The organism is Azohydromonas sp. (assembly GCF_035325925.1).
Lineage (GTDB): Bacteria > Pseudomonadota > Gammaproteobacteria > Burkholderiales > Burkholderiaceae_C > Calidifontimicrobium.
Map to the genome: position 1 here is coordinate 1 of NZ_DAOKZA010000028.1, position 51,947 is coordinate 51,947.

Annotated in this window: 48 protein-coding genes and 1 tRNA gene; 27 read left to right on the plus strand and 22 right to left on the minus strand. The window is 70.9% G+C overall.

Features of this window, described 5'->3' with window-relative positions:
- Nucleotides 1-74 precede the first annotated feature (74 nt).
- Both PKC53_RS11620 and PKC53_RS11625 read right to left on the minus strand, forming a co-directional pair.
- Nucleotides 75-518 (minus strand): ribulose bisphosphate carboxylase small subunit, encoded by a 444-nt coding sequence (locus PKC53_RS11620; protein WP_324428702.1) that lies wholly within the window; start codon nt 516-518, stop codon nt 75-77.
- Between the two features lie 104 nt (nt 519-622).
- Nucleotides 623-2,092 carry a form I ribulose bisphosphate carboxylase large subunit gene (locus PKC53_RS11625; RefSeq protein ID WP_324428704.1) on the minus strand — a complete coding sequence of 490 codons (1,470 nt, stop codon included), beginning with the start codon at nt 2,090-2,092 and terminating at the stop codon, nt 623-625.
- Between the two features lie 132 nt (nt 2,093-2,224).
- Between PKC53_RS11625 and PKC53_RS11630 the strand changes: the two genes are divergently transcribed.
- A complete protein-coding gene (locus tag PKC53_RS11630) occupies nt 2,225-3,187 on the plus strand; it encodes a LysR substrate-binding domain-containing protein (protein WP_324428706.1) in 963 nt (320 codons plus the stop codon).
- 260 nt (nt 3,188-3,447) lie between these two features.
- Here PKC53_RS11630 and PKC53_RS11635 read toward each other — a convergent pair whose 3' ends face one another.
- From PKC53_RS11635 to PKC53_RS11655, 5 genes are all read right to left on the minus strand, one after another.
- Nucleotides 3,448-4,734, minus strand: coding sequence for an FAD/NAD(P)-binding oxidoreductase (locus PKC53_RS11635; RefSeq protein WP_324428708.1), 1,287 nt, complete (start codon nt 4,732-4,734; stop codon nt 3,448-3,450).
- Entirely contained in the window at nt 4,731-5,087 is a 357-nt protein-coding gene (locus PKC53_RS11640) for a cytochrome C (RefSeq protein WP_324428711.1), read from the minus strand. The genes PKC53_RS11635 and PKC53_RS11640 overlap by 4 nt, the downstream gene beginning before the upstream one ends.
- 149 nt (nt 5,088-5,236) lie before the next feature.
- Nucleotides 5,237-6,139, minus strand: a complete 903-nt coding sequence (locus PKC53_RS11645; RefSeq protein ID WP_324428713.1) for a DMT family transporter — start codon at nt 6,137-6,139, stop codon at nt 5,237-5,239.
- Complete coding sequence (locus PKC53_RS11650) at nt 6,136-6,648, minus strand: methylated-DNA--[protein]-cysteine S-methyltransferase (protein ID WP_324428715.1); 513 nt, start codon at nt 6,646-6,648, stop codon at nt 6,136-6,138. Before PKC53_RS11650 ends, PKC53_RS11645 begins: the two co-directional genes overlap by 4 nt.
- A complete protein-coding gene (locus PKC53_RS11655) occupies nt 6,645-8,114 on the minus strand; it encodes an Ada metal-binding domain-containing protein (RefSeq protein WP_324428717.1) in 1,470 nt (489 codons plus the stop codon). Before PKC53_RS11655 ends, PKC53_RS11650 begins: the two co-directional genes overlap by 4 nt.
- Nucleotides 8,115-8,254: 140 nt before the next feature.
- On the opposite strand from PKC53_RS11655, the gene PKC53_RS11660 reads away from it, so the two are divergent.
- The 3 genes from PKC53_RS11660 to ispD all read left to right on the plus strand — a co-directional run bounded on the left by PKC53_RS11660 (nt 8,255) and on the right by ispD (nt 12,511).
- Entirely contained in the window at nt 8,255-9,643 is a 1,389-nt protein-coding gene (locus tag PKC53_RS11660; protein WP_324428720.1) for a phosphomannomutase/phosphoglucomutase, read from the plus strand.
- Nucleotides 9,644-9,989: 346 nt separating this feature from the next.
- Nucleotides 9,990-11,261 carry a 3-deoxy-D-manno-octulosonic acid transferase gene (locus PKC53_RS11665; RefSeq protein ID WP_324428722.1) on the plus strand — a complete coding sequence of 424 codons (1,272 nt, stop codon included), beginning with the start codon at nt 9,990-9,992 and terminating at the stop codon, nt 11,259-11,261.
- Nucleotides 11,262-11,302: 41 nt separating this feature from the next.
- On the plus strand, nt 11,303-12,511 hold the full coding sequence (gene ispD / locus PKC53_RS11670) for a 2-C-methyl-D-erythritol 4-phosphate cytidylyltransferase (protein ID WP_324428724.1): 1,209 nt from the start codon (nt 11,303-11,305) through the stop codon (nt 12,509-12,511).
- Between the two features lie 88 nt (nt 12,512-12,599).
- On the opposite strand, the gene PKC53_RS11675 is transcribed toward ispD, so the two are convergent.
- The 3 genes from PKC53_RS11675 to PKC53_RS11685 form a co-directional block, all read right to left on the minus strand.
- Complete coding sequence (locus tag PKC53_RS11675) at nt 12,600-13,106, minus strand: Hsp20/alpha crystallin family protein (protein ID WP_324428727.1); 507 nt, start codon at nt 13,104-13,106, stop codon at nt 12,600-12,602.
- 82 nt (nt 13,107-13,188) lie between these two features.
- Nucleotides 13,189-13,575, minus strand: a complete 387-nt coding sequence (locus tag PKC53_RS11680) for an Hsp20/alpha crystallin family protein (protein ID WP_324428729.1) — start codon at nt 13,573-13,575, stop codon at nt 13,189-13,191.
- Nucleotides 13,576-13,592: 17 nt separating this feature from the next.
- Entirely contained in the window at nt 13,593-14,030 is a 438-nt protein-coding gene (locus tag PKC53_RS11685; RefSeq protein ID WP_324428731.1) for an Hsp20/alpha crystallin family protein, read from the minus strand.
- 178 nt (nt 14,031-14,208) lie between these two features.
- Here PKC53_RS11685 and PKC53_RS11690 point away from each other — a divergent pair, with 178 nt between their 5' ends.
- From PKC53_RS11690 to ftsH, 4 genes are read left to right on the plus strand one after another with little or no spacing between them, the layout of a single operon-like run.
- The gene (locus tag PKC53_RS11690) at nt 14,209-15,189 is read left to right on the plus strand and encodes a DnaJ C-terminal domain-containing protein (protein WP_324428733.1); all 981 of its coding nucleotides are present in this window, start codon (nt 14,209-14,211) and stop codon (nt 15,187-15,189) included.
- Nucleotides 15,190-15,193: 4 nt separating this feature from the next.
- On the plus strand, nt 15,194-15,490 hold the full coding sequence (locus tag PKC53_RS11695) for a MerR family transcriptional regulator (protein WP_324428735.1): 297 nt from the start codon (nt 15,194-15,196) through the stop codon (nt 15,488-15,490).
- Nucleotides 15,487-16,623, plus strand: coding sequence for a trypsin-like peptidase domain-containing protein (locus PKC53_RS11700; RefSeq protein ID WP_324428737.1), 1,137 nt, complete (start codon nt 15,487-15,489; stop codon nt 16,621-16,623). The genes PKC53_RS11695 and PKC53_RS11700 overlap by 4 nt, the downstream gene beginning before the upstream one ends.
- Nucleotides 16,620-18,467: an ATP-dependent zinc metalloprotease FtsH gene (ftsH, locus tag PKC53_RS11705; protein ID WP_324428739.1), complete on the plus strand. Its 1,848-nt coding sequence runs from the start codon at nt 16,620-16,622 to the stop codon at nt 18,465-18,467. Before PKC53_RS11700 ends, ftsH begins: the two co-directional genes overlap by 4 nt.
- Here ftsH and PKC53_RS11710 read toward each other — a convergent pair.
- Entirely contained in the window at nt 18,451-19,779 is a 1,329-nt protein-coding gene (locus tag PKC53_RS11710; protein ID WP_324428741.1) for an ATP-binding protein, read from the minus strand. The two genes, ftsH and PKC53_RS11710, sit on opposite strands and share 17 nt — an antisense overlap.
- A gap of 10 nt (nt 19,780-19,789) precedes the next feature.
- Entirely contained in the window at nt 19,790-20,524 is a 735-nt protein-coding gene (gene ompR / locus PKC53_RS11715) for a two-component system response regulator OmpR (protein ID WP_324428743.1), read from the minus strand.
- A 194-nt stretch (nt 20,525-20,718) separates the two neighbouring features.
- On the opposite strand from ompR, the gene PKC53_RS11720 reads away from it, so the two are divergent.
- Entirely contained in the window at nt 20,719-21,438 is a 720-nt protein-coding gene (locus PKC53_RS11720) for an SIMPL domain-containing protein (protein ID WP_324428745.1), read from the plus strand.
- A gap of 24 nt (nt 21,439-21,462) precedes the next feature.
- Here PKC53_RS11720 and PKC53_RS11725 read toward each other — a convergent pair whose 3' ends face one another.
- A complete protein-coding gene (locus PKC53_RS11725) occupies nt 21,463-22,242 on the minus strand; it encodes a 3-hydroxybutyrate dehydrogenase (RefSeq protein ID WP_324428747.1) in 780 nt (259 codons plus the stop codon).
- A gap of 67 nt (nt 22,243-22,309) precedes the next feature.
- On the opposite strand from PKC53_RS11725, the gene PKC53_RS11730 reads away from it, so the two are divergent.
- From PKC53_RS11730 to PKC53_RS11740, 3 genes are all read left to right on the plus strand, one after another.
- Nucleotides 22,310-23,188 (plus strand): alpha/beta hydrolase, encoded by an 879-nt coding sequence (locus PKC53_RS11730; protein WP_324428749.1) that lies wholly within the window; start codon nt 22,310-22,312, stop codon nt 23,186-23,188.
- Complete coding sequence (locus PKC53_RS11735) at nt 23,185-25,455, plus strand: bifunctional (p)ppGpp synthetase/guanosine-3',5'-bis(diphosphate) 3'-pyrophosphohydrolase (RefSeq protein WP_324428751.1); 2,271 nt, start codon at nt 23,185-23,187, stop codon at nt 25,453-25,455. Before PKC53_RS11730 ends, PKC53_RS11735 begins: the two co-directional genes overlap by 4 nt.
- Before the next feature lie 45 nt (nt 25,456-25,500).
- A tRNA-Val gene (locus PKC53_RS11740) sits at nt 25,501-25,577 on the plus strand.
- 165 nt (nt 25,578-25,742) lie between these two features.
- On the opposite strand, the gene PKC53_RS11745 is transcribed toward PKC53_RS11740, so the two are convergent.
- The gene (locus PKC53_RS11745) at nt 25,743-27,065 is read right to left on the minus strand and encodes an Hsp70 family protein (RefSeq protein ID WP_324428753.1); all 1,323 of its coding nucleotides are present in this window, start codon (nt 27,063-27,065) and stop codon (nt 25,743-25,745) included.
- Nucleotides 27,066-27,127: 62 nt separating this feature from the next.
- Nucleotides 27,128-28,312 carry an MFS transporter gene (locus PKC53_RS11750; protein ID WP_324428755.1) on the minus strand — a complete coding sequence of 395 codons (1,185 nt, stop codon included), beginning with the start codon at nt 28,310-28,312 and terminating at the stop codon, nt 27,128-27,130.
- A gap of 118 nt (nt 28,313-28,430) precedes the next feature.
- On the opposite strand from PKC53_RS11750, the gene phaR reads away from it, so the two are divergent.
- From phaR to PKC53_RS11770, 4 genes are read left to right on the plus strand one after another with little or no spacing between them, the layout of a single operon-like run.
- Entirely contained in the window at nt 28,431-28,997 is a 567-nt protein-coding gene (gene phaR, locus PKC53_RS11755; protein WP_324428757.1) for a polyhydroxyalkanoate synthesis repressor PhaR, read from the plus strand.
- 25 nt (nt 28,998-29,022) lie between these two features.
- Nucleotides 29,023-30,426 (plus strand): 30S ribosomal protein S12 methylthiotransferase RimO, encoded by a 1,404-nt coding sequence (rimO, locus tag PKC53_RS11760; RefSeq protein WP_324428759.1) that lies wholly within the window; start codon nt 29,023-29,025, stop codon nt 30,424-30,426.
- 7 nt (nt 30,427-30,433) lie between these two features.
- Nucleotides 30,434-31,606 (plus strand): PLP-dependent transferase, encoded by a 1,173-nt coding sequence (locus PKC53_RS11765; protein WP_324428761.1) that lies wholly within the window; start codon nt 30,434-30,436, stop codon nt 31,604-31,606.
- Complete coding sequence (locus PKC53_RS11770) at nt 31,603-32,718, plus strand: acyltransferase family protein (protein ID WP_324428763.1); 1,116 nt, start codon at nt 31,603-31,605, stop codon at nt 32,716-32,718. The genes PKC53_RS11765 and PKC53_RS11770 overlap by 4 nt, the downstream gene beginning before the upstream one ends.
- A 12-nt stretch (nt 32,719-32,730) precedes the next feature.
- On the opposite strand, the gene smpB is transcribed toward PKC53_RS11770, so the two are convergent.
- A complete protein-coding gene (gene smpB, locus PKC53_RS11775) occupies nt 32,731-33,195 on the minus strand; it encodes an SsrA-binding protein SmpB (RefSeq protein ID WP_324428765.1) in 465 nt (154 codons plus the stop codon).
- A 61-nt stretch (nt 33,196-33,256) separates the two neighbouring features.
- Between smpB and PKC53_RS11780 the strand changes: the two genes are divergently transcribed.
- Both PKC53_RS11780 and PKC53_RS11785 read left to right on the plus strand, forming a co-directional pair.
- Entirely contained in the window at nt 33,257-33,709 is a 453-nt protein-coding gene (locus tag PKC53_RS11780; protein ID WP_324428767.1) for a type II toxin-antitoxin system RatA family toxin, read from the plus strand.
- The gene (locus PKC53_RS11785) at nt 33,699-34,037 is read left to right on the plus strand and encodes an RnfH family protein (protein WP_324428769.1); all 339 of its coding nucleotides are present in this window, start codon (nt 33,699-33,701) and stop codon (nt 34,035-34,037) included. Before PKC53_RS11780 ends, PKC53_RS11785 begins: the two co-directional genes overlap by 11 nt.
- Here PKC53_RS11785 and PKC53_RS11790 read toward each other — a convergent pair.
- On the minus strand, nt 34,015-34,515 hold the full coding sequence (locus PKC53_RS11790; protein ID WP_324428771.1) for a DUF4124 domain-containing protein: 501 nt from the start codon (nt 34,513-34,515) through the stop codon (nt 34,015-34,017). The genes PKC53_RS11785 and PKC53_RS11790 overlap by 23 nt on opposite strands.
- Before the next feature lie 124 nt (nt 34,516-34,639).
- On the opposite strand from PKC53_RS11790, the gene guaB reads away from it, so the two are divergent.
- The 4 genes from guaB to PKC53_RS11810 all read left to right on the plus strand — a co-directional run bounded on the left by guaB (nt 34,640) and on the right by PKC53_RS11810 (nt 40,569).
- Nucleotides 34,640-36,112, plus strand: a complete 1,473-nt coding sequence (guaB, locus tag PKC53_RS11795) for an IMP dehydrogenase (RefSeq protein ID WP_324428773.1) — start codon at nt 34,640-34,642, stop codon at nt 36,110-36,112.
- 61 nt (nt 36,113-36,173) lie between these two features.
- A complete protein-coding gene (locus PKC53_RS11800; RefSeq protein WP_324428775.1) occupies nt 36,174-37,415 on the plus strand; it encodes an MFS transporter in 1,242 nt (413 codons plus the stop codon).
- Between the two features lie 13 nt (nt 37,416-37,428).
- Nucleotides 37,429-39,012, plus strand: a complete 1,584-nt coding sequence (guaA, locus tag PKC53_RS11805) for a glutamine-hydrolyzing GMP synthase (RefSeq protein ID WP_324428777.1) — start codon at nt 37,429-37,431, stop codon at nt 39,010-39,012.
- A gap of 297 nt (nt 39,013-39,309) precedes the next feature.
- Nucleotides 39,310-40,569: a tyrosine-type recombinase/integrase gene (locus PKC53_RS11810; protein WP_324428779.1), complete on the plus strand. Its 1,260-nt coding sequence runs from the start codon at nt 39,310-39,312 to the stop codon at nt 40,567-40,569.
- A gap of 290 nt (nt 40,570-40,859) precedes the next feature.
- Here PKC53_RS11810 and PKC53_RS11815 read toward each other — a convergent pair whose 3' ends face one another.
- Nucleotides 40,860-41,666 (minus strand): hypothetical protein, encoded by an 807-nt coding sequence (locus PKC53_RS11815; RefSeq protein WP_324428781.1) that lies wholly within the window; start codon nt 41,664-41,666, stop codon nt 40,860-40,862.
- 9 nt (nt 41,667-41,675) lie between these two features.
- On the minus strand, nt 41,676-42,599 hold the full coding sequence (locus tag PKC53_RS11820) for a WYL domain-containing protein (protein WP_324428783.1): 924 nt from the start codon (nt 42,597-42,599) through the stop codon (nt 41,676-41,678).
- A gap of 64 nt (nt 42,600-42,663) precedes the next feature.
- Here PKC53_RS11820 and PKC53_RS11825 point away from each other — a divergent pair, with 64 nt between their 5' ends.
- The 3 genes from PKC53_RS11825 to PKC53_RS11835 are packed head-to-tail and all read left to right on the plus strand — an operon-like array spanning nt 42,664 to nt 47,018.
- The gene (locus PKC53_RS11825; RefSeq protein WP_324428785.1) at nt 42,664-43,857 is read left to right on the plus strand and encodes a metallohydrolase; all 1,194 of its coding nucleotides are present in this window, start codon (nt 42,664-42,666) and stop codon (nt 43,855-43,857) included.
- Nucleotides 43,854-46,106, plus strand: coding sequence for a ThiF family adenylyltransferase (locus tag PKC53_RS11830; RefSeq protein WP_324428787.1), 2,253 nt, complete (start codon nt 43,854-43,856; stop codon nt 46,104-46,106). Before PKC53_RS11825 ends, PKC53_RS11830 begins: the two co-directional genes overlap by 4 nt.
- A gap of 42 nt (nt 46,107-46,148) precedes the next feature.
- A complete protein-coding gene (locus PKC53_RS11835; RefSeq protein WP_324428789.1) occupies nt 46,149-47,018 on the plus strand; it encodes a hypothetical protein in 870 nt (289 codons plus the stop codon).
- A 410-nt stretch (nt 47,019-47,428) separates the two neighbouring features.
- Here the strand turns inward: PKC53_RS11835 and PKC53_RS11840 are convergent, their stop codons facing one another.
- The 3 genes from PKC53_RS11840 to PKC53_RS11850 form a co-directional block, all read right to left on the minus strand.
- The gene (locus PKC53_RS11840; RefSeq protein ID WP_324428790.1) at nt 47,429-48,610 is read right to left on the minus strand and encodes an IS91 family transposase; all 1,182 of its coding nucleotides are present in this window, start codon (nt 48,608-48,610) and stop codon (nt 47,429-47,431) included.
- Nucleotides 48,611-48,622: 12 nt separating this feature from the next.
- Entirely contained in the window at nt 48,623-49,558 is a 936-nt protein-coding gene (locus PKC53_RS11845; RefSeq protein WP_324428792.1) for a site-specific integrase, read from the minus strand.
- Nucleotides 49,559-49,844: 286 nt separating this feature from the next.
- On the minus strand, nt 49,845-50,321 hold the full coding sequence (locus PKC53_RS11850; RefSeq protein WP_324428794.1) for an AlpA family phage regulatory protein: 477 nt from the start codon (nt 50,319-50,321) through the stop codon (nt 49,845-49,847).
- A gap of 325 nt (nt 50,322-50,646) precedes the next feature.
- Here PKC53_RS11850 and PKC53_RS11855 point away from each other — a divergent pair, with 325 nt between their 5' ends.
- Together PKC53_RS11855 and PKC53_RS11860 are read left to right on the plus strand one after the other, a co-directional pair.
- Nucleotides 50,647-51,237, plus strand: coding sequence for a sigma-70 family RNA polymerase sigma factor (locus tag PKC53_RS11855; protein WP_324428796.1), 591 nt, complete (start codon nt 50,647-50,649; stop codon nt 51,235-51,237).
- Between the two features lie 61 nt (nt 51,238-51,298).
- Nucleotides 51,299-51,947: ParA family protein (locus PKC53_RS11860; protein ID WP_324428798.1), on the plus strand; the 649-nt coding region annotated here is incomplete at its 3' end.

Genomic DNA, 51,947 nt, shown 5'->3' on the forward strand with positions numbered 1-51,947 from the left:
CCTCGTCGCCCAGGCGCGCGAAGTCGGCCGACAGGATGCTCGGGGCGATGCGGTACATCGTCGTCGCGTCGCGCTCAGGCCGCGCCGTAGCGCTCGCCCTCGGGCCTCGCCGCCGCGTAGCCGCGCACCGTGTAGCGCATCGAGCGGCCGTCGACCTCCTGGCGCTCGAGCGCGAAGCCGGGCTCGCTCTTCGGGCGGTTGACGATGAAGCTCATCGCGATGCTCTCGACGCCGCGCGTGCTGTCGAAGGCCATCAGCCGGATGTAGTGGTTCGGGAAGGTCTTGCGGCAGCCCGCCAGTTCCATCATCACGCCGGCGGCGTCCTTCAGGTCGAACATCGGCATGCCGAACATCTCCCAGTAGGTGTTGCGCGGGTGCGGGTCGTCGGTGTACTCGACGCTCCAGGCGTAGCCCCTGCCGAGCCCGTACTCGATCTGCAGGCGGATCTCGTCGTCGCTCAGGTCGGGCAGGAAGCTGAACTGGCCCTGGGTGATGCGGCCGGTGGGGTTGGTCATCATGGCGAAGTGCTCCGCGGTGTTCGGCAGTTGATCCAAGGACACGCACGGATCCGGCTTCGCCGGTCCGTCGCGTGAGCCCCCTCGGGGGGCAGCGAAGGCACGCGTCAGTGCCCGAGCGTGGGGGTCGTCTGATAGTCGCTGGTGTCGGTCGACGCGTAGTTGAAGCTCACGTCCTTCCAGGTGTCGAGCGCCTGCTTCAGCGGCGTGCAGAACTGCGCGGCCTTGTGCAGGATCTCGGGGCCCTCGTGGCGGATGTCGCGACCCTCGTTGCGCGCCTTGACCATCGCCTCGAGCGCGACGCGGTTGGCCACGGCGCCGGCCTGGATGCCGGCCGGGTGGCCGATCGTGCCGCCGCCGAACTGCAGGATCACGTCGTCGCCGAACAGGTCGATCAGCTGGTGCATCTGCCCCGCGTGGATGCCGCCCGAGGCCACCGGCATGACCTTCTTCAGGTCGCACCAGTCCTGGTCGAAGAACAGGCCGCGCGGCAGGTCCGCCTTGGTGCGGCCGTCGCGGCACACGTTGTAGTACCCCTGCACCGTCAGCGGGTCGCCCTCGAGCTTGCCCACCGCGGTGCCGGTGTGCAGGTGGTCGACGCCGGCCAGGCGCAGCCACTTGGCGATCACGCGGAAGCTCACGCCGTGGTTCTTCTGCCGCGTGTAGGTGCCGTGGCCGGCGCGGTGCATGTGCAGGATCATGTCGTTGCGGCGGCACCAGTTCGACAGGCTCTGGATGCACGGCCAGCCGACGATCAGGTCGACCATGATCACCACCGACCCGAGCTGCTTGGCGAACTCGGCGCGTTCGTAGATCGCCTCCATCGTGCCGGCGGTGACGTTCAGGTAGCTGCCCTTGACCTCGCCGGTGGCGGCGCTGGCCTTGGCCACGCCGTCCATCACGTAGAGGAAGCGGTCGCGCCAGTGCATGAACGGCTGCGAGTTGATGTTCTCGTCGTCCTTCATGAAGTCCAGCCCGCCCTTGAGGCCCTCGTAGATCACGCGGCCGTAGTTGCGCCCCGACAGCCCCAGCTTGGGCTTGGTCGTGGCGCCGAGCAGCGGGCGGCCGAACTTGTCGAGACGCTCGCGCTCGACGACCAGGCCGGTCGGCGGGCCGGCGAAGGTCTTCACGTAGGCCACCGGGATGCGGATGTCCTCGAGGCGCGCGGCCTTCAGCGGCTTGAAGCTGAAGACGTTGCCGATCAGGCTCGCCGTCATGTTGGCGATCGAGCCCTCCTCGAACAGGATGAGGTCGTAGGCGACCCAGGCGAAGTACTCTCCGGCGCGACCCGGCACCGGCTCGACCTGGTAGCACTTGGCGCGGTAGTTCTCGCAGGCGGTGAGGCGGTCGGTCCAGACGACGGTCCAGGTGGCCGTCGACGACTCGCCGGCCACCGCCGCGCCGGCCTCGACCGGGTCGACGCCTTCCTGCGGCGTGATGCGGAACAGGCAGATCGTGTCGGTGTCCTTGGGCTGGTAGTCGGGCTGCCAGTAGCCCATCTGCCGGTACTTCAGCACGCCCGCGCTGTAGCGCTGCTTTGCGTCGGTGATCTGGGTGGCTTCGGTCATGTGACCCACGGCGGTCTCCTTGCTGCGCGTTGGCCATCGCGTCGACGGCATGAACTCACTGTAGGGACCGGCGCGACTAAGGGGAACTCAGATTGAATGAGGCCAGCAATAAGCGGATACTGAGTGCATGAGCCACCACGCATGAAGACGCCCGACAACCGCATCCGCAACGTCACGCTGCGCCAGTTGCAGATCTTCTCGGTGGCGGCGCAGCACCTGAACTTCGCGCGCGCGTCCGAGGCGCTGCACCTGACGCAGCCGGCGGTGTGGATGCAGGTCAAGCAGCTCGAGGACCTGGTCGGGCTGCCGCTGTTCGAGAAGATCGGCCGCAAGCTGTACCTGACCGCCGCCGGCGACGAGATGCGCCAGACCGCGGCCTCCGTGCTGGCCGAGATCCGCCGCGCCGAGGAGCGCATCGCGCTGCTCGCCGGTGGCAAGGGCGGCACGATCGCGCTGGCGGTGGTCAGCACCGGCAAGTACTTCGTGCCGCGGCTGCTGGCGCTGTTCCGCCGCGCGCAGCCCGAAGTGCAGGTCAACCTGACGGTGGCCAACCGCGACCAGCTGGTGCAGATGCTGGCGCGCAACGAGGTCGACATGTGCGTGATGGGCCGCCCGCCGGCCGAGCTCGACACGGTGGCCGAGGCCTTCGCGCCGCACCCGCACGTGGTCATCGCATCGCCCGAGCACCCGCTGGCGCGCGAGCGCGGCATCGGCGCGCAGCAGCTGGCTGCCGAGACGCTGCTGCTGCGCGAGCCCGGCTCGGGCTCGCGCGCGGTGATGGAGGGCTACTTCGCCGCGCACCACGTCGAGCCGCGCCACACGGTGATGCTCGGCAGCAGCGAGACGATCAAGCAGGCGGTGATGGCCAACATGGGGCTCGCGTTCATCAGCCTGCACACGCTGGCGCTCGAGCTGCGCACCGGCGACCTGGTGATCCTCGACGTGCCGGGCACGCCGCTGATGCGCGAGTGGCACGTCGTTCGGCTGGCGAGCAAGAAGCTGTCGCCGTCGGCCGACGCGCTGCGCGCGTTCATCGTCGAACACGCCGGGCCATGGCTGGACGCCACGTTCGCGGACCACCTCGCGCCACGGCCGATCGCCTGACTCGGGCGCGTTCGACCGGTCGATCGTTCGGCGAATCGGGTCGACGGCGCAAGGGCGCGCGATGCCTGCGGGTCGCCGTGCCGTACGCTCATGGTCGTGGACCCGGTCCCGTGCCCGCGGTTCGCGCGCCGCCTGCGGCGAGGGCAGAAGTTGGTGGCGTGCAGAAGCGTGCGCGGGCTCGCCTTCGCCGTGCTCGTCGGTGTCGCAAAGCGGCGTGCGCCCCGGCGCACGCAGTCTGGGTACGCCGACCGCCGCGGTCGTCAGGTCAGGATGTCGGCCCAGATGTTCTTCGCCCAGGCCTGCGCGTAGACGCCCTCGAGCTCGTTGCGCGCGTCCGAGACGCCGCCCGAGCCGCCGATCGTGCGGAAGGTCTTCTCGGTGGTCACGTACTCGTGCACGCTGGCCACGTGGATCACGTGCGTCTCGTCGACGAAGCTCATGCACACGTTGGTGATCATCGGGTGCGGGTTGACCTCCCAGCCGTTGAGCTCGGCGACGATCGCCGCGGCGGTCACCTTGGCGTGCGAGTTGGCCATGTGGCCCGACTTGGGCATGCCGGGCGCGACCTGGATCGCGTCGCCGATGACGTGGATGTCCTTGGCCGCGGTCGACTCGAAGTTCAGGAAGTGCGTGTGGCACCAGCGGTTGTTGGCGTTGGCCAGGCCGGTGTCGACGGCGAGCCTGCCGGCGCGCATCACCGGCATCACGTTGAGCACGTCGGCCTTGACGTCGTCCTGCACCTCGAACTTGACGGTGCGCGTCGCGCCGTCGACGGCCACCGCCTTGTGCAGCGGGCGGTACTCCACCATCGGTCCGTAGATGTCGCGCCACGCGGCCTTGAACAGCGGCCCCTTCGACGTGACGTCGTTGTTGGCGTCGAGGACCAGCACCTTCGAGCGTGGCTTGCTGCGCTTGAAGTACGCGGCGATCACGCTGGCGCGCTCGTACGGGCCGGGCGGGCAGCGGTACGGCGCCTCGGGGATGACCAGCGCGTAGGTGCCGCCGTCGCGCATCGCGGCCAGCTGCTGGCGCAGCGCGGCCGTCTCGGGGCCGGCCTTCCACGCGTGCAGCACCTGCCCCGACGCGTTGGCCGCCTGCAGGCCCTCGATGCGGTCCCACATGAAGTCGATGCCCGGCGACAGCACCAGCTTGTCGTAGCGCACCGTCGCCCCACCGGCCAGCCGCGCCTCCTTCTTCGCCGGGTCGATCGCGGTGACCGTGTCGTGCACCAGCCGCACGCCGTGGTTCTTCACCAGCCCGGTGTAGGGGTTCGTGATGTCGCCCATCGTGCGCATGCCGCCGAGCACGAGGTTGCTGATCGGGCACGACACGAACTCCCGGTTCGGCTCGACGAGCATCACGTCGATGCGGTAGTCCGACAGCTTGCGCACGTACTTGGCCGCGGTCGCGCCGCCGTAGCCGCCGCCGACGACCAGCACGCGCGCGCGGTTCGCGCTGCCGCCGCCGGTGGCGCAGCCCGCGAGCGTGGCGGCCGCGCCGAGGGCGGCCAGCGACCCCAGACCCCGGACGAGTTGCCTGCGTTTCATCGCGCCGCCTCCTTCACCTCGGAGAAGTAGCGCGCCACCGCCTCGAGCTGCTCGGGCGAGTAGCCCCGCGTGATCTGGTGCATGATCGTCGCGTAGCGCTGCCCGCTGCGAAAGGCCGTCAGCTGCCTCAGCAGGTCGTCGTAGTCGCGCCCCGCCAGGCGGATCATCGCCTCGCCTTCGACGGCGCGGCCGTCGGTGCCGTGGCAGTGCGCGCAGGTCGCGGCCAGCGCGCGCGTGCGCAGCCGCTGCTCGTCGGGGGTGGCCGCCAGCGCGGCGCTGGCCGTGGCGGCCAGCAGCAGCAGCGCCGCCGTGGCGCGCGCCATGCGCGGCGGGGTCGCTCGGGTGTCCGTCATGCGTTCTCCTCGGGTCGGGGCGTCGCGGGTCCGGAGGTGCGACGGCCGGCGGCGTGGCCCCGGCGCGGATACCCTACATGAGCAAATGCGCATACACGTAATGATTTACCCGCACCGCGACACAGTTGTCCGATCAACCCGTTCGGCTGTCAGTCGCGGGTCAGCGCCGGCGGGGCGGCGCGACGCGGCGCGAGCATGCCGGTGGCCAGCGCGGTGCCCAGCAGGATCGCCGCACCGCCGGCACCCATCTGCGCGGTGACCGGCTCGTCGAGCGCGAGCCAGCCCCAGAACACGCCGAACAGCGGGATCAGGTAGGTCACCGCCATCGCCTGCGCCGCGCCGGCCGAGGCGATGAGGCGGAAGTACAGCACGTAGGCCACGCCGGTGCACAGCAGCCCCAGCAGCAGTGCCGCGCCCCAGGCCGGCGGCGACGGCGTCGTCGCCGGCCAGGCCAGCGCGGCGAGCGGCGCCAGCAGCACGACACTGGCCAACTGGCTGCCGGCAGCCACGGCGAGCGGCGTGACGTCGGCCAGCCGCCGGCGCGTGTAGTGGGCGGCGAAGCCGTACATCGCGGTGGCCACGAGGCAGGCGGCGATCGCGCCGGCGCTGCTGACCGCGCCGCCCTGCCAGCTGGCCTTGCCCCAGCCCAGCGCGAGCACGCCGGCGAGGCCGACCGCGAGCCCCGTGGCGCGCGCGCTGCCGAGCCGCTCACCGAGCCATGCGCGCGCGATCAGCGCGCCCCACAGCGGCACCGTGGCGTTGAAGATCGACGACAGCCCGGCGGTGATCGACAGCGCCGCGTAGGCGAAGGCGACGAACGGCAGCGCCGAGTTCAGCGCGCCGACCAGCACGACCGATCGCCAGCGCCCGCGCAGTGCGTCCAGGCCGCCTCGCCACGCGAGCAGTGGCACGAGCAGCAGCGCGGCCACGCCGGTGCGCAGCGCGACCAGCGCGAGCGGGCCGAACTCGCCTGCGGCCACGCGCATGAACAGGAACGATCCGCCCCACAGCGCGGCGAGCAGCAGCAGCTCGGCGTGCTCGCGCGGCTTCACGCGGTGCCCGGCGCCTCGCGCTCGAGCAGCGCGCGCTTGCGCTCGAGCCCGCCGGCGTAGCCGGTGAGCGCGCCGTCGTGCCCGACCACCCGGTGGCACGGCACGACGATGGACACCGGATTGCGCGCCACCGCGGCGGCCACCGCGCGCACCGCCGTCGGACGGCCGACGTGCCGCGCCAGTTCGCCGTAGCTCAGCCGCTGGCCGTACGGGATCGCCGCGAGCGTCTGCCACACCGCGCGCTGCAGCAGCGTGCCGGCCAGGTCCAGCGGCAGGTCGAACGCGAAGCCGGCCGTGCCCTGCGCGAAGTACGCGTCGAGCTGTGCCCGCAGCGCCTGCAGCCAGCGCTGCCGCGGATCGTCGGGCACGTCGAGTGCGCCGGGGTGGTGCGCCTGGCCGTCGAACCACAGCCCGGCGATGCCTTGCGCCGTGGCCGCGGCGGTCATCGTGCCGAGCGGGGTCGGCAGGCGGGCTTGCGCGGCGAGGCGGGCATGCGGCAGGCGGTTCATGGTCGGGTCTCCGGGTGCGGGGCGGGTTCGATGCGCTGCCACAGCGCCATCGCGGCGTAGGCACGCCAGGGGCGCCAGGCCGCGGCGCGTTTGCGCACCAGGGCGACGTCGGACTCGCCGAGCGCCTGGCGCACGCCCAGGTCGCGCGCCGGGAACGCGTCGGGCCAGGCCAGCGCGCGCATCGCGATCAGCTGTGCCGTCCAGTCGCCGATCCCGGGCAGCGCCTGCAGCGCCGCCAGCGTCGGCGCCAGCGCGGCGCCGCGGTGCAGCGCGATGCGCCCCTCGACCACGGCCTGCGCCAGCGCGTGCAGCGCCTGCGCGCGCCGGCGCACCAGACCGACGGCGGCCAGCGCCGCGGCGCCGGCGCCGGCCAGCGTCGCGGCGTCGGGGAAGGCCTGGCGCAGGTCGTCGCGTGGCGCGTCGACCGGTGCGCCGAAGCGCTCGACCAGCCGCGCGGTCAGCGTGCGCGCCGCGGCGACGCTGACCTGCTGGCCCAGCACCGCGCGCGCCGCGGCCTCGAAGCCGTCGAAGCCACCGACGACGCGCAGTCCGGCGGGCGCGCCCAGCGGCGCCAGCACCGCGCCGACGGCCACCGGGTCGGCGTGGAGGTCCAGCCCCTGGCGAACGCGCTCGACGACGGCGCCGAGCGCCGGTGCCAGCGTGTCGGCCAGCCGCAGCTCCACTTCCGCGCGGTCGGCGGGCCAGGCGACGCGCACCCAGCCGGCGACGCGGCGCGCGCGGTGCTCGACGGCGACGACGCGCCACAGCGCGCGCGCCCGGACGTCGACCGCTTCCAGCCCGGGCACGGCGCGCGCGCGCAGGAACGCGAGCACGCCGTCGACGTCGTACGGCGGGCGGTAGCCCAGGCGCACGACGAGCGTGTCGCCGCGCGCCGGCGACGCGCTGGCGCGCCGCAGCGCCAGCGGCTGCATGCGGTAGCGCTGCGCGAAGGCCGCGTGGAAGCGGCGCAGGCTGGCGTAGCCGCTGGCCAGCGCGACCTCGGTGACCGGTAGCGCCGTGTCGGTGAGCAGCTGCTTGGCCAGCAGCAGCCGCTGCGTGTCGAGGAAGGCTTGCGGCGACACGCCGTGCGCCTGCTGAAAGATGCGCCGCAGGTGCCGCTCGGTGATGCCCAGCCGCGAGGCGACGTCGCCCAGGTACGGCGCCTCGCCGGCGCGCGCCGCGTGTTCGAGCAGGCGCGCCGCCTGCTGCCCCAGCGCCTGCGGCGAGTCGACGAGCGACAGCCCCGGTGCCAGTTCGGGACGGCAGCGCAGGCAGGGGCGGAAGCCCGCCTGCTCGGCCTGCGCGGCGAGCGCGAAGAAGCGGCAGTTGCGCCGGTGCGGCGTGCGCACGCGGCACACGGGGCGGCAGTAGATGCCGGTGGACGTGACGCCGACGAACAGCTGGCCGTCGAAGCGCGCGTCGCGCGCCTTCAGCGCAAGGTAGGCGGCATCGGCGTCGAGGACCATGCGTCGATGATAGGCGTCGGCCGCGCCGGCGCTCGCCGTTTTCGGACCCGTGCCCGCGCCGCCGCGGCGGCGGCGCGAGGCCGCTGCCTACAATGCCGCCGACCCGCGAACAACCGTCGCGGCAGCAGGAGCCTTGCACCGTGCGCGTCAGCCCATCGGCCTTCAAGGCCTACGACATCCGCGGCATCGTCGGACAGACGATCGACGAGCGCTTTGCCGAGCACCTCGGCCGCGCCTTCGGCACCGAGGCCGTCGCCGCAGGCGAACGCGCCGTGGTCGTCGGTCGCGACGGACGCGTCTCGGGGCCCGGGCTGGTGGCCGCGCTCGCACGGGGGCTGGCGGCCGCCGGCGCCGACGTCGTCGACCTCGGCGCGGTGACCACGCCGATGGTCTACTACGTCGCGGCCACGCGTGGCGAGCACGGCTGCCGTTCGGGCATCCAGGTCACCGGCAGTCACAACCCGAAGGACTACAACGGCTTCAAGATGGTGCTCGCCGGGCGGGCGATCCACGGCGACGAGATCCAGCGCCTGCGCCGGCGCATCGAGGCCGAGGACTACGCCAGCGGTGGCGGGCGCATCGGCACGATGGACATCGTGCCCGAGTATCGCCACCGCATCGCGACCGACTGCAGGCTCGCGCGGCCGATGAAGATCGTCGTCGACTCGGGCAACGGCATCCCCGGCGCCAGCGCGCCCGACGTGCTGCGCGCGCTCGGCTGCGACGTGATCGACCTGTACAGCGCCGTCGACGGCGACTTCCCGAACCACCACCCGGACCCCAGCAAGCCCGAGAACCTGGCCGACCTGATCAAGGTCGTGCACGCGACCGGCGCCGAACTCGGGTTGGCGTTCGACGGCGACGGCGACCGCCTCGGCGTCGTCACGAAGGACGGCCACAACATCTTCCCCGACCGCCAGCTGATGCTGTTCGCGCGCGACATCCTGCAGCGCCACCCGGGTGCGCCGATCATCTTCGACGTCAAGTGCAGCCAGCGGCTGCCGGTGGCGATCCGCGAGGCGGGCGGGCGGCCGCTGATGTGGAAGACCGGCCACTCGCTGATCAAGGCCAAGCTCAAGGAGACCGGCGCGCCGATCGCCGGCGAGATGAGCGGACACATCTTCTTCGGCGAACGCTGGTACGGCTTCGACGACGCCACCTACACCGCGGCGCGGCTGCTCGAGATCCTCAGCCGCCACGACGACCCGAGCGCGGTGCTCGACGCGCTGCCCACCAGCTTCAGCACGCCCGAACTCAACGTCGCCTGCGCCGAGGGCGAGCCGCACGAGGTGGTGGCCAGGCTGCAGGCGCGGGCCGAGTTCCCGGGCGCCGAGATCACGACCATCGACGGTCTGCGCGCCGACTACGCCGACGGCTTCGGGCTGATCCGTGCGTCGAACACGACCCCGGTGCTGGTGATGCGCTTCGAGGGCCACACCAACGAGGCGCTGCACCGCATCGAAGCCGACTTCATGGCCGCGCTGCTCGCCGTCAAGCCGGACGCGAAGATCCAGGCCGCGCAGCACTGAAGTGAACCTCCCCCGACGCGCTTCGCGCGCCCCCTCCCGAGGAGGGGGCACCGCCAGCGGACCGGCAAAGCCGGATCCGCGGCGATCGCTCGATGGCGCCGGGTGCGTGCGTCGCGGGTCGCGCGATGCGCGGTGGATCAACTGAAATGGGCCACCCTTGCGGCGCTCTCGGCGCTCGCCCTCGACGCGGCTCCGCCGGCGGGCCGCTGCGGCCGGGTGCGCGGCGGTCGCGCGATGGCGCGCGGTGCAGCGACCGTCGGTGGCGTGTGGGTGCGGGTGGCCACCGTGCAGGCGGCCCGCGAGTCGTCGGCGTCGCCTGCTTCGCGCGGGCCTGAGTGCGGCGACGATGCGCGAGGCGCTGGCGCGTGCCCTTTACAGCGTCGCGTTGACGCTGCTGACGCCGGCGTACCTGCTGCGCCTGCTGTGGCGCAGCCGCCGCGAGCCGGCGTACCGCCGTCGTCTGCGCGAACGCCTGGGCTGGTACGGCGCGCCGCCGGCGTCGGCGCTGACGCTGTGGCTGCACGCGGTGTCGCTGGGCGAGACGCGCGCCGCGGCGCCGCTGGTCGACGCGCTGCGTGCGCACCGCCCCGGGCTGCGCCTGCTGCTGACCTGCAGCACCGCCACCGGCTGGGCGGCCGGGCGTGCGCTGCTGCGCGTCGGCGACCTGCACACCTGGCTGCCGTTCGACACGCCCGGTGCGGTGCGGCGTTTCCTGCGCCACCACCGGCCGGCGGTGGGCGTGCTGATGGAGACCGAGATCTGGCCCAACCTGCTGCACGCGGCGCAACTGCAGCGTGTGCCGATGGTGCTGGCCAACGCGCGCCTGTCGGCGAAGAGCCTGCAGCAAGGCGTGCGCTTTGCCGCGCTGCTGCGACCGGCGATGAGGCGGCTCGCGGTGACGCTGGCGCAGACGCACGCCGATGCGGTGCGGCTGCGCGCCGCGGGTGCCGAGCCGGTGCTGGTGGCCGGCAACCTGAAGTTCGACGTCACGCCGCCGCCGCAGCTGGTCGAGCGCGGCCAGCGCTGGCGCCGTGCGGCGGGCCGTGCGGTGGTGCTGGCGGCGAGCACGCGCGAAGGCGAGGAGGCGCCGCTGCTGGCCGCATGGGCGCGGGTGCCGGCGCCGCGGCCGCTGCTGCTGGTCGTGCCGCGGCACCCGCAGCGCTTCGACGAGGTGGCGCAACTCGTCGAGCGTGCCGGGCTGTCGCTGCAGCGGCGCAGCCGCTGGGGCGAGACGCCGCCGGCGGGTGCGGCGCGTGCCGACGTGTGGCTCGGTGACACGATGGGCGAGATGCCGCTGTACTACGGGGCGGCCGACGTCGCGCTGCTCGGCGGCAGCTTCGCGCCACTGGGCGGGCAGAACCTGATCGAAGCCGCCGCCTGCGGCTGCCCGGTGGTGATGGGCCCGCACACGTTCAATTTCGCCGAGGCGGCGCAGCTGAGCCTCGAGGCGCGCGCCGGCGTGCGCGTGGCCTCGCTCGACGAGGGCGTGACGCGCGCGGTCGCGCTCGCCGCCGACGCACGCCGCGCCGATTGGACCGAGCGCGCGCTGGCCTTCGCTGCGGCGCACCGCGGCGCGACCGAGCGCATGGCGCAGCGCATCGTCGCGTTGCTGCCGTGATGCGCGCCGATCGATCCGACCGACGACCGTCGCCCGCCGCCATGACCGACCCCGTTTCCACGCCGCGTCTGTTCGCCCTGGTGCCCTGCGCCGGCAGCGGCAGCCGCGCCGGCACCGAGGTGCCGAAGCAGTACCGCCCGCTGGCCGGCCGCGCGCTGGTCGCGCACACGCTGGCTGCGCTCGCCGCGGTGCCACGGCTGACCGCGACGCTGGTCGTGCTGGCGCGCGACGACGAGCGCTTCGACGCTGCCGTGCCGGACTTCGCCGGTGCCCGCGGCTGGGTCGCACGGGTCGGCGGCGCGACACGCGCGGCCAGCGTCGCCGCCGGGCTCGACGAACTGGCGCGCCGTGGTGCGGCCGACGACGACTGGGTGCTGGTGCACGACGCCGCGCGTTGCCTGCTGCGTCCGGCGTGGGTCGACGCGCTGATCGACGCCTGCCTCGACCACCCGGTGGGCGGGCTGCTGGCGCAGCCGGTGGCCGACACGCTGAAGCAGGCCGACGCGCAGGGTCGGGTGGCGGCCACCGTCGCGCGCGACGGCAAGTGGGCGGCGCAGACGCCGCAGATGTTCCGCCTGGGCGTGCTGCGGCGCGCACTGGCGCGAGCCGGCGACGCGGTGACCGACGACGCGGCTGCCGTCGAGACGCTGGGGCTGGCGCCGAAGCTGGTCGCGGCGCCGCTGGAGAATTTCAAGCTGACCTGGCCGCAGGACTTCGCGCTGGCCGAGCGGCTGCTCGGCGGCGTGCACGACGAGGAGACGGCGATGGCCGCGACGCTGCGCGTCGGCGAGGGCTGGGACACGCACGCGCTGGTCGCCGGCCGTCCGCTGGTGCTCGGCGGGGTGACGATCCCGCACACGCACGGGCTGGCAGGCCACTCCGACGCCGACGCGCTGGCGCACGCCGTCATCGACGCGTTGCTCGGCGCCGCGGCACTGGGCGACATCGGCCGCTACTTCCCCGACACCGATGCCGCGTTCGCCGGTGCCGACTCGCTGGCGCTGCTGGCCGAGGCGGTGCGGCGCGTGCGCGCCGAGGGCTGCACCATCGTCAACGTCGACGCGACGATCGTCGCGCAGGCGCCGAAGATGGCGCCGCACATCCCGGCGATGCGCGAACGGATCGCCGCCGCGATGGGCGTGGCGACCGACCGGGTCAACGTGAAGGCCAAGACCGCCGAGCGGATGGGGCCGGTGGGCGAGGGACGCGCGATCGAGGCGCGTGCGGTGTGCCTGCTGGTGCGCGGCTGAGGCGCTGCCGCCGGCTGCGAGCGCAAACGTCGGTCGCGTGCGCGCGCGAGTGCCGCAGGAAGGTCGGCGCGAGCGTTCGCGGCCGGGGTCAGCCGACGCGGATCTGCACCGCGCGCGGGCGCGACGGTTCGCGCTTGCGCAGCTCGACGCGCAGCACGCCGTTGCGGTAGGTCGCGCGCGCGCCGTCGCTGTCGACCGCGGCCGGCAGCGGCACGCTGCGGTGAAACGCGCCGTAGGCGCACTGCAGCACGCGCCAGCGGCCCTCGGTGGCCTCGCGCTCGAAACGCTTCTCGCCGCGCACGACCAGCGTGTCGCCGAACACCTGCAGGTCGAAGTCGTCCTTGTCCATGCCGGGCGCTTCGAGGCGCACGACGATGCGCCGGTCGTCCTCGAAGACGTCGCCGCCGATCATCGACCACGCGGCGCTGGGCAGGTAATGGGTGTCGTCGATCTCGTCGCGCGTCGGCAGGTTCGACTTCTCGCCGGGCCGAAAGCGCGTCAACGCGCCCGCGGCCGACTCGCGCAGGCGCTCCCAGCCTTCGGTCACCGTGTCCCACAGCGAGCCGAATCCGTGACGGATGTCGTCGATCTTCATCGTCGGGCTCCTTGCATGAGGGTGTGACGCACGCCGCCCGCGCCCGCGCAGGCGGGTGCGCGCGGCGCGGCCGGTCGCAGCCTCAGCCGATCTGCACCTGGATGCGACGCGGCTGCGCGTGCTCGGCCTTCGGGATGCGCACGCGCAGCACGCCGTGGTTCAGCTCGGCGCTGACCTTGGCCGGGTCGAGTTCCTTGCTCAGCGTGAACGCACGGCGGTAGCGCGCCAGCTGCACCTCGGCGTGGCTGGGCTCCATGCCCTGCGGCAGCGGCAGCACCAGCTCGGCGTCGATCGACAGCGTGTCGCCCTCGACGCGCAGGTTCAGCTTGTCCTTCGGCACGCCGGGCAGGTCGGCGTACAGCGTGATCCCGGTCGGGTCCTCGACGACGTCGACCGGCGGCAGCAGGGCCGGCTCGCGGCGCGCCTCGGGCGCCGGGGTCGATGCGGGGGTGACGGCGGTGTCGCTCATGGTCGCACTCCTCGGTTTCATTGCACTTCGATGCGCCGCGGCTGCGCCGACTCGCGGCGCTTGACGCTGACGTGCAGCACGCCGTCGCGGTAGTCGGCGGTCACGCCGTTCGCGTCGATGTCGTCGGGCAGACTGATCACGCGACGGAAGCGTCCGGTGAAGCGCTCGTTGACGTGCAGCGTGGTCTTCGCGTCGCCCTCGGGGGTGGTGGCGCGCCGCTCGCCGGCGATCGTCAGCACGCCGCGGTCGAGGTTGACCTCGACCTGGGCCGGGTCGATGCCGGGCGCGAAGGCGTAGATCTCGACCGCGGTGGGCGTGCTGCCGACGTTCAGTGCCGGGTAGCCGCCGCGGGCGAAGCCGCGGATCGCCGGGGTCAACTCGAACGCCTGCTGCATGTCGCGCGTCAGGCGGTCCATTTCCGCGAACAGATCGCGGGGGAACAGGCTTCGGTACATGATCGGGTCTCCTGGGTGGGCGTGAACGCGGACGCTTCGGCCGGGCCGGTGCGCGCCCGCATGGAAACGATGTAGGGTCTGCCCGAGGCGGCTTCAAGGGGGGGCGATGGCGCAGTCGCCGGGCGGGACTTGAAGGCGCGCGCGACGATCGCACATAACCGGCTCGAGGAGTGCTGCGTTGCAGTTCAAGGATTACTACCAGGTGCTCGGCGTCGCGCGCGACGCCACCGCGGACGACATCAAGAAGGCCTACCGCAGGCTGGCACGCCGGTTCCACCCCGACGTCAGCAAGGAGGCCGACGCCGCCGCGCGCATGAGCGAGGTCAACGAGGCCTACGCGGTGCTGTCCGATGCCGAGCGGCGCGCCGCCTACGACGCCCTCGGCCAGGGCCGCCGCGCCGGCGAGAGCTTCACGCCGCCGCCCGACTGGGACGCCGGCTTCGAGTTCTCGGGTCGCGGCTTCGAGGACGTGGACGCCGGCGACTTCAGCGATTTCTTCGCCGAGCTGTTCGGCCGCATGGGCCACGGCGCGCGCCGCGGTGGGCACGCCGGCCATGCGCCGTCGATGCGCGGCCAGGACCACCACGCGAAGATCGTGCTCGACCTCGACGACGCGTGGCGCGGCGCGACGCGCCAGGTGACGCTGAAGTCGCCGCGGGTCGACGCCGACGGTCGCGTGCGGTTGGCCGAGCGCCGGCTCGACGTGAAGATCCCGCCGGGCGTGCGCCCCGGACAGATGATCCGGCTGGCCGGGCAGGGTGGCGCGGGCCAGGGCGGTGCGCCGGCCGGCGACTTGTTCCTCGAGGTGCAGCTGCGCGCGCACCCGCGTTTTCACGTCGACGGCGCGAATCTGGTGGGCGAGCTGCCGGTGGCGCCGTGGGAGGCCGCGCTCGGCGCGGTGGTGCCGGTCGAACTGCCCGACGGTTCGACACTGCGCGTGCGCGTGCCCGCCGGCGCGCAGGGCGGGCGGGTGCTGACGGTGCGTGGCAAGGGGCTGCCGGGCAAGGTCGCGGGCGACCTCGACCTGACCCTGCGCGTCGTGTTGCCGAGCGCGCACGACCCGCGCGCGCGCAAGCTGTACGAGCAGATGGCCGCCGACCTTGGGGCCGAGTTCGACGCGCGCCGCGTGGCACGTGCCGACGCCGAGCGGGGAGAATGAAACGATGTCCGCCGACATGCTGATCGAGGCGATGCTCGACGATGCGGTGCTCTCGCTCGACGAGTTGTGCCGCGCCACCGCCGCGCCGCCGCAGTGGGTGCGCCAGCGCGTCGAGCAGGGGCTGCTCGCCCCCGCTGCCGTGCCGTGGCACTTCGACGCCGCGGCGCTGCGCCGCGCGCGGCTGCTGTGGCGGCTCGAGCGCGATTTCGACGCGGTGCCCGAGCTCGCGGCGCTGGTCGCCGACCTCGAGGACGAGATTGCGCGCCTGCGCGCTCGGCTGCGCCGCGCGGGGCTCGAATGACCCGGCGGCGCGCCGCTGCCACCGCGCGCACCTCACTGGCGCTGCTGCTGGCCGCGGTGCTGGGCGCTTGGCTGTGGCTAGGCGACGTCTCGCCGTTCGACGCCTGGGCACGCGGCGACGCCGGACAGCCGCGTGCGGTGAGCCCGCGCGGCGAACTCGGCGCCGACGAGCGCGCGACGATCGAGCTGTTCGAGCGCTCGCGCGACTCGGTGGTCTACATCGCGACGCGCCAGCAGGTGCGCGACTTCTGGACGCGCGACGTGTTCTCGGTGCCGCGCGGCAGCGGTAGCGGCTTCATCTGGGACGACGCCGGCCACGTGGTGACCAACTTCCACGTCGTCGAGGGCGCGAGCGCGGCGGTGGTCCGGCTGGCCGACGGGCGCGAGGTGCAGGCTTCGCTGGTGGGCGCGAGCCCGTCGCACGACCTCGCGGTGCTGAAGATCGGCGTGCCGATCGACCGCCCGCCGGCGCTGCCGCTGGGCAGCAGCCACGACCTGCGCGTCGGGCAGAAGGTGTTCGCGATCGGCAACCCCTTCGGCCTGGACTGGACGCTGACCACCGGCATCGTGTCGGCGCTCGACCGCTCGCTGCCCAGCGAGTCGGGCGTGACCATCGAGCACCTGATCCAGACCGACGCGGCGATCAACCCCGGCAACTCGGGTGGCCCGCTGCTCGACTCGGCCGGCAGGCTGATCGGCGTCAACACCGCGATCTACAGCCCGTCGGGGGCGTCGGCCGGCATCGGCTTCGCGGTGCCGGTGGATACCGTCAACCGCGTCGTGCCGCAGCTGATCCGCCACGGGCGCTACCTGCGCCCGGCGCTGGGCGTCGAACTCGACGAGGCGCTGAACCAGCGGCTGGTGCGCGCCACCGGCGTCGAGGGCGTGTTCGTGCTGCGTGTCGCACCCGGCTCGGGCGCCGAGCGCGCCGGGCTGCGCGGCCTCAGGCGCGGCGCCGACGGCCGATGGCAGCCCGGCGACGTGATCGTCGCTGTCGAGGGGCGCAGGGTCGGCAGCGTCGGGCAGCTGCTCGGGCGGCTCGACGACTTCAAGGTCGGCGAACGCGTGCGCCTGCAGCTTCAGCGCGACGGCCGCCCCACCGAGGCCACGGTCGTGCTGCAATCGGGCTCATGAACAACGACACCAAGGCCCAGTGGCACGTCGGTTACTGGCTGCTCGCGCTGCTGGCGCTGCTGAGCCTGCAGAACCTGTGGCAGGCGCAGACCGCGGTCGAGGCGGTGCCGTACAGCCAGTTCGAGCAGGCACTGGCCGAAGGGCGTGTCGCCGAGGTGGTGGTCGGCGAGACGACGATCACCGGCCGGCTGAAGACGCCCGACCCGGGCGGCAAGACGACCATCGTCGCCAACCGCGTCGAGCCCGACCTGGCCGAGCGGCTGTCGCAGTACGACGTGCCGTACACGCGCGTCGTGCAGAGCACCTTCGTGCGCGACCTGCTGAGCTGGGTCGTGCCGGCGCTGGTGTTCTTCGGGCTGTGGTTCTTCCTGATCCGCCGCTTCGCCGACCGTATGGGCGGCGGCATGGGCGGCTTCATGAGCATCGGCAAGAGCCGCGCCAAGGTCTACGTCGAGAAGGACACCGGCGTGACCTTCGCCGACGTCGCCGGCGTCGACGAGGCCAAGGCCGAGCTGCAGGAGATCGTCGCCTTCCTGAAGGACCCGCAGGGCTACGGCCGGCTGGGCGCGCGCATGCCCAAGGGCGTGCTGCTCGTGGGCCCGCCGGGCACCGGCAAGACGCTGATCGCCAAGGCGGTGGCCGGCGAGGCCGGGGTGCCGTTCTTCAGCATCTCGGGCAGCGAGTTCGTCGAGATGTTCGTCGGCGTCGGCGCGGCGCGCGTGCGCGACCTGTTCGAGCAGGCGCGGCAGAAGGCGCCGGCGATCATCTTCATCGACGAACTCGACGCGCTGGGCCGCGCGCGCGGCATCGCCGGCCCGATCGGCGGCCACGACGAGCGCGAGCAGACGCTGCAGCAGCTGCTGGTCGAGCTCGACGGCTTCGACAGCTCGGGCGGGCTGGTGCTGCTGGCGGCGACGAACCGCCCCGAGATCCTCGACCCGGCGCTGCTGCGCGCCGGGCGCTTCGACCGCCAGGTGCTCGTCGACCGGCCCGACAAGATCGGTCGCGTCGCGATCCTGCAGGTGCACGTGAAGAAGATCCGCCTGGCCGCCGGCGTCGACCTCGAGCAGGTCGCCGCGCTGACCACCGGCTTCTCGGGCGCCGACCTGGCGAACCTGTGCAACGAGGCGGCGCTCGCGGCCACGCGGCGTGGTGCCGCCGAGGTCACGCTGGCCGACTTCACGACCGCCGTCGAGCGCATCGTCGCCGGGCTCGAGAAGAGGAACCGCGTGCTCAACCCGCGCGAGCGGGAGGTCGTGGCGTATCACGAGATGGGGCACGCGCTGGTGGCGCTGGCGCTGCCGGGCAGCGACCCGGTGCACAAGGTGTCGATCATTCCGCGCGGCATCGGCGCGCTCGGCTACACGATCCAGCGCCCCACCGAGGACCGCTTCCTGATGACGCGCGAGGAGCTCGAGCACAAGATCATGGTGCTGCTCGGCGGGCGCGCGGCCGAGAAGCTGGTGTTCGGCCACCTCAGCACCGGCGCCGCCGACGACCTGGCCAAGGTCACCGACATCGCGCGCGACATGGTCACGCGCTACGGCATGGTCGAGGAGTTGGGCTACGTCGCCTACGAGGCGCAGCGTCCGGCCTTCCTCGACGCGCCGGGGTACGTGCAGGGGGGCTGTCAGCCCAGCCCGGACACGCAGCAGCGCATCGACGAGGCGGTGCGCACCATCGTGATGGGCGCGTTCGAGCGCGCCAGCGGCATCCTGCAGCGCCACCGTGACTTGCTCGAGCGTTGCGCGCGCGAGCTGCTGGCGCGCGAGACGCTCGACGAGGCGGCGCTGCGCGCGCTCACCGCCGAGGTGCGCCCGCCGCCGGCTACGGCACCCGCCTGAGGCGCAGCCGCGCGACCAGCCCGCCGTCGACCGCGTTGCCGAGTTCGAGCGTGCCGCCCATGCGCTGCATCGACTTGTCGACGATCGCCAGCCCGAGCCCGGCGCCGGTGGCCGCGGTGCGCGCGGTGTCGCCACGGTAGAACGGCGTGGTCAGCTGCGACAGCCGCGCCGGTGGCACACCGGGGCCGTGGTCGCGCACGCTGACCACCACCCACGGCCCCTCGCGCGTGTAGCCCACCTCGACGCGCGCGATGCCGGTGTCGGCGTCGCGCGCGTAGCGGCGCGCGTTCTCGAACAGGTTGCCGAACACGCGGCCGAGTTCGGTCTCGTCGGCGAGCACCATCAGGTCGATCGCCAGCTTCGACTCGATGCGGATCTCGGCCGGCTCGCGCAGCGCGGCGATCTCTCGCTCGACCAGCGCGGCCAGCGCGACCGGCTCCAACCGGGTCTCGCCGGGGCGCGCGTAGTCCATGAACTTGTCGATGATCGCGTCGAGCTGGTCGATGTCGCTGGCCATGTTGCGCCGCGCCTCCTCGTCGTCGACGCTCATCTCGGCCTCCAGGCGCAGCCGCGCCAGCGGCGTGCGCAGGTCGTGGCTGATGCCGGCGAGCATCACCGCGCGGTCCTCCTCGATCTTGGCCAGTTCGCGCGCCATGCGGTTGAAACCCATGTTGACCTGGCGGATCTCGTGCGTCATGGTGTCCTCGTCCAGGCGCGAGTCGAACTCGCCCTCGCGGATGCGGCTGGCGGCGAACGACAGCTCCTGCAGCGGGCGGTTGATCAGCCGCGCGATCGCCACCGAGCCCAGCAGCGTCGCGCCCAGCGCGATGCCGACCCAGACGAACCAGGTGCCCGGCGTCAGCGTCTGGATGCGCGTGGGCTCGGCCTGCAGCCAGTACGGGTCGTTCTCGATCGTGAAGCCGACCCACAGCCCCGGCTGGCCGTTGACGCTGCGCGCGAGGATCGAATACTGGTCCAGCCGCGATCGCAGCTCGTTGCCGACGCGGCGCGTGAAGCGGTCGACGGCGAACGGCTCCCAGGTGTCGCCGGGCTCGCGCGGCAGCACCTTGATCGCCTCCTGGTCGCTCATCGTCTTGACCACCGCGACGCGATCGATCGGGTCGCTGTAGCGCAGCGCGGCGCGCGACAGGTTGACGAGGCTGGCGATCTCCTGCGCGGCCTGCACCGCGCGCGGCTCGAACTCGAGCGCGCGCAGCGTCTGCACCCACGCGAAGATGCCGCCGGCCAGCAGCAGCGCCAGCAGGATGAAGGTGCGCCAGAACAGGCTGAGCGCGATCGGGCCGCGCGTCATGAAGCAGCCGTCATCCGGCGCCGTCGGGGACGAACACGTAGCCCACGCCCCACACGGTCTGGATGTAGCGCGGCTGCGCCGGATCGGGCTCGATGAGCTTGCGCAGCCGGCTGACCTGCACGTCGAGGCTGCGGTCGAACGGCTCGAACTCGCGCCCGCGCGCCAGCTGCGCCAGCTTGTCGCGCGACAGCGGCTGGCGCGGGTGGCGCACCAGCGCCTTGAGCATCGAGAACTCGCCGGTGGTCAGCGGGATGGGGTCGCCGTCCTTCGTGAGCCGGCGCATCGACAGGTCGAACTCGAACGGACCGAAGGCGACCACCTGCGGCTCCTTCGACGGCGCGCCCGGTGCCTCGCTGGGCGGGCGGCGGCGCAGCACCGCGTGGATGCGCGCGAGCAACTCGCGCGGGTTGAACGGCTTGGGCAGGTAGTCGTCGGCGCCGACCTCGAGGCCGACGATGCGGTCGACGTCCTCGACCTTGGCGGTGAGCATGATGATCGGCGTGCGGTCGCTGGCCGCGCGCAGCCGGCGGCAGATGCTCAGCCCGTCCTCGCCGGGCAGCATCAGGTCGAGCACGATCAGGTCGATCGTCTCGCGCGTGAGCAGCTTGTTCAGCGCCTTGGCGTCCTCGGCGAGCAGCACCTCGAAGCCTTCCTGCGTCAGGTAGCGGCGCAGCAGGTCGCGGATGCGCGCGTCGTCGTCGACGACGACGATGCGGTCGGGGCGGTGGTTGGCGGCCGTGTTCATGGGCGGCTCCGAATTTGTAACAGGCGCATTGTGGACGCGCGGACAAGGGGTTATCGGCGCGGCCTGACCGTCTGTTACATCTCTTTCGCCACTGGCCGCACGGCGGCGGCGGTCAACGCAAATGCGTCACGCCGCGCTAAGGTCGAAGCCGCGCGCTGGGCGCGTCGTCGACGTTTCTTCCGAGGAGTCCAGGCATGTTCCACTCGTCCCGGGTGCAGGCGCTGCGGCGCGGCGCCGTGTCGCTGGCGTTCGTCGCGGCCATCGGCCACGCGGCGGCCGACGGGCCCGCCGCGCCGCAGGGCGTGCTTCACCTGTCCGCCAGCGCCAGCGTCGAGGTCGCGCGCGACGTGCTGGTGCTGACCTTCGCGACCACCCGCGAAGGCCCGGACGCCGGCGCGGTGCAGGCCGAGCTGAAGGCCGCGCTCGACGCCGCGCTGGCCGAGGCGCGCCAGGCGGCGCGGCCGCAGCAGCTCGAGGTGGCCACCGGCAACTTCTCGCTCGGGCCGCGCTACGTGCCGCGCGGCGGGGTCTCGGGCTGGCAGGGCCGCGCCGAGATGATCGTCAGCGGCCGCGACGTCGACGCGATCGCCCGGCTCGCGGGGCGCATCGCGACGATGAGCGTGGCCGGCGTGTCGCACCGGCTGTCGCTCGACGCGCAGCGCCGCGTCGAGGCCGACGTGACGGCGCAGGCGATCGAGCGCTTCCGCGCGCAGGCCGCCGCGATGTCGCGGCAGTTTGGCTACCAGGGCTACACGCTGCGCGAGGTCACGGTGAACGTCGGCGGCGAGGCCGAGCGGCCGATGCCGATGATGCGCGCCGACGCGGTGGTCGCCGCCGCCGAGGCGCCACTGCCGGTCGAACTCGGCAAGGGCAGCGTCGGCGCGACGGTGAGCGGCTCGGTGCAGATGAAGTGAGGCCGCCGCGCCCGCGGCGCGGCGTCACTGCGCGGTCCAGCCGCCGTCGACGTTGAACGCCGCGCCACGGATGTTGTCGGCCGCGGCCGAGCACAGGAACACGGCCAGCTCGCCGAGCTGCTCGGGGGTCGTGAACTGCAGCGACGGCTGCTTCTCGCCGAGCAGGTCGCGCTGCGCCTGCTCGGCCGCGATGCCGTCGCGCGCCGCGCGGTCGTCGATCTGCTTTCGCACCAGCGGCGTCAGCACCCAGCCGGGGCAGATCGCGTTGACGGTGACGCCGCTGGTCGCGGTCTCCAGGGCCACCGCCTTCGTGAAGCCGACGATGCCGTGCTTGGACGCGACGTAGGCCGACTTCTGCGCCGACGCCACCAGCCCGTGCGTCGACGCGACGTTGATCACGCGCCCCCAGTTGCGCGCCTTCATGTGCGGCAGCGCCAGGCGCGTGGTGTGGAACGCCGAGCTGAGGTTGATCGCGATGATCGCGTCCCACTTCTCGGGCGGAAAGTCCTCCACCGGTGCGACGTGCTGGATGCCGGCGTTGTTGACCAGCACGTCGACGCCGCCGAACTCGGCGCGCGCCAGCGCCAGCATCGACTCGATCTCGGCCGGCCGGCTCATGTCGGCGCCGTGGTGGGCGATCTTCGCGCCCGGCCGCGCCACCGCGGCCACCTCGGCACGCGCCGCGTCGACGTCGCCGAAGCCGTTGAGCAGCAGGTTCGCGCCCTGGCGTGCCAGCGCCTTCGCGATGCCCAGGCCGATGCCGCTGGTCGATCCGGTGACGAGGGCGGTCTTGTGTTCGAGCATGTCCTTCTCCTGTGGGTTGCTACCATCGATTATCGATGTCGCCCGCCACCGCCTGCCCGCCCACGCCATGACCGAACCGCGCCTGAACCACGTGCAGTGCCTCGACGGCCGCGGGCTGCACCGCATGGCCTACTGGGAGTGGGGCGACGCCGCCAATCCGAGGGTGCTGGTGTGCGTGCACGGCCTCACGCGCCAGGGCCGTGACTTCGACACGCTGGCGCGCGCGCTGGCCGACGAGTACCGCGTCGTGTGCCCCGACGTCGTCGGGCGCGGGCGCTCCGACTGGCTCGCCGACCCGGCGGGCTACGCGATCCCGCACTACGTCGCCGACATGGTCACGCTGCTGGCGCGGCTCGACGCGACCACGCTCGACTGGGTGGGCACGTCGATGGGCGGGCTGATCGGGATGTCGCTGGCGTCGCTGCCGGCCGCGGGCGGTTCGCCGATCCGCCGGCTGGTGCTCAACGACGTCGGCCCGACGATCGAACCGGCGGCGCTGCAGCGCATCGGCACCTACGTCGAACAGCCGGTGCGCTGGGCCAGCCTCGACGAGGCGGCCGACTACCTGTGGTCGATCTCCGAGGGTTTCGGGCCGCACACGCGCGAGCAGTGGCTGGCGCTGACCGCGCCGCAGCTCAAGCCCGACGCGGCCGGCGGCCTGGTGCCGCGCTACGACCCGGCGATCGCGCTGCCGCTGCGCGGCGTCACCGCCGAGCTCGCCGCCGCCGGCGAGGCGCTGTTGTGGGCCGCGTACGAGCGCATCGCCGCGCCGACGCTGCTGCTGCGCGGCGCACAGTCCGACCTGCTGTCGCGTGCCACCGCGCAGGCGATGACCGCACGCGGCCCGAAGGCCACGCTGGTCGAGATCGCCGGCGTCGGCCACGCGCCGACGCTGGTGCAGCCCGAGCAGGTCGCGATCGTGAGCGACTTCCTGCTTTCGCCATGAAGACCGCGGCGGCCCCGCCGGCGTCGACGCGCGCCGAGCCCGCGCCGATCGTGCAGATCGCCGACGTCGGCGACGCCGATGCCGCGCTGCCCGAGGCCGGCGCGGCCGCCGCCGCGCTGCGCCGCGCGCGCGCCTTCGCCGAGCCGCTGCTGGCGCCGCAGCAACTCGACACCGGCGAGAACGCCTGGGCGCACGCCGAAGGCGTGGCCGCGATCCTCGGTGCGATCGGCGCCGCGCCGTCGATGCAGGCCGCCGCGTACCTGGTCTATGCCGCCGACTACCTGCACCGCCCCGACGAGGTGATCGCCAAGGCGTTCGGCGCCTCGTACGCCGCGCTGGTCATCGGCACGCGGCGGCTGGTGCAGATCCAGCGCGCCGCGCGCGACGCGCGCGTCGACGCCGAACAGCGCGCGCTGCAGGCCGAGCGCGTGCGCAAGATGCTGCTCGCGTTCTCGCGCGACCTGCGCGTGGTGCTGCTGCGGCTGGCGTCGCGGCTGCAGACGCTGCGCTGGCACGCGAACAGCAAGACGCCGTGCCCGCGTGCGCTCGCGCTCGAGACGCAGCAGGTGTTCGCGCCGCTGGCCAACCGGCTGGGCATCTGGCAGGTGAAGTGGGAGCTCGAGGACCTGTCGTTCCGCTTCCTGCAGCCCGACGAGTACAAGCGCATCGCGGCGCTGCTCGACGAGAAGCGCAGCGAGCGCGAGGCGCGGCTGGAGGCGTTTCGCGTGCAGCTGGCCGCCGAGCTGGCGCGTGCCGGGCTCGGCCGGGCCACGGTGCAGGCGCGGCCCAAGCACCTCTACAGCATCTGGAAGAAGATGCAGGGCAAGCAGCTCGACTTCGCGCAGGTGCTCGACCTGCGCGCGCTGCGCGTGCTCGTCGACGACGTCGCGCAGTGTTACGCGGCGCTCGCCTGCGTGCACCAGCGTTACACCGCGGTGGCCGGCGAGTTCGACGACTACATCGCCAAGCCCAAGCCCAACGGCTACCAGTCGCTGCACACCGTGGTGCTCGACGACGACCGCCGGCCGGTCGAGGTGCAGATCCGCACCCACGCGATGCACGAGCACGCCGAGCACGGCATGGCCGCGCACTGGGCCTACAAGGAGGCCGGCGCGCGCGGCTACGCCGGGGTCAGCGCCGCCGGCGCGTTCGAGGATCGCGTCGCCGAGGCGCGCAAGGCGGTGCTGCGCCAGCTGCTGGCCTGGGAGCGCGACTTCGTGCACGCCGGCGGCGGCGTGCCCGGCACCGCAAGCGCGGGCTTCGACGACCGCATCTACGTGTTCACGCCGCAGAGCGCGGTGATCGAACTGCCCGCCGGCGCGACGCCGGTGGACTTCGCGTACACGCTGCACACCGAGCTGGGCCACCGCTGCCGCGGGGCGCGTGTCGACGGCGCGATGGTGCCGCTGAACACGGTGCTGGCCAACGGGCAGACGGTGGAGATCGTCGCCGCGAAGGAGGGCGGGCCGTCGCTGGACTGGCTCAACGCCGAGCTGGGCTACCTGGCCAGCTCGCGCGCGAAGGCCAAGGTGCGCGCCTGGTTCAACGCGCTGGCGCAGCAGCAGACCGTCGCGCGCGGCCGCGAGGCGGTCGAGAAGCTGCTGCAGCGCGAGGGGCGCACCGCGCTGAAGCTCGACGATCTGGCGGCGCAGCTGGGCTTTCGCAGCGCCGCGGCGCTGTTCGAGGTGGTGGGCAAGGACGAGTACTCGCTGCGCCACGTCGAGCAGCTGCTCAGGCCCGCCGAACCGCCGCCGGCCGACGAGCCGATCGCGCTGAAGCGCACGCGCCCGACCGCCGCGCAAGGCCGCGGCGGCGTGCTGGTGGTCGGCATCGACTCGCTGCTGACCACGCTGGCGCGCTGCTGCCGCCCGGCGCCGCCCGATGCGATCGGCGGCTACGTCACGCGCGGCAAGGGCGTGGCGGTGCACCGCGCCGACTGCAGCAACTACCGTCACATCGCGTCGCGTTCGCCGGAGCGTGTGATCCCGGTCGAATGGGGTCGCTCGCGCGGCGGCGACGGTGCGATGTACCCGGTCGACGTGCTGGTCGAGGCGAGCGATCGCTCGGGCCTGCTGCGCGACATCGGCGAGGTGTTCGCGAAGGAGAAGATGAACGTCACCGGCGTGAACACGGTCAACGTGAAGGATGGCCGCGGCGTCAGCGCGCGCATGAGTTTCACCGTCGAGGTCGGCGACACGACGCGGCTGCAGCAGGTGCTGCGCCAAGTCGCGCAGGTGGCGGGCGTACGCGCGGTGCGCCGCCGGTGACGCGCCGCCCGGCGCTTCGGACATTGGCTATACTCGCGGCCTTTCAGGCGCGTAGCTCAGCTGGTTAGAGCACCACCTTGACATGGTGGGGGTCGTTGGTTCGAGTCCAATCGCGCCTACCAGATCCGGTAGAAGGGACGAGGGCTCGGCGGTGATGCCGGGCCCTTTGTCTTTGGCGGCACGGACATGGCGTCCATGCTGCGACTCCGTCCTCGGCCGGCGAGCCTCGGCACGCGCGATGCCGGCGTCACCGGCGCCGCAGGCCCCGGGCGATCGAACACGCGCGCTCATCCACCGTCGCCGTACATCCGGGCGGCGTACTCGCCCAGTCCGCGCGCCACGCTGGCCAGGCGGTCACCGTGCACGGTGCGCGCCCGAGGGAAGTCAGCGGCGAGCCGCCGTGTCAGCGGCGCCCAGCCGGTCGAGCCGCCGGTGAAGTACAGCGCGTCCACCACGTCGGCGTCGACCCCGGCGAGGCGCACGGTCTGCCGCGCGGCAGCGGCGATGCGCTCGAGATCGCCGTCGAGCGCGCGCAGCGCGGTGGCCTCGTCCAGCGTCGCTGCCAGAGCGGGCTCGACGCACGACAGGTCGATGCGTGCGACGCCTGTCGACGCGGCTTCGATCTTCGCCGATTCGCAGCGTGCAGCCAGGTCGTGGCCGAGCCGCTGGTCGAGCACGTGCATCAGCCTGCGATGCGGCACGGGGTCGTCGTACCAGTCGGCCATCGCGCGCAGCTCGGCGACGCGCTGCGGGCGGTAGCAGGTGTTGATCAGGTGCCAGGTCGCGAGGTCGTGATAGATCGCGCTGGGCACCTCGCGGGCGCCGGCCGCCGACGGGCCGCGCGCCCCGAGGCCCAGTCGCGGCATCACGACGGCCAGCTCGATGCGGCGGTCGAAGTCGGTGCCGGCGACGTGCACCCCGTGGCTGGCCAGGATGTCGTCGCGGCGGTCGGTGCGCCCGCGCCGTCGAGGGCCGATGCGCACCAGCGAGAAGTCCGACGTGCCGCCGCCGATGTCGGCCACCAGCACGAGCTGCTCGCGCTCGGCGCTGCGCTCGTGGTCGAGGGCGGCGGCGATCGGTTCGAACTGGAAGCGCACGTCGGCGAACCCCGCGGCATGCGCCGCCCGCTCGAGCATGACCTGCGCACGGGCGTCGCGCTGCGCATCGTCGTCGACGAAGAACACCGGCCGGCCGAGCACCGCACGCTCGAGCGGCGCACCGCACGCGCCCTCGGCGACTTCGCGCAGGCGGCGCAGCACGCCGGTCACCGCGTCGAGGTACCGCACCGCGTGCCCTTCGCCGAGGTCGGTCGACTGCTCGGCCAGCGACGATCCCAGGATCGACTTGAGCGAGCGCATCAACCGGCCGGCGGCGCCCTCGACGTAGGCGCGCACGGCGGCGCGGCCGTAGGCGCGGGGCAGCGCACCGGCCGGCCGCTGCGCGCCGGCGAAGGTCGCCGCCTCGTCGGTGTCGGTGAAGTAGAACACCGCGGTCGGCATCGTCGCCTGGCCGTCTTCGACCGCGACCAGCGACGCTGCCTGCCCGCGCGGCCGCGCGACGGCCACGGCCGAGTTCGACGTGCCGAAGTCGATCGCACACCAGGAGGACATGCACCCGCCGTTCGCGCCGTGGAGGCGCGGCGATCATAGTCACTGGTGATGCGAGCGCGCGCTCAGCTGCGCACCGCGCGCCACGCCGAATACGCCGCCGCCAGCGCGAGCAGGCCGCAGCCGGCGATCGGCGTGGCGTAGCTGCCGGTGGCGTCGAACACGCGTCCGGCGACCCACGGCCCGGCCAGGTTGCCCAGCGCCGCGCCGGTGTACAGCGTGCCGATGATCGAGGCCACCGCGCGCGCGCCGAAGAAGTCCATGCACAGCGCCGGCATCAGCGACACGCTGCCGCCGTAGCTCAGCCCCATCCACAGCGCGAACAGCGCCAGCGCCGCGTAGTCGCGCGCGACCAGCCACAGGCCCATCGACAGCCCGAGCGAGGCCATCACGCCGACCAGCGTCCACGGTCGGCCGATGCGGTCGGCCACCGCGCCGATCGCGAAGCGCCCGGTCAGGCTGCCGATGCCGATCAGTCCGACCAGCCCCACCGCCTGCGCCTCGGGCACGCCGAGATCGCGTGCCGACGCCGACAGGTGCGCGAACGGCACGAACATGCTCGGCGCGCCGAGCACGCACATCGCGTACAGCCACGCGAAGCGTCGGCCGCGCAACGCCTGGCCCAGCGGCGTGCCGGCCACCGTCGCGCCGGCGCGGCGCGTGGCCGACGGCGCGGTGCGCAGCAGCAGCGTCGCGCCCAGCCCGACCAACAGCACGCCGACGGCCAGCGCCTGCATCGCGCCGCGCCACTGCCACGCAGCGATCGCGCCGGCGGCCAGCAGCGGCACGACCAGCGTGCCGGCGCCGATGCCGGCGCTGGCCAGCCCCGCGGCGAGCCCGCGGCGGCGCGTGAACCACGGTTGCACGCAGCCGATCGACGGCGTGTACACCAGTGCGATGCCCAGCCCCAGGCCCACGCCGTACGCCAGCGTCACCTGCGTCATCGTACCGGCGACGCTGCCGGCGACCAGCGCCGCGGCGATGCACAGCATGCCGGCGCTGGCCACGCGGCGCGCACCGTGGCGGTCCGCGAGCATGCCGGCGAAGGCACCGAGCACGAAGTACAGCAGCCCCGACAGCCCGAACACCAGCGACACCTCGGCGCGGCTGGCGTCGAACTCGGCGGCGAACGGCTCGAAGAACGCGGCGAACGAGTACGACACGCCGAAGATCACCGCCAGCGCGACGAAACACGCCCACACCACGACCCAGCCGTAGCGCGGTTCGTCGACGTCGCCGCTCGTGTGCATCGCCGGCATCATCGCCGATCCTCGGGCGGCGGCGTTGCGCGCTCGGGCGGGAAAACCCCCCGCGGGGCCGCTTGGGGCGACTCCTAGAATCGCCGCTCACCGTCCTGGAGCCGCCCCGATGCCCGCCGCGCCCCGCCCCGCCGCCGCCGACGCCGCAAGCTCCGGCGTGCGGGTCCTGAAGAAGTACCCGAACCGGCGTCTGTACGACACGCGCAGCAGCAGCTACATCACGCTGGCCGACGTCAAGCAGATGGTGCTCGTCGGCGACGACTTCGAGGTGCGCGACGCCAAGAGCGGCGAGGACCTGACGCGCAGCATCCTGCTGCAGATCATCCTCGAGGAGGAAACCGGCGGCATGCCGATGTTCTCGGCGCAGACGCTGGCGCTGATCATCCGCTTCTACGGCCACGCGATGCAGGGCATGATGGGCGCGTACCTCGAGAAGAACTTGCAGACCTTCGTCGAGATGCAGAACCGCCTCGCCGAGCAGGCCAAGGGCCTGTACGACCCGAAGAACTTCACCCCCGAGATGTGGACGCAGTTCCTCAGCGGCCAGGCGCCGATGATGCAGGGGCTGATGGGCAACTACCTCGAGCAGTCGAAGAACCTGTTCGTGCAGATGCAAAAGCAGATGCTCGAGCAGTCGGGTTCGATGTTCCCCGGCTTCCCGCCGAAGAAGCCCTGATCCGGCGTTGCGGGACAATTCCCGCATGAACGCAACGTCCCACCGCGCGGCGATCGCCGCGCCGGCGCCGACCATCGGCTTCGTCAGCCTCGGCTGCCCGAAGGCGCTGACCGACTCGGAACTGATCCTGACCCGGCTGGCCGCCGAGGGCTACGCGACGAGCAAGACCTTCGCCGGCGCCGACCTGGTGATCGTCAACACCTGCGGCTTCATCGACGACGCGGTCCGGGAGAGCCTGGACACGATCGGCGAGGCGCTGGCCGACAACGGCCGCGTCATCGTCACCGGCTGCCTCGGCGCGCGCACCGGCGCCGGCGGCGACAACCTGGTGCGCCAGGTGCACCCCAAGGTGCTCGCGGTCACCGGCCCGCACGCCACCGAGGAAGTGATGGACGCGGTGCACGCGCACGTGCCCAGGCCGCACGACCCGTTCGTCGACCTCGTGCCGCCCCACTTCGACAAGATCGGCGTCAAGCTCACGCCCAGGCACTACGCCTACCTGAAGATCAGCGAGGGCTGCAACCACCGCTGCACCTTCTGCATCATCCCGGGCATGCGCGGCGACCTGGTGTCGCGGCCGATCGGCGACGTGCTCGGCGAGGCGCGGCGGCTGTTCGAAGCCGGCGTCAGGGAGTTGCTCGTCGTCAGCCAGGACACCAGCGCCTACGGCGTCGACACGAAGTACCGCACCGGCTTCTGGGACGGGCGCCCGGTGCGTACGCGCCTGTCCGACCTGTGCGACAAGCTCGGCGAGCTGGCCGAACCGCACGGCGCCTGGGTGCGGCTGCACTACGTCTATCCGTACCCGCACGTCGACGACGTGCTGCCGCTGATGGCCGCAGGGCGCATCCTGCCGTACCTCGACGTGCCGTTCCAGCACTCGCATCCGGACGTGCTGCGGCGCATGAAGCGACCGGCCAGCGGCGAGCAGAACCTCGAGCGCATCGCGCGCTGGCGCGAGCTGTGCCCCGAGCTGGTGATCCGCAGCACCTTCATCGCCGGTTTCCCCGGCGAGACCGAGGCCGAATTCGAGCACCTGCTGCAGTTCGTTCGCGACGCCGGCATCGACCGCGCCGGTTGCTTTGCCTACTCGCCGGTCGATGGCGCGGCGGCCAACGCGCTGAGCGGCCAGCTGCCCGCCGAGGTGCGCGAACAGCGCCGCGCGCGATTCATGGCCGTGGCCGAGCAGGTGTCGGCCCAGCGCCTGCGGCGCCGCGTCGGCGCGACGATGCAGGTGCTGGTCGACCAGGCGCCGGCGCTCGGCCGCAGGGGCGGCGTGGGCCGCAGCTACGCCGACGCGCCCGAAATCGACGGCACCGTGCGCCTGCTGCCGCCGACCAAGGCGTCGACGCAGCTGCGCGTCGGCGAGTTCGCGCGCGTGCGCATCGTCGCCGCCGAGGGCCACGACCTGGTCGGCCAGCCGCTGTGAGCCCCCGATGGACGACATCACCCGCCTGATCCACCACCCGTACCGGGCGCCGGCGGGCTTCGACGCGGTGCCGCCGGCGGTGCACAAGGCCTCGACGGTGATGTTCCCGAACGTCGCCGCGCTGCGCGCGCGCGACTGGCGCAGCAAGGCCGGCTACACCTACGGGCTGCACGGCACGCCGACCACGTTCACGCTCGAGGAGCGCATCGCCACGCTCGAGGGCGCGCGCCACTGCGTGCTCGCGCCCAGCGGACTGTCGGCCCTGGCGCTGGTCAACCTGGCGCTGCTGCGCGCCGGCGACGAACTGCTGCTGCCCGACAACGTGTACGGGCCGTCGAAAGACCTCGCACGGTCGATGCTGGCGGGTTGGGGCATCGCGCACCGGCTGTACGACCCGATGGACCCGGCCGCCCTCGACGCGATGGTCGGCGCCGACACGAAGCTGCTGTGGCTCGAGGCCGCGGGCTCGGTGACGATGGAGTTTCCCGACCTGCGCGCGCTGGTGCGCGTGGCGCGGCGCCACGGCCTGACGGTGGCGCTGGACAACACCTGGGGTGCGGGGCTGGCGTTCGACCCGTTCGACCTCGGTGACGGGCTCGCTGTCGACCTGAGCATGCACGCGCTGACCAAGTACCCGTCGGGCGGCGCCGACGTGCTGATGGGCGCGGTGAGCACCGTCGACGCGGCGCTGCACGAGCGCGTGCTGCTCGCGCACATGCGCCTGGGCCTGGGCGTCGGCGCGAACGACGCCGAGCTGGTGTTGCGCGCGCTGCCGTCGATCGGGCTGCGCTACGACGCGCAGGACGCCGCCGCGCGCGAACTCGCCGCTTGGCTGCAGGCGCAGCCCGGCATCGCGCGCGTGCTGCACCCGGCGCTGCCCGGCTCGCCCGGCCACGCGCACTGGGCGGCGCTGTGCACGCGGGCGGCCGGGCTGTTCTCGGTGCTGTTCGACGCGTCGATCGAGCCGCAGCGCGTCGACGCCTTCGTCGACGCGTTGCGGCTGTTCCGCATCGGCTACTCGTGGGGCGGGCCGGTGAGCCTGGCGGTGCCGTACGACCTGTCTGCGATGCGTCGCGACCGCGCGGCGCTGCCGGGCACGCTGGTGCGCCTGTCGATCGGGCTCGAGGCGGTCGACGACCTGCGCGCCGACCTGCAGCAAGCGCTGCGCGCGATCGCGTGAGCCGCGGCGCGGCGCGCGCGCTGCACGTCGACGCGTTGAAGGCGGTCGCGTCGCAGGCGATCGTGCTGCATCACCTGGCGTTCTACGGCCCGATGGCCGACCACGCCGCGACGCTGTGGCCGGCGCTGTTCGACGCGATGGCGGGCGACGCGCGCATCGCCGTGCAGGTGTTCCTGGTCGTCGCGGGCTGGCTCGCAGCGCGCAGCCTGGCGCCCGACGGGCGGCTGCGCGACGGCGTGCGCGCCGGCGCGGCACTGCTCGAGCGCTACCTGCGGCTGGTGCTGCCGCTCGCGGCGACGCTGGTGCTGGCGATCGGTGCGGCGGCGCTGGCGCGCGCGTGGATGGACCATCCGTCGATCCCGGCGCCGCCGACCGCCGCGCAGGTGCTCGCGCACCTCCTGCTGCTGCAGGACCTGCTCGGCGTCGAGGCGCTGTCGGCCGGCGTGTGGTACGTCGCGATCGACCTGCAGCTGTACGCGCTGCTGCTGGTGCTGCTGCTGGCGGCCCGCGCCATCGTGCCTGCACGGCGCGCCGCGCACGTTCCGACGTCGGCGTGCGTCGCCGCGGGGCTGGTGTTCGCGCTGACCGCGGCGTCGCTGCTCGCGATCAACCGCGATGCCGCCTGGGACGTCACTGGGCCGTACTTCTTCGGCGCCTACGGCATGGGCGTGCTCGTCGCGTGGTGGGCTCGCCCGCACGCCGTTCGCGCGCGCGGGCTGGTGCTGCTGGCCGGCGTGGTCGTCGTCGCGCTGTGGCTGCATTGGCGCTCGCGCATCGCGCTGGCGGCGCTCGTCGCGCTGGGGCTCGCGGTGGCGCCGCAGCTCGCTGCGCGCGGCGCCATGCGCGCCCGCGGACCGGCCGACGTCGTGCACGCGTTGGGGCGCATCAGCTACGCGGTGTTCCTCGTGCACTATCCGCTGTGCCTGGTGGTCAACGCGGCGTTCGAGCGCTTCGCGCCGCACACGCCCACGGTGCAGGCCGCCGGGGTGCTGCTGGGCTGGGCCGGCAGCGTGGCGGCCGGCGCGCTGTTCCACCGTGCCGTCGAGGCGCCGGCGATGCGCTGGGTGAGCGCGCTGAAGTCGCGGCGGGCGCGGGGCACCGCCGGCGGCTGAGCCGCGCGCCGCTCAGCCCTTCGGCGACGAGACCTTGTGCCGCATCAGCCGGCCGCGTTCGCGTTCCCAGTCGCGCTTCTTCTCGGTCTCGCGCTTGTCGTGCTGCGCCTTGCCCTTGGCCAGCGCGACGTCGACCTTCACGCGGCCGTTCTTGTAGTGCAGGTTCAGCGGCACCAGCGTGAAGCCGCGCTGCTCGACCTTGCCGATCAGCCGTCGGATCTCGGCCTTGTGCATCAGCAATTTCTTCGTGCGGTCGGCCTCGGGCTTGACGTGCGTCGACGCGGTGCGCAGTGCGTTGATGCGAAGCCCGATCAGCGACAGTTCGCCGTCGCGGATCACGACGTAACCGTCGGTCAGCTGCACCTGGCCGGCGCGGATCGCCTTGACCTCCCAGCCCTCGAGCACGATGCCCGCCTCGAAGCGCTCCTCGATGTGGTAGTCGAAGCGGGCGCGGCGGTTCTCTGCGATCAGGGTCATGGAAGGGCAGGTGGGGGCGACGCGGCAGCGCTGCAAGCGACGCCTAGAATCGATTCATTGTATGAAGCACGTCAAGAAGTCCATCCTGCTGTGGTACTCGCCACGCGAGATGTACGACCTGGTGACGGCGGTCGAGCACTACCCGCAGTTCCTGCCCTGGTGCGAGCGCGCCGAGGTGATCGAGCATCACGACGAGGGCATGACGGCGCGGCTGAGCCTGGCCTACGCCGGCGTGCGTCACGCGTTCACGACGCGCAACGTGCACCGGCCCGGCGAGCAGGTGCTCGTCGAACTGGTCGACGGCCCGTTCTCCCTGCTCGACGGCAACTGGCTGTTCCACCCGCTCGGCCGCCCGGGCGGCGAGGCCCAGGCGTGCAAGATCGAGTTCGACTTGCGCTACGCGTTCGCGAGCAAGCCGCTGGAGACCGTGCTCAGCCCGGTGTTCGACCGCGTCGCCAACACCTTCGTCGACTCCTTCGTGCGCCGCGCGGGGCAGGTCTACGGTGAGCGCTGAACGCATCCGCGTCGAGGTCGTCTACAGCCCGGCGCCGCGCGACGTGCGCCGCCGTGACCTGTGGCTCGACGCGGGCAGCACGCTCGCCGACGCGGTGCGCGCCAGCGCGCTGGTCGACGACAAGCCCCCGGCGGACCTGAGCTACAGCGTCTGGTGCCGCGTCGCGCCACCCGACCAGCCGCTTCGCGACCGCGATCGCGTCGAGATCTGCCGCGCGCTGACCGTCGACCCGAAGGAGGCGCGGCGGCTGCGCTACAAGCGCCAGGGCGGCAGGCGGCGTGGACGCGCGCCCACGGCGCGCCGCGTCAGCGGCAGTCGCTGGCGATGACTTCGCGCGCGCGCTGCGCCTCGGCGGCGCGCTGACGGTCGTCGAGGATCACGCGTTCGCCCTTGTCGTTGACGCGCGCCAGCCGCATGCCGCTGTCGAGCTGGCGCAGGCTGTCGCGCGCGCGCTGGCAGTTCTCGGCGCGCTGCGCGGCGAGCTGGCGCTGCGCCTGCTGCTCGCGGGCCTGCTGCTCCTGCTCGGCGGCCTTGCGACGCGCCTCGAGCTCGGGGTCGGTGCGCGGCTTGGCCTCGGACACCGCCGACGCGGCCGCCGGCGCCGACGCGGCCTCGGCCGCCGGGTTCGCGCGCGCGGTGGCCGGCTGCGCGGGCCGCTGCAGCACGTCGCGTTCGGGCACGTCGCGCGGCGGCGGCAGGTCGCTGATGTGGATCTGGCCGGCGCGGTCGCGCCACTTCCACTGCGCGGTCGCGTCGCCGGCGGCGGCGAGCAGCGACAACGCGATCACGAGCAGGGGCACACGCATGGGCGACATCGACGCGGCGGCAGCGGGGGTCGGATCAGTGTAGCCAGCGCCCGCCGCCGCCGGCGTGAAGAAGTGGCGCCGCAGCGCGTTCCTATAATCCGCTTTTGCGCCCGGAGCCTTTCCCATGCGCCTTCTCGGCAACGCGCTGACCTTCGATGACGTGCTGCTGGTGCCGGCTTTCTCACAGGTGTTACCGCGCGACACCAGCCTGGCCACCCGACTGACCCGCCACATCTCGTTGAACCTGCCGCTGGTGTCGGCGGCGATGGACACCGTCACCGAGGCGCGGCTGGCGATCGCGATCGCGCAGGAGGGCGGCATCGGCATCGTGCACAAGAACCTGCCGCCGACCGTGCAGGCCGCCGAGGTCGCCAAGGTCAAGCGCTACGAGAGCGGCGTGCTGCGCGACCCGATCACGATCGGCCCCGACAAGACGGTGCGCCAGGTCAAGGCGCTGTCGGAGCAGCACGGCATCTCGGGCTTCCCGGTGATCGAGCACGGCAAGGTGGTCGGCATCGTCACCGGCCGCGACCTGCGGTTCGAGACGCGCATGGACGCGCCGGTGCGCGAGATCATGACGCCGCGCGAGCGCCTGGTCACGGTGCCCGAGGGCGCCAGCCTCGACGAGGGCAAGGCGCTGATGCACCGGCACAAGCTCGAGCGGGTGCTGGTCGTCAACGACGCGTTCGAGCTGCGCGGGCTGATGACGGTGAAGGACATCACCAAGCAGACCAACTTCCCGAACGCCGCGCGCGACGCGCAGGGCAAGCTGCGTGTCGGCGCCGCGGTGGGCGTCGGCGAGGGCACCGAGGAGCGCGTCGAGTTGCTGGTGCGCGCCGGCGTCGACGCGATCGTCGTCGACACCGCGCACGGCCACAGCGCCGGCGTCATCGAGCGCGTGCGCTGGGTCAAGCGCAACTTCCCGCAGGTCGACGTGATCGGCGGCAACATCGCCACCGGCGCCGCGGCGCTGGCGCTGTGCGAGGCCGGCGCCGACGGCGTGAAGGTCGGCATCGGGCCGGGGTCGATCTGCACGACGCGCATCGTCGCCGGCGTCGGCGTGCCGCAGATCACCGCGATCGACAACGTCGCCACCGCGCTGCGCGGCAGCGGCGTGCCGCTGATCGCCGACGGCGGCATCCGCTACTCGGGCGACATCGCCAAGGCGATCGCCGCCGGCGCCAGCAGCGTGATGATGGGCGGCATGTTCGCCGGCACCGAGGAGGCGCCCGGCGAGATCGTGCTGTACCAGGGCCGCAGCTACAAGAGCTACCGCGGCATGGGCAGCATCGGCGCGATGAAGGCCGGCAGCGCCGACCGCTACTTCCAGGAGAACGACGAGGCCGCCAACCCGAACGCCGACAAGCTGGTGCCCGAGGGCATCGAGGGCCGCGTGCCGTACAAGGGCTCGGTGGTGAGCATCATCTTCCAGATGGCCGGCGGGCTGCGCGCCGCGATGGGCTACTGCGGCTGCGCGAGCATCGAGCAGATGCACCAGCGCGCCGAGTTCGTGCAGATCACGTCGGCCGGCATCCGCGAGAGCCACGTGCACGACGTGCAGATCACGAAGGAAGCGCCGAACTACCGGCTCGAGTGAGCACCGCGCTGGCCTCGTGCACCCACGGCGGCCGCCGCGTCGCGCGCCGCACCCGCCGACCATGAGCCGCGCACCGCGCGCGGCCGCGCTGCCGTTCATCCTCGTCGTCGTGCTGATCGACATGCTGTCGGTCGGGCTGATGATCCCGGTGCTGCCGGCGCTGATCGGCACCTTCACCGGCGACCGCGGCGACCAGGCGTTCTGGTACGGCGCGGTGGCGTTCGTGTTCGGGGTGGCCAGCTTCCTGGGCGCGCCGGTGCTCGGCGGGCTGTCGGACCGCTTCGGGCGCCGCCCGGTGCTGCTGCTCGGGTTCGCCGCGCTGGCGCTGAACTTCTACGCCACCGCGCTGGCCACGGCGCTGTGGGTGCTGCTCGTGGTGCGCGCGTTCAGCGGCGCGATGCAGGCCAACGTGGCGGTGGCGCAGGCCTACGTGGCCGACATCTCGCCGCCGGCGCTGCGCGCGCGCCGCTTCGGCCTGGTCGGAGCGATGCTGGGCGTCGGCTACACGCTGGGGCCGGTGATGGGCGGCGTGCTCGGCGACATCGACCTGCGGCTGCCTTTCTTCGTGGCCGGCACGCTGGCGCTGGTCAACGCGGCGTACGGCGTGTTCGTGCTGCCCGAGTCGCTGCCGCGCGAGCGGCGCGAGCCGTTCCGCTGGTCGCGCTCGAACCCGGTGGCCGCGCTGCGCGCGCTGGGCACGCTGCGCGGCGCCGGGGCGCTGGTGTGGGTGATCGCGCTGGCGGCTCTGGCGCAGTTCACGATGCACATGAGCTGGGTGCTGTACACGACCTTCAAGTTCGGCTGGGGGCCGAAGGAGAACGGCTGGTCGCTGTTCGCCGTCGGGGTGATGGCCGCGCTGGTGCAGGGCGGGCTGATCAAGCCGCTGCTGCAGCGCTTCACGCCGCAGCGGCTGGCGCTGCTCGGGCTGGGGTCGTCGACGGTGTGCTACCTGCTGTTCGGGCTGGCCAGCGTGCCGTGGATGATGTTCGTCGTCATCGGCCTGAACCTGTTCGGCTTCGCGACCACGGTGGTGCTGCAGAGCCTGGTGTCGTCGGCCGCCGGCGAGCACGAGCAGGGCCGCACGATGGGTTCGCTGGCATCGCTGAACAGCCTGATGGGCGTGGCCGCGCCGGTCGTCGCGGCGTTCCTGCTCGGCGCCGTGTCGCACCGCCCGCAGGGCGACGTGTGGATCGGGCTGCCGTTCTTCTTCTGCGCGACGTTGCAGGCGCTGGCCTGGCTGCTCGCCCTGCGACACTTCCAGCGCCACCGCGCCGGCGCCGCCGCTGCGGTGGCGGCCCCCTGAACGCCCGACGCCCATGCACGACAAGATCCTGATCCTCGACTTCGGCTCGCAGGTCACGCAGCTGATCGCCCGGCGCGTGCGCGAGGCGCACGTGTACTGCGAGATCCACCCCAACGACGTGTCCGACGACTTCGTGCGCGCGTTCGCGCCCAGGGGCATCGTCCTGTCGGGCAGCCACGGCAGCACCTACGACGAGCACCGGCTGCGCGCGCCGCAGGCGGTGTGGGAGCTCGGCGTGCCGGTGCTGGGCATCTGCTACGGCATGCAGACGATGGCCGCGCAGCTCGGGGGCGCGGTGCAGTGGAGCGACCAGCGCGAGTTCGGCTACGCCGAGGTGCGTGCGCGCGGCCACACGAGGCTGCTCGACGGCATCGAGGACTTCCGCACCACCGAGGGCCACGGCATGCTTCGGGTGTGGATGAGCCACGGCGACAAGGTCACCGAGCTGCCGCCCGGCTTCAGGCTGATGGCCAGCACGCCGAGCTGCCCGATCGCCGGCATGGCCGACGAGGGGCGCGGCTACTACGGCGTGCAGTTCCACCCAGAGGTCACGCACACGACGCAGGGGCGCGCGCTGCTCGAGCGCTTCGTGCTGGGCATCTGCGGCGCGAAGCCCGACTGGATCATGCGCGACCACATCACCGAGGCGGTCGAGGCGATTCGCACGCAGGTCGGCGACGACGAGGTGATCCTGGGGCTGTCGGGCGGCGTCGACTCGAGCGTCGCCGCGGCGCTGATCCACCGCGCGATCGGCGACCAGCTGACCTGCGTCTTCGTCGACCACGGGCTGCTGCGGTTGAACGAGGCGCGACTGGTGATGGACATGTTCGTCGGCCGGCTGCACGCGAAGGTGGTTCACGTCGACGCGAGCGAGCAGTTCCTCGGCAGGCTCGCCGGCGTCGCCGACCCGGAGGCCAAGCGCAAGATCATCGGCGCCGACTTCGTCGAGGTGTTCCAGCGCGAGGCGAAGAAGCTGGCCAACGCGAAGTGGCTGGCGCAGGGCACGATCTACCCCGACGTCATCGAGAGCGGCGGCGCGAAGACCAAGAAGGCCACGACGATCAAGAGCCACCACAACGTCGGCGGCCTGCCGGAAACGCTGGGGCTGAAGCTGCTCGAGCCGCTGCGCGACCTGTTCAAGGACGAGGTGCGCGAGCTCGGCGTGGCGCTGGGGCTGCCGCACGAGATGGTCTACCGCCACCCGTTCCCCGGCCCGGGGCTGGGCGTGCGCATCCTCGGCGAGGTGAGGAAGGACTACGCGGACCTGCTGCGGCGCGCCGACGCGATCTTCATCGACGAGCTGCGCGCCACCGTCGACCCGGCCGACGGCAGGAGCTGGTACGACAAGACCAGCCAGGCCTTCGCGGTGTTCCTGCCGGTGAAGAGTGTCGGCGTGATGGGCGACGGCCGCACCTACGACCACGTCGTCGCGCTGCGCGCGGTGCAGACCAGCGACTTCATGACCGCCGACTGGGCCGAGCTGCCGTATGCGCTGCTGAAGAAGGTGTCGAGCCGCATCATCAACGAGGTGCGCGGCATCAACCGCGTCGTCTACGACGTGTCGAGCAAGCCGCCGGCGACGATCGAGTGGGAATGATTCGGCGTCCTTCAGCGTCTATCGAGATCCATCGGAAATCGCTGCTAAGTTGTTGTCCCGTATAGAGAACGTCTGTCGAGACCTATCGACATCTATCGGGGGGATGCCCTTCAGTTTGACGGTAAATCTGACGGTAAAAATCTGGCAGGGCCACCCTCCAAGTTTTTTACCGTCAGCGCTACGAGGTCATTGACGGTAAAAAGATCGGCAGAAACACTATATAGATCAACGACTTATAGAATTTGTAGCGGCCAAATAATCGTGACGGTAAAATTCCTCCGAGAGGAGGGACCGCCGATGCTGTCCGATGGCACGCTCAGGGGCATCAAGCCCCAGGCCACCACCTACAAGATCGCCGACCGGGACGGGATGTACGTGACCGTCTCTCCCAGGGGCACGATCACTTTCCGTCTCGACTACCGGCTCAACGGCCGGCGGGAGACCCTCACGATCGGCCGCTACGGATCGAAGGACGGGATCTCGCTTCTGATGGCGCGCGAGCGCTGCGTGGAAGCGCGCAAGGCGATCGCAGAAGGCCGGTCTCCCTCCCAGGAGAAGCAGCGCGAGAAGCTCAGGACAGCCGAGGCCAAGACCTTCGAGGAGTTCACGAAGCGCTGGCTGGAAGAAGCCAGGATGGCCGAGAGCACCAAGTCGATGCGCAAGAGCATCATCGACCGCGACATCATGCCGGTGTTCCGCAACCGGCTGATGGCCGAGATCGGCGCGGAGGACCTGCGCAACCTGTGCGCCAAGGTCAAGGCGCGCGGCGCGCCGGCCACCGCCGTGCACGTGCGCGACATCGTCAAGCAGGTGTTCGGTTTCGCGGCGCTGCATGGCGACAAGGCGCCGAATCCCGCGGACGAAGTCGGCCCCTCATCGATCGCCACCTTCGTGGCCAAGGACCGCGCGCTGTCGCCGTCCGAGATCCGCGTCATGCACCGGGTGCTGGACGCCACCGCGACCCTGCCGACCATCCGCCTGGCGCTGCGCCTGATCCTGCTGACGCTCGTGCGCAAGAGCGAGCTGATCGAGGCCACCTGGGACGAGGTCGACTTCGAGAACGCCGTCTGGACGATCCCGAAGAGCCGCATGAAGGCCGGCAAGCCCCACAACGTCTACCTGTCGCAGCAGGCGCTCGACATCATGGTGGCGCTGCGCACCTGTGCCAGCGGCTCCAAGTTCCTGCTGCCTTCGCGCTACGACGCCGATCGCTGCATGTCGAAGGCGACCCTGAACCGGGTCACCCAGATCGTCGCCGAGCGCGCCAAGGAAGCGAAGCTGCCGCTGGAACCCTTCACGGTGCACGACCTGCGCCGCACCGGCTCGACCATCCTCAACGAGCTGGGCTTCAACAGCGACTGGATCGAGAAGTGCCTTGCCCACGAAGACGGGCGCTCATCGCGCGGCGTCTACAACAAGGCCGAGTACGCGGAACAGCGCCGCCACATGCTGCAAGAGTGGGCCGACATGATCGATGCCTGGGTGGCGGGGAAGTCGCACACCCCGACGCTGCTGCCGCCGAGCATGAAGGTGGCGACGACGGCGGCGCCGATTTGAGCGGCAGCCACGCATGCCCGCCGAGGGGCGGGGCTACGACCAGTGTCGTGCGTGCGCCGCCTTGTCGACTGTCGGAAGAGACATTTGCGTTTGCGTCGGCCGCAACCATCCGGACGTCGTCGGGTCGGGTCAATGCCCTGAACTGGTCGCTCGTCGAGGGCTACTAGACCCGCGACCCGATGCCGCCAATCGCGAGTCAGATGTCAGAAGAGCGAATATCCAGTCCCGAACTGCAACAGCAAGGCATCGCAGGTCCGTTCCGTGCACAGACGGCGGAAGAGTGGGCGCTGTCAGCTCGCGCCGTCAGTTCCCTCAGCTGTCTTGGTCGACCGTTTCCGTGGCGCCGAGGATGGTAGAGATGCCAGGCACTCGAACAGCCTCTCCGCATACGCAACGCCGACCCGTCGAACCATCTCTTTGTTGAAGTAGAACAGCCAAGCAGCCAATAACAGGACGGAAATCAGTAATGTCATCGACGCGGCCAAGCCGGGGTCTGCAAGGCGGTCGGGCGCAAAGCCGAGTGGCGCGAGCTGAAGAACCTTGGCGATGATCAGCCCGTACGTCAGACCAACAATGCAGGTCGCTACGCCAACCGGCTTCATCGCGAGCATGTTGCGGTGGAAGCCGTAGGCGATGTTCTCCTTCAGCAGGAGGCTCTTGTCGCCGCGGGTCAACTCGCGGATCCGCTTCGTCGCCCCCACGTAGACGTCGTCAGCCCGCGCCGGATCTGCTGCCTCCTCCTCTGCAGTGGGGATCGTTATCCCGAGCCTTGAGGCGATTGCGCCGTGGTATCGCCGCTTGCTGACACTGTCCAGCACTGACGTATCGCGGTGTCGAAGCGCGATCGTCGTCGGCATCCCGCCCCATTCCTTGACGAGCGCCTCCTCCAACTTCTTACCCCGTCCGCGTGCGATGGTTGCCAGCAAATAGAGGGCACCACACCCACCGAGCAACCCAACCAATGCAGTCAAGACCGGATGCCGTGGCCCATAGATGGTCACGAGCGGCACAAGGAGCGGCAACGAAACGAGCAGCCCCGGCGTAAGACGTGCCTTGCGTTCGTAAGGGTCCTTGAAGAGTTCAAATAGTCCGGTCATTCAAGGTCCTTAGGTGCTTGCACCGACGGCGTCGATGTACGGCTGGAGTTCCTCGCGATTCTTCAGCGCTATCTGTTGAGCGGCCGGATCTGAGTGCCCTTTCGCATGCAGCCCCAAGCGGCGCAATGTGTAGTAGAGGAAGGCTTGGCGACAGGGCAGTTTCACCTCGCCGTCCTGCATGCCGTAGTCCAACTCCAGCACGCGCCTCGTCGTGGCGGGAAGATCCGGGTGCGGTGCGAGCACGAGCGTGAGGACGGTGTGCCACTGGGTATCAAGCCGCGGATCGATCTGGCTGGGCTCGAAGGCATTGATGTCGAGGATTCGGGCCAGCACGAAATCGCTGAATCGCTCCCTCCAGTGGCAGTAGGCCCGCACGTGCCAGCGGAAACCGTCGTAGCCAAGTGCGTGTGGCGACAGCTGGCGGCGCGTCGCTTCGATCGAGCTCATCGACTGGTAGGTAACGTCAATGGCATGTTTCTGGCGAATCGCCTTTACCAGCGTTTCCACGGTGCGCTCGTCGAGCGCACGCCAAGGTGAGGGAGCGGAGTCCACCTCGGGAGCCAAGCCGATGAAGCTCGCCCCCGGCTCCAAGAGCCCTGTCTTCGTTGCAAGGAGTTCGGCCAAGTAGCGCCGCGCCGAGCTGCGCGGGAACAGCGGCCTGAACTCCGCCGCCGCGACGTACGTCCGCGAGCTTCGGTCGTAGGTCAAGTTGCCCGGTGCGAGTTCGCTGTACTTGGCGATGTCCAGCGACGCCTGCGGCGTTGAAAGCCCGAAGTGCTCGGTCAAGTCCGTGCGGTTCAACCGGCCTTCCCAGCGGAGGCGGAAATCTATGAACTGAAGCCGGCGCTCCAGCCCCCAGCTGACTCCTCGCGGCTCGCCCGCGCTTTGGTCCGGGATAGGAGACTCATTGTGCATGTCGCCAGTATACTTCATAGATTGGTATCAAAACTATGCGTATAATTAGTGTACGACAGCGCACTCGGTACAGGGACTCAAGATGCCTACCACGATCACGTTCTTCCCCGTCGACAACGGCGACATGACCCTCATCAAGTTCGGCGACGCCGCGAGCACCACCCTGCTCATCGACGTCAACATCCGGCAGGACGCCGACGATCCCGACGGAGACGCCCGCGACGTGGCCAAGGACCTGCGGGACCGGCTCAAGAAGGATGAAAACGGCCGCCCTTACGTCGACGCGTTCCTGCTCAGTCACCCGGACCAGGACCACTGCCGCGGGCTCGCGCGCCACTTCCACCTAGGGCCGCTCGCCGAGTACCCGGACGACAAGAGGGACTACAAGGACAAGAAGATCGTGATCCGGGAGATCTGGTCATCGCCGATCGTCTTCCGGCGCGCCAGCAAGACGCATACGCTGTGCGACGACGCCAAGGCCTTCAACACCGAGGCCCGCCGCCGGGTTCAGGCGAACCGCGACAAGGGTTTCGCCGTCCGAGACGGCGACCGGATCCAGATCATGGGCGAGGACATCGACGGCAAGACTGACGACCTCGCTCCGATCCTGCGGAAGGTCGATGAGGCCTTCAACGAGATCAACGGTACCGCTTCGTCTTTCTTCACGGCCCGGTTGCTGGCGCCCATCGATGCGACTGATGACGAGGAACTCGAGGAATCCCTCGCCAAGAACCAATCGAGCGTCATTCTCAACTTCACGCTGGCCGCGGACGCGCAGACACCCGACGGCGCCAAGTTCCTGACCGGCGGCGATGCCGAGGTATTCATCTGGAACCGCCTGTGGCAGCGCCACGAACACGAGTCGGCGGTCCTCGAGTACGACATCATGCAATCGCCGCACCATTGCTCGTGGCACTCGTTGTCCTACGACAGTTGGTCCGAACTCGGCGAGGAGGCGGAGATCGACCACGGCGCGCGCAGCGCGCTATCGCAAACGCGAGACGGCGCAGTTGTCGTGGCAAGCTGCAAGCCAATCGCCGACGATGACAGCGATCCGCCGTGCATCCGTGCCAAGCGCGAGTACCAGTCGATCGTCGATGTCGCCAAGGGCGCGTTCTACTGTACCGGCGAGTACCCCAAGGCCGACGCTGTCGAGCCGCTCGTGTTCACGGTGACTGCGCAAGGCGTGCAGCCCCCGTCGAAGAAAGAAGCCGGAGTCAAGGCAGCGGCTGTCGTGTCGTCGGCGCGTACCCCGATGCCGCATGGAACGCGATGACGGCAATCGACGACGCTCTCGATCAACTCAGACGACACCGCGGCCTCTCCCGGGTCGGTAACCCTATCGAGGTCGACGGGGCAGTCCGGATTGAGATTGACATCCCCGTCGAACTGCCCAGCCGGTCGCGTCCGAGCGGCACCTCTGCCACGGGCGTGCGGGCGCTGGAGACCTGTACGCTGGTCTTCCGGACTGGCTGGCCGCTCTACGCACCGCGCCCGTACTTGCGCGCGGACTTCCCGCTCGATCTGCCCCACATCAACCCGCATCGCGCCGGCCAGTTGGTCTCGCCCTGCGTGTTCGAAGGATCACTGGACGAACTTCTACATCGCTTCGGCCTCGACGCGATCGTCGACCAGGTGATCGAGTGGCTCGGAAATGCGGCGGCGGGAACGCTGATCGACCTCGCGCAAGGCTGGGAACCGACACGGCGAGACGCCTGCCCGTCCACGGTCGTCTTCAGCGCCGAACAGGTCGGCGCGGCTGCCCCGGAGGACGGGGCCATCCTGACAACGATTGCAGGCTACGCCACGGTCGAGGGCGGCCTGTACGCGTACGTCTCTCGCGCTCTGGAGGCACAGCCAGCGCTGGTCTTCGAACAGGCTCTGCAGGGCGAGCCACGCGGCACATGGGCCTCTGGGCGGTGTGCGACTTTCGTTGCACGCGCACCAATTGTCGATGGACAGCCCCACGTGGCCGCGACGTACCAGCCCGAAACGGCGGTCGATCCCGACTCCCTACTCGCGCGCGCTGCCGAGCTCGGAATCGACCACGAGGCGCTTGCGCAAGCGCTTGGCGACTACTACCGCCGCTCGATCCTCGATCCAAGACAGGACCCTCGCGGCTGGGCGAAGGGTCTCTACGCCATCGTGATACTCGTCGTCCAACGGCCGGCGTCGCTAGTGGGCATGCCCGGTAGGAGCGTCGAGCTCCTGCCGTATGTCGTGCACTACGAGGTCGACGCGAAATCTCCGTTCGAGCGCAACGCCTCGGTTCATCCGGCCTTCCACGCACATGCACTCTCGCCCGAGCTGCTCGCGCGGGCGTCGGGGCATCCTCTGGCGGCGATGAAGCCTAAGGTCGTGCTTCTCGGCTGCGGCAGCCTGGGCTCGAAGCTGGGGCTGCACCTTGGCCGCGGCGGGTTCGGGAACCTGACCTTCGTCGACAACGAGGCGATGTCACCTCACAACCTTGCGCGTCATGCGCTGGTGGACGAGATGTCGGCTTTGCTGCCAACCAACAAGGCCGACCACATGAAGGCCGCCTTCGCCAAGCTGTCGCACACGGAAGCCCGTGCGGTCAACGTAGACGCCGTATCCCTATTGACCAACGCGAGTCGATTCGCCGACATCGTTCCCGACGACACCACCCTTATCCTGGACGCGACGGCCTCGCTCCAAGTCCTTGCCGCGGCCTCGACGTCTGTGCTCCTGACCGGCAATGCAGGGCGACTCGCGCGGGCCGCGCTATTTGGCCAAGGGCGATGCGCCGTCCTGATGCTGGAGGGGCTCAGCCGAGCGTCCCGCGTTGACGACCTGGCGTGCTTGCTCTTCGAGCATTGCCGCGCGCATGGGGAAGTCCGCGTCGCGATTGCCGGCGACTCTTCCGAGCCGACCCGGATCTTCGTCGGAGATAACTGTCGGTCACTGACCACGCCTATTTCCGACGCAGTGATATCGCGGTCGGCAGCGCCGATGGCGATCCAGATCGAGCGCTGGCTCATCACCGGAGTTCCATCGTCCGCCCAGTTGTGCATCGGCGTCGCCGACTCCGGGGGCCTGGGTATGAGCTGGACCACGATCACCGTCCCTCCAACGACAGTCGTTCCTGTGGCCGAGGACGGCGGGTGGGAGGTCCGAGTGCTTCCCGCAGTGGCTGGCGCGATCGACGTGGACGCGCGCCACTGGGGAGAACTGGAAACCGGTGGCGCGCTGGTCGGTCGGGTCTCTTACGAATCCCGCACGATCACGATCGCAGGTCTCGTCGACGCGCCGCCCGATAGCGTTCGCGGGAAGAATCGGTTCATCCTCGGCATCAACGGGCTGGTTCAAGACCTACGCCGGGCCCACGCCGATACTCTTGGGCATCTCATGTTCGTTGGAACTTGGCATAGCCATCCGCTTGGTGGATCGCACTCGGGCATCGATCGCGAGACATTGAGGGCAATCGCCAAGTACGCCGGTGGACTTCCCGCAGTGTCGTTGGTCTGGACGCCATCGGGCTTGCGATGTGCGGTCGATCGCTGGTGACTACGCGAGGTCGTTGCCGGTCTGAGCAAAGTTGAGAAGTCAGTGACGTACCTACCTGTGCACGACGGCGGCCTTCAGATCTTTGACGTCGATCATGGCCAGTGCGCGCTGCTGACGATGCCTGCGATCGGCGGAGCGGTTTATCGGATCCTGGTCGACTGCGGGCATGCGACGAGTTTCAGAGGCGCGCCGTGGTATCCAGGGGCGCATCTTCAAGGCCTCGGGGTTCGCTTCGTCGACATGCTCGTTTGTACGAACTTCGACGAGGACCACATGAGCGGCTATCCCGACTTGGTGAGCCGTGGCATCAGCATAGGCCGCATCTTGGCCAATCCCACGGTTGCGCCCGAAACGATTGTCAGCCTTAAGACTCGAGATGGCATGGGTCCGGGTATCGCCGCGCTCGCCAACACGCTCGCTATCCGTCGAAGCATGGCTTGGGCGCAGGTGACGCCCACCATCCCGAACGTCAACATGATCTGGTCGTGGAACCCCTATCCATACTTCGACGATGAGAACAATCTCAGCCTCGTGTTTACGCTAGACATTCGAGGGTTCCGGTTCATGTTCCCGGGTGACATGGAGAGCAATGGCTGGGCCAATCTCCTGGCGACATGCCCGGCGTTCCGACCGGTCGTAGCTGGAGTACACGTGCTCGTTGCCGCCCACCACGGGCGGTGGAGCGGCGTGTCAGAGGAAATGTTCGACGTGCACGGCTGCAATCCGAACTTGGTCGTCATTAGCGATGACCACAAGCAATACGACACACAGGACACGACGACCTACTATGGCAGCAAGGCAATCGGCATCACCGACTTTCGCGGGCAGCCTGGCGTGAGAAGAGTCCTCACCACTCGCAGCGATGGGGAGGTCCGGTTTTCGTTCGTGAACGGTCGCTGCGACGTTTGGTGAGACAGACATGGGGCTGCTGCGCGCTAGGCGGCGAGCGCTTGGTGCCGCCAACGCTAAGGACCACCCCTGTTAAGGCTTGCGTGACACCTGCCCTCCCGCGCAGGCAGTGGCGCTACCCCGGCGCGTCCGGGCAGGTGTTGCGTAAGCCTCGAGGGAGGAAACCGCGGCGAACGCCACGGTGGTCGTTGTGCGCCGCGGCTATGGCGATTGAGTGGCGCTGAGGCTGCGATCCAGCTGCGCGCGGCGCATCCTCAAGACCGGACCGACGATCACGGATCGCCTGCGACGCGCCACGGCGTCGTGGCAGAGCGCGGCAACGCAGCTTGCAGGTGCCGTCATCACGGCATGCGCGCAGCGCTGCACCGGACGCCATGGTTGGCGCCGAGTTGGTCGATGGTGATCGCGCGTCGTCATGATGCTGGCGGCGCTCGGATCGAGCAGCCGCGCAAGAAGACCTGCAGCACCACCATGGCGTGGCCGCAGTGCGCACACACGAAGGTCGGCGCCGGTGTCGTCGACGCATCGTCTGCCGACGCGGCGCACGCAGGCGGCGCCACCTGCAACAACTCGCGCGCCAGCGCCAGGTTGTCCCGCCGGTTGCTGTTGGCCAGCAGGCCGAAGTGCCGGATCCGGTGGAAGCCGCCCGGGAGGACGTGCAGCAGGAACCGGCGCATGAACTCCTGCGGGCTCAGCGTCATCGCCTTGTGGCGCGTATTGCCCTTGGCGCGGTAGTCCTTCCAGCGGAAGGTGACGCCGCGCTCGTCCATCGCGAGCAGCCGGCTGTTGGAGATGGCCACGCGGTGCGTGTAGCGCGACAGGTAGGCCAGCACCGCCTGTGGTCCGGCGAACGGCCGCTTGGCATAGACCACCCACTCGCACTTGCGCAGTGGCGCGAGCCACGCCTTGAAGTCAGCGGCGTCGGCCAGCGCCGCGTGCTCGCCGAAGAACCTGAGCTTGCCGCTGTCGTGCAGCCGCTGCAGTTCCTCCAGGAAGCGTCGCCGGAACAGCCGCGACAGCACGCGTACCGACAGGAAGAACCCCGGCCGGCAGGCCACCCAGCGCGAGCCGTCGGGCGAGAACCCGCCGCCCGGCACGATGCCGTGCACGTGCGGGTGGTGGGTCAGCGCCGAGCCCCAGGTATGCAGCACCAGCGTGGCGCCGATGTCGGCGCCCAGGTGCTTGGGATCGGCCGCGATACGCTGCAGCGTCTCGGCTGCCATGTCGAACAGCAGGCCGTACAGCGCCGCCTTGTTCTGGTACGCGATGTCGGCGATGGGCGCGGGCAACGTGAAGACCACGTGGTAGTACTCCACCGGCAGCAGATCGGCCTGGCGCGCGTCCAGCCAGCGCCTGGCGGCGCTGCTCTGGCACTTCGGACAGTGCCGGTTACGGCACGAGTTGAAGGAGACCTGGTCCAGGCCGCAGCCGTCGCAGCGCAGGACATGACCACCCAGTGCCGCCGTGCGGCACTGGGTGATGGCCGACATCACCTTGAGCTGAGCCAGGCTCAGGTGACCGCGCTGGGCCTTACGCCAAGCGGGTCCGTGGGCACGGAAGATGTCGGCGACCTCGAAGGCAGGTCGCCCGCGCACGGTGGCGTGCTGCTACAGCGCTGGCGGCTGCGGTGCAGGCTCGGGAACAGGTTCGCCTGCGGCCTTGTCGGACGTGTGATCCAGCGGGCTGATGACGCGGCGCAGCAGGTCAGTGGCCACGGCGGCGTACAGGCTCGTGGTGTCCAGCCGCTTGTGCCCGAGCAGCACCTGGATGACACGGATATCGACCCTCTGCTCCAGCAGGTGGGTGGCAAAGGCGTGGCGCAGTCCGTGCGGCGTAATGCGCTTGTCGATGCCGGCGGTGGCCCCTGCCAGGTGCACGGCGCGGTTGAGCTGGCGCGCAGTCACGTGGTCGGTGGGGTCCAGGCCTGGGAACAACCAGCCACCGTTGCGGATCTTGCCCTGCGCGTGGCCCAGCCTCCACCAGGCGCGCAGCCGCTCCAGCAGCACCGGGCTGAGCATGGCGTAGCGGTCCTTGCGGCCCTTGCCCTGCTCCACGCGCAGGGTCATGCGCTCGCCGTCGATGTCGCCGACCTTGAGCGAGACGACTTCGCTGACGCGCAGGCCCGCGCCGTAGGCCACCGACATGGCGGCCTGGTGCTTGAGGTTGGGAGCGGCTGCGATCAGGCGGCCGACTTCCTCGGGGCTCAGGATCACCGGCAGCTTGCGCGGCACGGCCACGTGCGTCATCTTGAGCATGACCTCTGGCCGGCCCAGCGTGATGTCGAAGAAGAACTTCAGCCCGGTGAGGGTGGCGTTGATGGTGACCGGGCCGGTGCCGGTGTCCACCAGATGCAATTGGAAGCGGCGCAGGTCCTCGGCAGTGGCGGTGTGCGGCGATCGGCCGAGGAAGGTGTAGAGCTTGCGCACGGCGCGGATGTAGCCGTCCTGCGTGTGCTCGGCAAACTTGCGCATGCGCATGTCCTCGAGCATGCGCTGGCGCAGCGGCGAGACGGTGGCCGGTGGGGTCGGGGTGGGGACGTCCATGATCCTGCTCCTGTCGGTGACCGAGGCGGATTGCCTCGGTCGCCAACATCGCAGAGTCACGGGTGCAACGATCCGCCACGAACGTCGCCGGAGCGCCTACCGCGCGAGCGGTTTAGTCCATTGGCTCGGTGCTACCGGTCGCCGACGTTGCCTGACGGACTGCTGTACCACGCATTGCAGCCCTTCACATCGCTGATTGCGTGGGCTCCCCAGGTTCATTCTGCCGGGCAGCACTCTCTGTACCGTCGCCAGGCACGCGGAACGAACGCTCACGCGCGTGGTCCGGCTAGCCGTTCGAGATGATCGGCCGGCAAATCCTCTTCCTAACATCCGGCATCGGCGCCTTCTTCATGCCCTTGCTCCCAGCCTGCCGCCTGCTCTGCAACCAGGCCATCACCTCGGCCAGGTCCCACACCACGCAGCGCGCCGTGAGGTAGAACCGCTGCGGGAATTCCCCGCGGCGCTCCAACTCGTAGATCGTCGAGTCCGCCAGCGGGACGATCTGACGTAGCTCGTTGCGGCGGATCGTGCGCCGCAGTCCCTTGGGATCGGTCGGCGCTGCCTTGCGCAGCTCCCGGATCGCTCGCGCGTCGAACGCGCCCGGCGGCTCGGTCTCGAGTACCGCCTGCCGAAGCGCCGGGGCGCCATTCCGGCCGGCATCACGATCGTCTTCGACGACACCGTCGAGTGCGGCAGGCGTCGCCTGCGGCCTCCCGGTTCCGGCCAGCCGCGCCACGTCTTTGAACTGATTCCCTCGTTTCATCCGCACCCCCGTTCTCGGTCCATGGGCCACCGCAGCGCCCCGACCGACTCTCGAAACCGTCAACCTCGCGAGCCGCCACTATCTGGCGGCTAGCGAACCTCGGGGCCCACGTGCGGCGTCCTGGCGCCTCTCGCCATCGATCGCCGGCATTCGCCATCTATCGCGAGGCCCTTGGTCTCCGGTTACGGAATCCCGGCCAGAAGTGTCGGGACACATCGACCACTACTGCCGTTGTCGGCCCTACGAATTAGGTCGCCTGTCGCTCTTTTCCTTCCGCTGACCTCCGCTCGATCTCCTTCCCGTCCGGCAACCGACGGGGAGAGTCATGGCGCTCAAGGCGGGAGAGGGTCTCCAGCGATGGGAGATCGCGGTTACGAAGAAACTGGTGGGTGAGTTCAGGAGGCGGTCTCGAAGCCTCGAGCGGGAGGAGTTCGACGATCTGATGCAGGAGTGCCTGGCGCACTGGATCGTGGTGCGACGGAAGCTCGCGCCCGATCCCGATTCCCCGCCCGTGGGGTACATGGCGCAGGTCATCCGCAACAAGCTCACGGATCTGATCCGCGAGCGGGCGGCCGACAAGCGCGCCGGAGAGCAGGACGCGCTGTCGCTCGACGCCGCGCCCGACGGCTCCGACGAGGGCCTTACGCTGGCCGACCTGCTGGCCGACAAGGAGTCGGCCCAGCAGGACGAGGCCGGTGCCGTCGATCGCCAACACGCGCGCATCGACATCGGCCGCGCCCTGGCTCGGCTCACGCCGGTCCAGCGGCAGTTGTGCCAGATGCTCGGCGAGGAGGGGCTGACCATCAAAGAGGCCGCCGAGCGGCTCCGAATCCACCGCGGCACCCTGTACGAGGAGATCAAGCGCATCCGTCGGGTGTTCGCAGACCAGGGGCTTGGCGACTATCTGAAGGAGTAGCCCGACACTTTTCCCGGCGATTCCGTATGCCTGAGGACCGACCTGAATCGGCGCGGAATCGATGATCAAGTTCACCATCACCAGCACCAAGGGCGGCGTCGGCAAGACGACGCTCACGGCCAATCTCGGCGCCTTGCTCGCCGACATGGGGCTGCGCGTCCTTCTCGTGGACGCGGACGTCCAGCCGTCGCTGTCGAAGTACTTCCCGCTGGCAAGGCCGCAGCCGGCGGCCGGGCTCACCGAGGTGATCCTGCGCGGCGAAGTCACCGCTGCGTGCATCACGGCGACGGTCTTCCCGAACCTCGACATCGTCGTGTCCGACGATCCCGAGGGCCACCTGCCCAACTGGCTACTCAATCGGATCGACCGCGGATTCCGGCTGCGTTTCGCGCTGCAGGCCGCCGTGGTGGCGAACGCCTATGACTGTGTCCTGATCGACACGCAGGGCGCCATCGGCCCGCTGCAGGACGCGGCCCTGATGGCCGCAGACATCCTCGTCTCGCCGATCACGCCGGAAGTTCTCTCCGCGCGCGAGTTCAAGGACGGCACGATGGAACTGCTCGACCGGCTGGAGCCGGGCAGCGCCCTGGGCGCCACGCTCGGGCCGGTGAAGGCGGTGATCTACCGGCAGGACCGCACGGCCGACGCCCGTCTCATCGCGAGCGGCATCCGCGAGGACTTCATCCGCCTGAAGGGCAGGGTGTCGGTGC

Coding starts and splice junctions, on each gene's coding strand:
- PKC53_RS11700 (WP_324428737.1), top strand. CDS start 15,487: ATGACCCGGCGGCGCGCCGCTGCCACCGCGCGCACCTCACTGGCGCTG.
- PKC53_RS11780 (WP_324428767.1), top strand. CDS start 33,257: ATGAAGCACGTCAAGAAGTCCATCCTGCTGTGGTACTCGCCACGCGAG.
- PKC53_RS11800 (WP_324428775.1), top strand. CDS start 36,174: ATGAGCCGCGCACCGCGCGCGGCCGCGCTGCCGTTCATCCTCGTCGTC.
- PKC53_RS11845 (WP_324428792.1), bottom strand. CDS start 49,558: ATGGACGTCCCCACCCCGACCCCACCGGCCACCGTCTCGCCGCTGCGC.
- PKC53_RS11790 (WP_324428771.1), bottom strand. CDS start 34,515: ATGCGTGTGCCCCTGCTCGTGATCGCGTTGTCGCTGCTCGCCGCCGCC.
- ispD (WP_324428724.1), top strand. CDS start 11,303: ATGACCGACCCCGTTTCCACGCCGCGTCTGTTCGCCCTGGTGCCCTGC.
- smpB (WP_324428765.1), bottom strand. CDS start 33,195: ATGACCCTGATCGCAGAGAACCGCCGCGCCCGCTTCGACTACCACATC.
- PKC53_RS11650 (WP_324428715.1), bottom strand. CDS start 6,648: ATGAACCGCCTGCCGCATGCCCGCCTCGCCGCGCAAGCCCGCCTGCCG.
- PKC53_RS11815 (WP_324428781.1), bottom strand. CDS start 41,666: ATGACCGGACTATTTGAACTCTTCAAGGACCCTTACGAACGCAAGGCA.
- PKC53_RS11725 (WP_324428747.1), bottom strand. CDS start 22,242: ATGCTCGAACACAAGACCGCCCTCGTCACCGGATCGACCAGCGGCATC.
- PKC53_RS11665 (WP_324428722.1), top strand. CDS start 9,990: ATGCGCGAGGCGCTGGCGCGTGCCCTTTACAGCGTCGCGTTGACGCTG.
- guaB (WP_324428773.1), top strand. CDS start 34,640: ATGCGCCTTCTCGGCAACGCGCTGACCTTCGATGACGTGCTGCTGGTG.
- PKC53_RS11735 (WP_324428751.1), top strand. CDS start 23,185: ATGAAGACCGCGGCGGCCCCGCCGGCGTCGACGCGCGCCGAGCCCGCG.
- PKC53_RS11730 (WP_324428749.1), top strand. CDS start 22,310: ATGACCGAACCGCGCCTGAACCACGTGCAGTGCCTCGACGGCCGCGGG.
- PKC53_RS11720 (WP_324428745.1), top strand. CDS start 20,719: ATGTTCCACTCGTCCCGGGTGCAGGCGCTGCGGCGCGGCGCCGTGTCG.
- PKC53_RS11680 (WP_324428729.1), bottom strand. CDS start 13,575: ATGAGCGACACCGCCGTCACCCCCGCATCGACCCCGGCGCCCGAGGCG.
- ompR (WP_324428743.1), bottom strand. CDS start 20,524: ATGAACACGGCCGCCAACCACCGCCCCGACCGCATCGTCGTCGTCGAC.
- guaA (WP_324428777.1), top strand. CDS start 37,429: ATGCACGACAAGATCCTGATCCTCGACTTCGGCTCGCAGGTCACGCAG.
- PKC53_RS11820 (WP_324428783.1), bottom strand. CDS start 42,599: ATGAAGTATACTGGCGACATGCACAATGAGTCTCCTATCCCGGACCAA.
- phaR (WP_324428757.1), top strand. CDS start 28,431: ATGCCCGCCGCGCCCCGCCCCGCCGCCGCCGACGCCGCAAGCTCCGGC.
- PKC53_RS11630 (WP_324428706.1), top strand. CDS start 2,225: ATGAAGACGCCCGACAACCGCATCCGCAACGTCACGCTGCGCCAGTTG.
- PKC53_RS11640 (WP_324428711.1), bottom strand. CDS start 5,087: ATGACGGACACCCGAGCGACCCCGCCGCGCATGGCGCGCGCCACGGCG.
- PKC53_RS11750 (WP_324428755.1), bottom strand. CDS start 28,312: ATGCACACGAGCGGCGACGTCGACGAACCGCGCTACGGCTGGGTCGTG.
- PKC53_RS11745 (WP_324428753.1), bottom strand. CDS start 27,065: ATGTCCTCCTGGTGTGCGATCGACTTCGGCACGTCGAACTCGGCCGTG.
- PKC53_RS11675 (WP_324428727.1), bottom strand. CDS start 13,106: ATGAAGATCGACGACATCCGTCACGGATTCGGCTCGCTGTGGGACACG.
- PKC53_RS11810 (WP_324428779.1), top strand. CDS start 39,310: ATGCTGTCCGATGGCACGCTCAGGGGCATCAAGCCCCAGGCCACCACC.
- PKC53_RS11850 (WP_324428794.1), bottom strand. CDS start 50,321: ATGAAACGAGGGAATCAGTTCAAAGACGTGGCGCGGCTGGCCGGAACC.
- rimO (WP_324428759.1), top strand. CDS start 29,023: ATGAACGCAACGTCCCACCGCGCGGCGATCGCCGCGCCGGCGCCGACC.
- PKC53_RS11855 (WP_324428796.1), top strand. CDS start 50,647: ATGGCGCTCAAGGCGGGAGAGGGTCTCCAGCGATGGGAGATCGCGGTT.
- PKC53_RS11830 (WP_324428787.1), top strand. CDS start 43,854: ATGACGGCAATCGACGACGCTCTCGATCAACTCAGACGACACCGCGGC.
- PKC53_RS11695 (WP_324428735.1), top strand. CDS start 15,194: ATGTCCGCCGACATGCTGATCGAGGCGATGCTCGACGATGCGGTGCTC.
- PKC53_RS11710 (WP_324428741.1), bottom strand. CDS start 19,779: ATGACGCGCGGCCCGATCGCGCTCAGCCTGTTCTGGCGCACCTTCATC.
- PKC53_RS11635 (WP_324428708.1), bottom strand. CDS start 4,734: ATGAAACGCAGGCAACTCGTCCGGGGTCTGGGGTCGCTGGCCGCCCTC.
- PKC53_RS11685 (WP_324428731.1), bottom strand. CDS start 14,030: ATGTACCGAAGCCTGTTCCCCCGCGATCTGTTCGCGGAAATGGACCGC.
- PKC53_RS11825 (WP_324428785.1), top strand. CDS start 42,664: ATGCCTACCACGATCACGTTCTTCCCCGTCGACAACGGCGACATGACC.
- PKC53_RS11655 (WP_324428717.1), bottom strand. CDS start 8,114: ATGGTCCTCGACGCCGATGCCGCCTACCTTGCGCTGAAGGCGCGCGAC.
- ftsH (WP_324428739.1), top strand. CDS start 16,620: ATGAACAACGACACCAAGGCCCAGTGGCACGTCGGTTACTGGCTGCTC.
- PKC53_RS11620 (WP_324428702.1), bottom strand. CDS start 518: ATGATGACCAACCCCACCGGCCGCATCACCCAGGGCCAGTTCAGCTTC.
- PKC53_RS11765 (WP_324428761.1), top strand. CDS start 30,434: ATGGACGACATCACCCGCCTGATCCACCACCCGTACCGGGCGCCGGCG.